Source organism: Solemya velesiana gill symbiont, from assembly GCF_002020805.1.
Lineage (GTDB): Bacteria > Pseudomonadota > Gammaproteobacteria > Chromatiales > Chromatiaceae > Sedimenticola_A.
This window is the reverse complement of record NZ_MPRJ01000001.1, coordinates 1-57,671: the sequence shown is the minus strand read 5'-3', so window position 1 is coordinate 57,671 and position 57,671 is coordinate 1. Positions and strand designations below refer to the sequence as shown.

Sequence of the window (57,671 nt, the reverse complement as noted above, 5' to 3'; positions counted from 1 at the left end):
ACGGGTCGTTGACCGCCGTGAGGCGACCAATCGCATCAAGGCTGCGGTTGCACAGAAGGAAGCGGGCAGCGACGTCATGATCATGGCCCGAACCGACGCACGACACGAACACGGCATGGAGGAGGCGCTCTGGAGATGCCAGGCCTTTGCAGACCTGGGCGCAGACATCATCTTCCTTGAAGCCCCGCAAACCGTTGACGAGATGGCGCGCTTCTGCCGCGAGACCCCAGGGTACAAAATGGCACACATGGTTGAACAGGGCGACACGCCTGTTCTGCCACCTGCCGAACTCGAATCCATCGGCTACAAGATCGCTGCTTATCCGCTGACCCTGATCAGCAGCGCCGCTACCGCAATGCTATCCGCACTGGATGCGCTGAAGAGAGGCAAAACACCTGACAGGATGCTGGAGTTTTCAGAACTGAGAGCACTTGTCGGCTTCAATGCGTACGATGAAGAACTGAAGAGATACGATATTTGATCCAGTTCACATGTTACAGTTCAGCGAATCATCTATTATCGTTAGATTGCTTCAACAAAAGGCATCAGCATGAAACACCTCAACATTACCTCACTGCTCCTTGCCAGCATCACGCTTATCTGCGGCTTACTCCCGGGTACTACCGGCGCTTCCCAGGCAGATGATGTCCTCGGCGCTGTTTTCTCGGAAATGGCGAAACAGGTAATCCGCGATTACTACAAAGAGCGCTACGAAAAGTCCCGAGATGAAGATGACGACAACGGGAAAGGCAAGAAGCACAAGAAATCCAAGGGCAAAAAGCAGAAAGGTCTACCGCCGGGACTGGCCAAGCGTGAAAAGCTGCCCCCGGGCCTGGCCAGGCAACTGAAAGAGAAGGGCCGCCTCCCACCCGGCCTTGAAAAACGCGACCTGCCTGCCAGCCTGGAAAGCATGCTTCCGGAAACAACACACCCGGGCAGAAGCGCGTGGTGGTGGACAACGACGTTCTGCTGATCGAGGAGGCCACAGGATTAATCCTGGATATCCTCAGCGATATATTCTGACACTAGGCATACCGACCCCGGCGACCCTGAGCCTCCGGAGCCGAATAAGCAACTGAATTGACTGGACTTTATTAATTTTAATAATCCATTCCCAAAATCCTCCTATACTTGACTCTTACACAAGGTAATTACTACGCAGGAGGAGCTTATGACGCTAAACGACATTCTGGAGCGCAAATCCACCGGCATTATTACAATCAAGGCCTCGGTCACCGCACTGGAGGCCATCGACACCATGTGCAGACACAGGGTTGGCGCGCTGCTGGTTGAATCCGATGACGGCGAGTTGCTGGACATTGCGACCGAGAGGGGCGTACTCCAACTTTGCAGCAAGCACAACGGGAGACTCGACGGCGTTGGAATCGACGAGGCACTGACCCGCGATCTGATCGTCGGCACTACGGACTGCTCCATCGATGAAGCGATGTCCCTGATGACCGAGCACCGCTTTCGCCACCTGCCGATCCTCGAAGGCGGAAAAACCGTCGGCGTCATCTCCATTGGCGACCTGGTGAAGGCAAAACTGAAAGACGTCACCGTCGAGGTGAAATACCTTCGGGACTACATCAACACCTGACAAACCACCACGCCTCCAGGCAGGCCGCAGGGAAGCGCCTGCCCCTACCAATCTCACGTCCTTGCATTATGATGTTGGCACAATAGCGCAAGTTTGAACCAATGACCGATTACAAACCCATCCCCTGCGCCCTGCACAGTCAATACGAACTGCTGGCCATGCACCGCACGCCGGTAAGGGTAACCCTTGCAGAAACCGGGAACAGCCAGGCTGGCATCATCATCGATATCACAGCCCGTAATGGCGTAGAGCACCTGGTCCTGCAATGCCCTGAAGGCGAAACCGAATTGCGCCTGGACAACATCACGGAGATCTCAGAGATTGACCAGTAAAACACGCAACCGCCTGCTGGCAATACTCATCGCTGTAACAACCACTTCATGCAACGCCGAGAAGGGACAGACCCGGCTCAAGGAATACATGGAAGTCTTCCCCTATTTCTGGGGCGAGGTTTATGCGAGGGGCGGAGAAACACTCTACTGCGGGAGAAAATTCGGCGCGAACAAAGGCAAGGGCATCAACATCGAGCACGTCTTCCCCATGGCCTGGGCAATGAAAGCCGAAGGCTGCAGCAGCCGCAAGCAGTGTCGTCGCTCGAGTTCCCGCTTCAACCGAATCGAAGCCGACCTGCATAATCTCTATCCATCCCGCAGCCACATCAACGAGGCCAGGGGGGCCATGCCCTATGGAATGGTCGACGGTGAGCGCCGTCGCTTCGGGCCTTGCGACTTTGAAGTGAACGAACGAAAACGCCGCGTCGAACCTCGACCCGCAAGCCGCGGGAACATCGCCCGCGCCATGTTCTACATGCATGAAACCTATGGATTGAAGATCTTTAAACGCCAGGGGAAATTACTGAAAAGGTGGAACCTGGAGGATCCGCCGGACCGGGAGGAACAACGCAGAAATGAACGGATTGAAAAAATCCAGGGAACCCGCAACCGGTTTATCGATGCCCCGGATGCAGCAGAAAAGCTGGCATTCTAATCAGCCCGCTATTTGGGAAAGGATCAGCTCCGCATCAAGGTAATTGTGCTGAAGAAGCCTGCGAGTGCCCCCTGACTCGAGCACCAGTGAAGGAAAGCTCATTACCCCCATGGACCTGCACCGGTAGATCTCGTCAGCCAACTCATCACGAGCCGCGGTGAACGCCAGGTCGCGTGAAAAACGATCCGCGTCCATCCCCAATTTCCCCGCCAATGAAACCAGGGTATCACTGTCTGATGGATTTCGTGCCTCTAGATAATAGGCCCGCTGGATAGCAAATATCATCGACTCCTTGTATTCCACCCCCTGCCACCGCGCCGCAATAACCGCCCGGCAGGCAGGAAAGGTCGACCGCCTGGGCCGGCACTTTTCCCAGAAATCGAAATTGAACTCGGTACCCGGCACCTTCTGCCGGATCACACGCCATATACCCTGCAACTTCTGCCGCATCTCCCGGGGCATGGGTTCGTCGCTGTCGGGAGCAAGGCCGCCCAGCAATCGCCTGACTTCCACATCCTCGGGCAGCCCGCGCACCACGGCATCCCATACCGGGCGAAATGCCCAGCACCAGGAGCACATGGGATCGTGGACGAAATAGAGCACCCTGGTCATAGTAATCCTCTGTTAAAAAACAGCTCTCGCATCAAATGCCATCACCAACATTGCGATGAAACCCATGCCAGCATAACAACCTATCATCCGGAATCACCCGAAAACTTTCACTACCGAAAAATACAGGGTAAAAATAGGCAATGAACCAAGCCGTAACGCCTATCCAACCCGGCACGCTCTGGCAACGCATTGCCGAGACCACGATGCGTGCCCTCGCGTGCGGCGCCCTGCAGCCAATACAAACCGAATAGACTGTCATAGCGCAAGACAACATCCGGTTTCATGTTCGATGGGTCTCGAGCCTGCAACGAAAAGCCGAAGCAAAAACTGAAGGCGCCGCCCGCCAGGAGAATCCGCTCCTGCCCCCGGAGCCCGAGCTTACCGTAGGCGAAATCACACCCACCCACCTTGGTGTTCTCAACAAGCTCAATGTCATCGACAACCATCTATTGATCGTCACACGGACGTTCGAACCCCAGGACTCATTACTGAATGAAACCGACTTCGAAGCCCTGTGCTGCTGCTTAACCGAATTTCCCAGTCTCGGTTTCTACAATGGCGGCGAAGTTGCCGGCGCCAGCCAGCGGCATAAACATCTGCAACTGGTACCCCTCCCGCTTTCTGAAGGGGCTGCCGAACTTCCGACTCAACCGCTACTGGATAGCGTCACCACAAGGGAGCAGGTCACGCGAATCCCCGAACTGCCGTTCAGCAATGGCTTTGTTCGTTTTGACGAACCGGTGACCGCCGGCGACGCCCCCCCCGGATCAACGGCTGGTTTCAGAAACTGCTCGAAGCACTTGGCATGCCGGGGATTCCAGGCGGGGAACGACTGCTGCAGTCGAAGCCCTACAACCTGCTACTGACAAGGGAGTGGATGCTGCTGGTCCCTCGCAGCCACGAATTTCACAGGGGAGTATTCATCAACGCCCTGGGCTTTGCCGGTTCACTGTTCGTCAAGGAGAAGGAACAGATTACCAGCATACGAACCGAAGGCCCGATGGCACTGCTCAGGAACGTGGCCATGACCACCGATTATTGAGGTATCATCACCTCTGCCTTGACCACGGTGCCGAGCGGTATATGAACCATGAACTCACCACCATGCAACCTTTGCTGGATGCTCAACTTATTCTTCCTGAGTGAGTCGATAACCCCCTCCTTGGGCCTGGCTTCCTGGCCACTGCTGGTATAAATGCGCGCCTTGCGCCCGAGGTAGCTACCAAGTTCAGACCGCTTCACCTCCACATAACGCCAGCGCAGTACTGGCTTGGGCGGCTCCTCTGCCCCACCGGCATCAGCACTATCCTCTTGCAGGGAAGCCATCAGGTCCGCACTTGTCGGCATGGTGAAACTCAGGTCCGTGATCAGCCGGTTGTTGACACTCAGCTCAATCCCAAGCATTGCAATCATATCCTGCGGTCTGAACGCCGGCATCATGGAAGGATTGAAATTACTGGAAGGCTTGGCGCGTATGTGCACATCTCCAGCCTTGGTAACCAACTCCTTAAACAAGGTCCGTAGCCCCTGGCCCGGAATAATCCCAAGGGTCTGTGCATAGTAGGAGTCGGACTGACTGAAAAGCGTATTGATGAACTCCTGGGATGACTGGCCAGCCTTCTGGGCGCAGTGACTGACCATCTTCTTCATGTAATCAGGCTCGATCCGGTAGGCTATCTCGAAGTTCTGGAAGGTCGGCATTGCCCCCATGACAACCATACCGGGAGAACTTACGCCGCTCATACTCACATCCATGGCAAGGGATTCGATACCTTCGATCTGGTAGTCGAACATAAGCGCGACATCGCCTGCATCCTTGTCATATTCAAAACCGATACCTGAGTCCGCCACCAGGGTGCTGTAGCCGATGTCGAACAGCCCCGCGTGCTGCAGCACACCACCAAGGCTACAGGGCTCTGGCGCAGCCTTGTCCTGGGTTCCCGGGCCGAAGTTGAAAGTTGGACCGATATCCATCAGATCGCCCGTCACGGGAATCTCGGCACCCCAGATATTTGCGGAAAGCTTCTCCGGCGGTTCGCCTTTACCCAACCCCTGGGAGAGGTCCAGCAGAAATCCTATGCCATCGCCCTGAACTTCAACCGCCTCCACCCGCACCTCCAGGCCGGTTGCAAGAGGCGTAATGGCTATCTGTTTAATGGTCAGCTTGCCGCCAAGGTCGGTACTGAGGCCGCCATAGCTGATGTGCGCAAACGGCGCAGCCATGGTAATGGCATTATCAAGCTCCGATGTGACCTTGTAATGGATGTAGGCCTTGAGCCCTCCATTGGCCAACGCCGCACCGATAACAGGCACCAGAATCAGCGTCTTTAACTTCACTGCTTGCCCCTTTTCTTATTCCTTTCGCAAACCCAAACGACAATGGCAATGCCTTGCCATTGGGATTTCACCCGTGGTGACACCACCAGGTGGCCCGATAGAGCTACATCAATACCAAAAGTTTAGTCCAATCAGCAAATTTTAATCGACCAATGCCCAACACTCACTATTTTGGCCTGGCCAGTTCGATGATCTCACCCATACCCATGTATTCACCCGCCCCCAACCTGCCGACCGGGTCGAGCCGATCGGCATGTATTTTCAATCTCCCGCCATCACCCTGGCTGACAATCCCATCATCCAGATACAACTGCCTTACCTGCCCGAAAATCAACGACTGGGGCGAAGCGCCGATCTGCTGGATCTCATGGAGCTCACAAGCCATGGCCAGGCGGCACTGTGCAAGACGAGGCAGTTCAGCACCTGGAAATTCTGCCAGCTCCAAACCCAGCGCCTCCACCTCGGACTCTCCTGCAGGCAGGCTGGCAGCACTTTCGTTCACCGCACCCATCACATCCCGGTGCGGGATATGCACTACGAAATGTTTTCGCGCCTCGATATTTGCAGCAGTGTCCTTTGGCGCCCCGTCAGACCTTCTGCCGATGGAGAGCATGATCAGCGGTGGCTCACTACTGACTGCACTGAAGTAGGAGAAAGGCGCCAGGTTCTTGCTGCCGTCGGCATTCTGCGTCAACACCCAGGCAATAGGGCGGGGAATCAGCGCCTGGGTCATCGTGAACTAGACCTGGTTTGCCGTGAATTCAGAAAGGTTGATATTCATTACAACTCCGCAGCAACAAGGGGTACGTACATCTCTTCGGCGCTTACTCCACCATGAACTCCGAGATGCAGATGAGGATGTTCGCCCAGCACCCTGTCCTTGATCTTGTAATCTCCCTTCATGGCAAGAATATAGTCGCCGATTCGATCCTTGAACCTGGGATGAGGGTCACCCAGCCCGAACCACCCCTCATCCATCATCTCACTGGACGATTTCAGTTCGATGCAGTGCCCAAGCTGCTGGCTGACATAATCGGTAAACAGGGACTCATACCCCGACCGCAGATAACAGTAGGAAAAACGGGACTCCCCACTCAAGGGCAACACCAGGCACTCGGCAAGATCCGGATGATCGGACATCTGGATGGTATGTTCCGGGGCAGTATTGATAAAACCGTGATCCGAGGTCACCAGCATGGCCGTATCCGAACCGCTCAAGCGCCGGCTGAATTGCTCCAGCGCAGCATCGAACTGCTCGAAGTGATTGACTGCCTGCGCGCTTTCCACCCCATACTTATGGGCGATAGCATCGAACTCGGGCCAGTAGGCATAGACATAGTTGCGCTCTATTCCGGCCAACCTCGAACCGATCGCAGTAAAAAAATCGTCCAATCCACGGTAAGGCAGTACTGCCGCATCGTCGTTGAATGCCGTATTGAAATCGGAGCCGGCAATCCAGTCCGGCATGATCGCGGAACAATTGGCCTGCATCCGCTTGAAGATCGGCTCACAGCCGCAGAGATCCGACGGACTCAAACCCATGGTGCCGAGCGAAGCACTGCCGTGCCTTGAACGAAACGGCAGCACCGCCAGCATGTCACCCAACTCCCGAAAGTAGGTGAACCACCCGGAAAAACCATGTTGTTGAGGAGGGACACCCAGCATGAATGCAGGAATGGCGGTGGCCGTGGCTGAAGGTGTGACCGATGTCATCCTCCCCCGGAGCTTGCCGGAGAGGAAACTGCCGTCGCCATGCTCCTTGAGGAACTGGTAACCCAGTCCATCGATCACCAACAGGAGAATATTTTTTGCCCGCGACAACGGGCCTAGAGAAAGCAAAGGTGTGGCGGCGTAACCCTGGGCATCGGCCCCCATCGCATGGGCGATGGAGGCCATCAGGTTGACTATGCTGCCGCCATGATAATCGGGTTTGATCAACCAGCGATACCCACCAATTCGAGTTCGAAATTGAGTGCCTTGCCCGCCAGCGGATGGTTGCCGTCGAGGGTGGCCATATCGTCGGTCAGGGCGGTAACCGTCAGTAGATAGGGGTGACCTTCGGGTCCCTGGGCCTGGAGCTGCACACCGACAGCCAGTTCGATCTCTTCCGGAATATGTTCCCGGCCGACTTCCTGAATCAGTTCAGGATGGGATTCGCCATAGGCCTCTTCGACTGGAATGTGGATGCTCTTGGTTTCACCAACCGCCATGCCGATTAGCGCTTTTTCAAAACCGGGGATTACCTGGCCGGCTCCCAGTGTCACCCCCAGGGGCTCCGCACCACGGGATGAATCGAACTGGGTTCCGTCCTCCAGGGTGCCTGTGTAATGGACCTGAACGGTACCACCTGATTTAGCCTCGGACATTGAAAGTTCCTCGATGTTTTTATGAATTTAAGAGGAACCTCCGGGAGATACCTCCGCAACAGCCGCGCACATTGAATGCTGGTCACGACCAAACGTAGTATATGATGGCACGTTCGCCCCCTGGTATCGAACTTTAGCCAAGCACACCCCTGAAATGCCGTTGAGAAAATCCAAGAAATTCGACCGTAACCAGGCCCTGCGCCGCTACGAGAAAAACCGCCGCCGCAACCTTCTGGCAGAACCTGGCGAGCACAACTTCGCCATTGTCCTGGACCACCTTAAGGCTGGATTCAACGTACCCAAGATTTTCCGCAGCGCCGGGGCATTCGGCGCGGCCGAGGTACACCTGGTCAACATCGGCCCATTCGACCCGGCGCCGGCCAAGGGAGCCTTCAAAACCGTCCCGGCCCGCTTTCACGAAACCTTCGAAACCTGTTACCAGGCACTCATTTCCGATGGTTACACCCTCTACACCCTTGAAGCGGACAAGGGCGAAATGCTGCACCAGGTGGCGTTTCCGGAGGAATGCGCCTTTATCTTCGGCCACGAGGAGCGGGGACTGAGTTTTGATCCCGAGGACTATCCGGAGATCCGCAAACTGACCATCCCCCAGTACGGCCAGATAGAGAGCCTCAATGTCAGTGTCGCTGCCTCCATCGTCATGTACGAATACATTCGCCAGCATGGCGGTGAGCCCCGCAAGAGCGTACCCAAAAACGAACCCCGCCGGGTCATGGACAGGTAGCCAGGGTCGACGGCGCTTCCCCCCTCGGCACCTCAATTTCCCCTAAAGCACCTCAAGGCTTTATAATTGCGGGCTTTTTCCCATATTGCGTCCGGATTTACAGACCATGGCCAGCAGCACAGACCGTACCGATGAACTTAAAGCCCTGCTCGATGAGCGCATCCTGATCCTGGATGGCGCCATGGGCACAATGATCCAGCGCCACGGTCTGAAGGAGGCGGACTACCGCGGCGAGCGCTTTGCCGACTGGCCCAGCAACCTCAAGGGCATGAACGACCTGCTGGTGCTCACCCAGCCTGACATCATCCGCGGTATCCACGAGGAGTACCTGGAAGCAGGGGCCGACATCATCGAGACCAACAGCTTCGGCGCCACGGCCAAGGACCTGGAGCGCTTCGGCCTGCAGGATTATGCCTACGAACTGAACGTGGCGTCGGGCCGCCTCTGCCGTGAGGCGGCGGACAAGTACAGCACGCCCGAAAAGCCCCGGTACGTGGCCGGCGTACTCGGCCCGACCCAGAAGACCGCCTCAATGTCGGTGGACGTCAACGACCCCGGCGCCCGCGCGATCAGCTTCGACGAACTGGTTATCGACTACTCGGAAGCTGCCCGCGGCCTGATCGAAGGCGGCGCGGACATGCTTCTGATCGAGACCATCTTCGACACCCTCAACGCAAAGGCGGCGATCTTCGCCTGCGAGCAGGTGCTCGAGGAGGACGGCATCCGCAAGCCGATCATGATCTCAGGCACCATCACTGACGAATCCGGCCGCACCCTCTCGGGACAGACCACCGAGGCGTTCTACAACAGCCTGCGCCACGCGAAACCCGTTTCCATCGGCCTCAACTGTGCCCTGGGGCCCGACAAGCTGCGCCAGTACGTAGAGGAGATGTCACGCATCGCCGAATGCCGGGTCTCTGCTCACCCCAACGCCGGTCTGCCCAACGAGTTCGGCGAGTACGACCTGGATGCCGAGCACATGGCCGAGTATCTCTCGGAGTGGGCTGACAGCGGGTTTCTGAACATCGTTGGCGGCTGCTGCGGCACATCCCCCCTGCACATCAAGGCCATCGCCGACGCGATGCAGGGCAAGCAGCCCCGCAAACTGCCCGACCTGCCAAAGGAGTGTCGCCTCTCGAGCCAGGAGCCCTTCAACATCGAAAAAGCGCTCAACTTCGTCAACGTCGGTGAACGGGCCAACGTCACCGGCTCGGCCAAGTTCAAGCGGCTGATCCTCAACGAGGAGTACGAGGAGGCGCTGGAGATCTGCCGCGCCCAGGTGGAGAACGGCGCCCAGATCGTGGACGTGAACATGGACGAGGGCATGCTGGACGGCATCCAGGCCATGACCCACTACCTCAACCTCTGCGCCTCGGAGCCCGACATCGCCAAGGCCCCCATCATGATCGACTCCTCCAAGTGGGAGATCATCGAGGCGGGACTCAAGTGCGTCCAGGGCAAGCCGGTGGTCAACTCCATCTCCCTGAAGGAGGGTGAGGAGAGATTCATCCAGCAAGCCAGGCTCTGCCGCCGCTACGGCGCCGCCATCATCGTCATGGCCTTCGACGAGCAGGGACAGGCCGACAACCTTGAACGGCGCAAGGAGATCTGCGGCCGCGCCTACAAGATCCTCACGGAGCAGGTGGGCTTTCCCGCCGAGGACATCATCTTCGACCCCAATATCCTCACCGTGGCCACTGGTATTGAGGAGCACGCCAACTACGGCGTGGACTTCATCGAGGCCGTGCGCTGGATCAAGCAGAATCTGCCCCACGCCCTGGTCAGTGGCGGCGTCTCGAACGTCTCCTTCTCCTTCCGCGGCAACAACCCGGTGCGCGAGGCGATTCACGCGGTATTTCTCTACCACGCCATCCAGGCGGGCCTCGACATGGGTATTGTCAACGCCGGCCAGCTGGCGGTGTACGACGACATCCCCGACGAGCTGCGCAAGGCAGTAGAGGACGTGGTGCTCAACAGTGACGAAGGAGCAACCGAGCTACTTATCGAACTGGCGCCCAAGTACAAGGGCGACGGCACTGTCACTGAAACCAAAGCCGATCTCGAATGGCGCAGCTGGCCCGTGAACAAGCGCCTGGAGCACGCCCTGGTCAAGGGCATTACCGAGTTCATCGAGGAAGATACCGAGGAGGCGCGCCAACAGGCTGAACGCACCCTGCACGTGATAGAGGGACCGTTGGTGGACGGCATGAACGTGGTTGGCGACCTATTCGGTGCCGGCAAGATGTTCCTGCCACAGGTGGTAAAATCCGCCCGCGTGATGAAGCGGGCCGCAGCCTACCTGGAGCCCTACCTGGAGGCCGAAAAGGCGGAGTGCGCCACCAGCTCCCAGGGCAAGATCCTGCTTGCCACGGTGAAGGGCGATGTCCACGACATCGGCAAAAACATCGTCGGCGTGGTGCTCCAGTGCAACAACTACGATGTCGTGGACCTGGGTGTAATGATTCCCGCAGACGACATACTGCACCGCGCCCAGGAAGAGAACGCGGACATTATCGGCCTCTCCGGCCTGATCACCCCCTCCCTGGATGAAATGGTGCACGTGACCAGGGAGATGCAGCGCCTGGGCATGAAACAACCCCTGATGATCGGTGGCGCCACCACATCCAAGGCCCACACTGCCGTGAAGATCGACCCGGAATACGAAGGCCCCGTGGCCTATGTTCCGGACGCTTCCCGTGCCGTGGGCGTGGCCACCAACCTGCTGTCCGATGAGCTGCGGGACAAATTCATTTCCGAACTCGATAACGAACATGCGGAGGTGCGCGAACGCCGCGCCGCCAAGCAGGAGGGCAAGAACCTGGTCTCCATCGGGGAAGCCCGGGACAACCCGACCCCCATCGATTGGAGCGGCTATATTCCTGCACAGCCCGCCCAGCCCGGCATTACCGTTCTCGACGATTTCGAGCTGGAGGATATCGCCGAGTACATCGACTGGACCTTCTTCTTCCACGCCTGGCAGCTCAAGGGGCGTTATCCCCAGATCCTGGAGGATGCAGAAAAAGGTGAACAAGCGCGCAAGCTGCTCGATGACGCCCAGGCCATGCTGCAACAGATCTTCGACGAGACATGGCTCCAGGGGAAAGCCGTGATGGGCTTGTTCCCCGCCAATGCCGTTGGTGACGACGTGGAGGTTTACAAGGACGAGAAACGCGAGGAGCTGCTCACAACATTCCATGGCCTGCGCAAGCAGGGCAGGCAGCCTTCTGGTCGCGCCAACGAGTGCCTGAGCGACTTTATCGCACCCAGGGAGAGCGGCATCGCCGATTACATTGGCGGTTTCGCCTGCACCGCAGGCCTCGGTATCGACGAAAAACTGGCCGAGTTCGAAAAGAGCCACGATGACTACAGCGCCATCATGCTCAAGGCCCTGGCCGACCGCCTGGCTGAAGCCCTGGCCGAGTGGCTGCACCTGATGGTACGCAAGGTGATCTGGGGCTACTCAAGCCACGAAGTACTGAGCAACGAGCAGCTGATCGACGAGGAGTACACGGGCATCCGCCCCGCCCTGGGCTACCCGGCCTGCCCGGATCACACCGAGAAAGATCTGCTGTGGGAACTGATGAGCGTTGAAGAAAACACAGGAATCTGGCTTACGGAAGCCAAGGCGATGGTACCAACGGCTGCAGTCAGCGGCCTCTATTTCTCACACCCCGAAGCCCGCTATTTTGCAGTAGGCAAACTGGCCAAAGACCAGGTCGAGGACTACGCCAAACGAAAGGGGATGGCTGTGGAAGACGCGGAACGCTGGCTTGGCCCCAACCTGGCCTATACACCTGCCTGACATACAAAGCCCGCCCAATGGCGGGCCTGCTAACACAAATACACACCCAAAGCACAGGGAACATTTTCCATCAAAATTCTGTTGACGCGATTCGAATTCAGCAATAAATTTGCTTTCGAATTGATAAGAATCCGCCGCAAGCCCTGTAGGCTGGATCGTTATGCGAGGAGAGTATAGATGCTGAAGCTTGGTGATCCCGCACCGAACTTCGAGCTGCCCAATGCTGACCTGGAGATGACCCAGCTTGCCGACTTTTCCGGCAAGAAAAACCTGGTGCTCTATTTTTATCCCAAGGACGATACCCCCGGCTGTACCATTGAGGCCCTGGAGTTCTCCGATCTGCACGATGAATTTTCTGAACTGGATACCGAAATCCTCGGCATCAGCCACGACAACTGCCTCTCTCACGGTGCATTCAGGGACAAGCACGGACTCACCATCCGCCTGCTTGCGGATATCGATGGCGTGATGTGCGAGGACTACGACGTGTGGCGCGAAAAAGAGGCCCACGGCGAGAAGCGTATGGGCATACTGCGCTCCACCTTCGTCATCGATAAAAACGGCATCGTTCAGCACCCCCTCTATGACACCAAGCCCAAGGGCCATGTCGAACAGGTGCTGGAACTGGTTAAAGCGCTTTGATCAGCCTGCCCGGCGGCGTCTTGAATCACAAACACTGCAATCGCTGTCGAGACCGCAGCTCTCTTTCCAGCAGGCAACCGGTTCTTGCTGCGATAAAGACAAACGCTCAAGGTGCGCCTTGCCGTTAGCCTTGACCAGCGTGACCTCGCCTTCCAGTTGATCTGCAGCCAGAAAAGCGGCAGCTTCCCGAACCGTAGGCATACATACCAGGCGACCGGGAGCATAGCCATCGACCATGCGCTCCACGTGACTGGCGATCTCACCGACAAAAACCACGCGATCGGCAATGTCCAGCGCCCCCTTGCTGCTTTACGGTATTTCTTGCTGGAGCCGCCACCCATATCGGAAAACGGGCCAAACACCACTGTCTTACGTGGTGAAACTGCATTCAACAAGGTCCGACAGGCCAACTCAATTGTCCAGTATGGCGCCTTGGCCGTGTCGTTTATGAACCAGCTCTCCGCAGGCGTTTTGTACAGAGCCATGCTGCCAGGTACAGCTTCGACTGTCGCCATTCGCTTGGCGCAGGTTTCCAGATCAAGCCCCACGGCAATCGCCGCCAATGCCGAACTAAGCCAGATTTCACCGGCCAACCTGGTCTCGACCCTGGCTTTTTCTCCGTTATAGTCCACGTTGAACGAGAGCCTGCCCGGCCAGGTTGCAGAAATTTCCGACGCACGTAAATCCGCATCCGCAGACAGGCCGTAACCAATCACCCGCCCATTGGTCACATCAGCCATTGGCCGCACAAAGGGGTCGTCGAAATTGAGTATTGCAACGCCTTTCCGTGGAAGCACACGCACCAGGGTTTGCTTCTCCTGGGCAGTCGCCTCGCGGCTGCGAAAGTTTGTGTAGTGATCCTGCCCAACGGCGGTCACGATAGATATCGTAGGCTTGAGCAGAGGCATGACCGTGGCGAGAAATCCCGGGCGATGCCCACTCACCTCCTGAACATAGTAACGATCCGAACGCCTTACTTTCAGGATGTTCTTTGAAACAAAGCCTTGGCCGTTGAACAGGTGGACACCATGCCCCTGCAAGCTTCCGGACAAGGCATGGTCAAGAAAACGGGTTGCGCTTGTTTTGCCACAACTGCCCGTAATGCCTATCACCTGGGTTGATGTCAGGCACCGTCTCCACAACTAGGCCAGCACATCTCTTGGCCGATGTATTGTTCTCAGTGTTTTTTTCTTCTTAGCCATTGAAAAACGAATACTGGTAAAAGAAGGGGAACAGGACTGTGCAGATAGGATTTCCTACAGATTATCAGTCAGCTACACGAGAAACCACCAGGCACCTGTAGATTCTGGCCAAAAATTGCCGAGCAGCGCATTTATGCAAAGCTGCCCCACCCCAACACAGAAAAGAGCCTATCAAGTTCAGGATCCTCTCCCGCGAGGATAATCTGCTCTTCGCCCGTATAGGGGTGCACGAAAGTCAACTGCGCTGCCTGCAACAGCAGCCGGCGAGAATTGAAACGATCACGGAACATCTGGTTGTGCCGGCCATCTCCGTGAGAGGTATCCCCAACGATGGGGTGGAAGATATGTTTCATGTGCTTGCGTATCTGGCGCATCCGGCCTGTCACCGGCATCACCTCCAGCAGGGAGTAGCGGGCGGTCTGGTAACGCCCAATCGGTATCGGCAGCTCCACCGTAGCCAACCGCCTGTAGTCGGTTATCGCCGCCTGGCGCTCCGTTGCCTCCTCCTCAAGCAACGGGTAATCGATATGACCCTGAAGATCGGTATAACCGCGCACCACTGCCAAATAGCGCTTGTCGACTTGCCGGGTCTCAAACAACCGTACAAGCGAGCGTGCCGCCTCAGAGCTCAAGGCAAACACCAGCACACCGGATGTAGGGCGGTCGAGCCGATGCACCGGGTAGACCCACTGACCAAGCTGGTCGCGCAGCATCTGCATGGCAAACCGGTCACCGTCGGCGATCCGGGTACGATGCACCAGGAGTCCGGCCGGCTTGTGAATGGCAACATACCATGGGTCGCGGTAAACAATCTGCAAGTCGCTCATTCGCGGTATATTACAGGAGCAACACGCTCAGTTTGAATCCATGCAACGATAGGGTATGGTTGTGAAATAACCTGGCCAATGCAGATTGCACACCTGTGAAGCTTCGCACCCAGATACTGCTGTTCTTCTTCCTGTTCGCCCTCGCACCATTGATCATTGCCGTGCTGATCAACCTGCCACTGGTGCTGGAGAAGATGGAGCTTTTCTACCACAAGGCACACCTGCAGAACCTGCGTGCGGATTTCCGCGATCTCGACCAGCACCTGGCAAGTCGTGACGAGATGGTACGCCTGTTGGCCAAGCTACCAGAGCCTGGCGCAGCCATGGGCAAGGGAGAGTCCACCCCTGAGGCGATAGATCTGGCCCGCACCCAGTACAGCCAGTGGATCAACCAGATTCTGCAGGATCAGCTCGATATCGTGCAGATCGTCTTCTTCGACCAGGAGGGAAGAGAGCGATTCTGGCTCGACCGGGACATTACCACCCAGCAGTGGCAACCGACCACCGAGCGCCCGCCCCAAACGCCCAAAGAGTTTATTGAGGCGGCCTTGAAGGATACCAGCGGTCGCGCACTGGTGAGCCCGATCAGTATCGACCCGGCCGCAGAGGACCCCCGCCGTTTCATGACCTTGCGACTTGTCAGCCCTATTGGCGCAGAGGCAAAAGTGGGTGCCGTGATAATCAGCATCGACGTGGGCGGCATGGCCCGCTACTACCGAAACACACTCTGGGTCCACGACGATGGCAAATTTCTCCAGCATGCCGACCTGGCCGCACCCGCCGGCAACGCCTTTCAGCGCTACCCTGGCCTAGCTGACATGTTCAAACAGGGGAAGCCGGCACTCTGGGAAGGTGACGGACAGCAGATCATGTGGGTACCCCTGTTCAGAACAGAGCGCGCCGGTGCACTCTGGGTTGGCCGTACCGTCGATCCCTCCCCCATCGCCGATTTCCGGAATGCGCTGTCACTGCGTGTGCTGAGCATCGTCTTCGCCCTGGCAATAGCGGTCTGGTTCGCCTCCCAGCTCATCGCCCGCAGAGCAGAACGCCTGAGCCAGGAACTGACAGACGGCATTCAGCGCATCCTGGAGACGGATAAGCCAATCGCGTTCAACTGGCGAAAACCGCAAGAGCTGAAACAACTGGGAGAGGACCTCTCGCGGCTCTCGGCAAAACACAGCAGCAATACCCGCAACCTGCGTGCCCACGCCAAGGAGCTGGAAGAGTCCAACCGGTACAAGTCACAGTTCCTGGCCAACGTGAGCCATGAACTGCGAACTCCTCTAAACTCCATCCTCCTGCTTTCCAAGATGCTTGCAGACGAAAAGAGCGGTCTGAATCCGGAACAGCAACAACAGGCCAAGGTGATCAACAAGGCAGGCAGCGATCTTCAGACCCTGATCGATAATATTCTCGACCTCTCCCGCATTGAAGCCAGGCGCACCCATTTCAACATCGAAACCATTGCCCTGCCGGAGATGCTGCAGGACCTGGTCTCCCTGATTGAGCCCCAATGCCATGCAAAGGGATTGAATCTCGATCTACGGATCAACGATGACGCACCACGCAGGATCGTCTCCGATGTCGACAAAATACGGCAGATACTAAAGAACTTTCTGGCAAATGCCGTCAAATTCACTGACCAGGGCAGTATCACACTCTCTCTTGAGGGCGCGCCAAAGAGCGATGCCTGCGACTGCCCACTGCGCATCAGCGTCCAGGACAGCGGTATCGGTATTCCCGATGAAAAACAGGAGCATATCTTCGACGCCTTCCGCCAGGCCGATGGCGCCACCAATCGGCGTTACGGCGGCACCGGGCTGGGTTTGACCATCAGCCAGCAACTCGCCCATATGCTGGGCGGCCACATCGATTTCCAGAGCCGGGAGCATGAGGGCTCGACTTTTCATCTGCTCCTGCCCCTCCAGTTCGACAGCTCACTGGTGGACGAAGGGCTCATCGACACCGAAGACGAAATGCCGGAAGAGACTGAACCTCAACCCAGCATCGATACACCGACGCCTGAAACCACCCCAACAGGCGAGATCGGTTTTGAAGGTCACAGTATCCTGGTAATCGACAGTGATATGCAGACGCTGCTGTCCCTGGCCCCGTTGCTGGAAACCTGGGGACTGAAGGTTACTGCAGCCGGCGACCAGGACGAGGCCCTGGAGGCGATAGAGGAGGACGACAGTTTTTCTGTCGCCTTGATGGACCTCATGGTGCCCGGTATGGATGGCTGTGATACGATCAAAAAAATAAGAGCAATCAAGAAACATGCGGACCTGCTTATTATCGCCCTGACCGCGGATATCCACGGGGAGTCCAACCAGGTGTGTCTTGAAGCAGGAGCCGATGACTTCATCAGCAAGCCGATCGAGCCCGAGGAATTGAAAGATGCGATCAACCGGCATTTGCCAGCTGATCCCGTCTAAGCAGAAGATCAAATATGAAACGATACAGCGGTTTCAAGCTGCTCATTGTCGACGACCACGAGCACAATCTATTTACCCTGCGTACGCTGGTTCAGCAGCATATGGACGTGGAGATTTTCGAAGCCACCTCCGGACAGCAGGCACTGGACATCGCCCTGGGCGACCAGAAGATCGACCTGATCATCCTGGACATTCAGATGCCGGAAATGGATGGTTTCCAGACCGCCTCCATACTCAAGGTCCGCAAGAAGAGCCGGGACATACCGATCATCTTCCTGACCGCTGCCTTCAAGACCCAGGAGTTCCAGCAGAAGGGCTACGATGTAGGCGCTGTCGACTACCTGCTGAAGCCCATCGACGACAACCAGCTCATCAATAAGATCAGTACCTATTTCCGCCTGATCGAGAAAGAGCGGGAACTCAACACGGTGCTGGAGCGCAAAGTCGCCGCGCGCACCGCAGAGCTGGCCCAGGCCAAGCAACACCTCGAGAATATCATTCGCCACATAGGCGAGGCATTGCTGGTGCTCAATCCCGAAGGCACCATCATCCAGGCAAATCCCACCGCCTACGAAATGCTTGCATACGAGGAAGGCTCACTGATCGGCATGCAGATCGGCGACGTCTTTGAAGAGGAGGCCGATGAGCAGGCCGGCGCCTTCATGGGCACCTGGCTTGAGGCCCTGATTCGCGTCGGCGCCCTCAAGAAGATCGATGCCCGATTCATCGCCAAGGATGATCGCCGGGTGCCGATACTCTTTTCACGCACCGCCATAACCGACGACAATGGAGAAATCTCTGACATCATCTGCATTGCAAAAGACATGACCGGATATGTCCGGGAGGAGCCCCAGCATGAGCCGAAGACGGCCGGCAACCTCCCCTGAGACGCAACAGGAATACACAATGACTGATCCTACAGAACCCACAATTCCAAACGAAGACACAACGCTCACTGCCAATGCGCTCAAGGCCATGGCCCATCCGCTGCGCTGGAAGATTCTATGCTCCCTGGGCGATGACGAGCTATCTGTAGGTGAGATCGTTGAAAGAACCGGCACTTCACAGAGCAACATCTCCCAGCACCTGGAACAACTGCGGAACAAGAATATCGTTACCTCCCGCAAAGAGGCCAACCGTATCTACTACCGTATCCGAAATGGCCAGCTGCTGACCCTGATCGGCACCATGCGTAACGTGCTCTGCCCAGCCAACCTAGATGACCGTTACCCTCGCAACGAAGACTAGGGACTGCCAACACTATGCGCTGGACACCAGCTGCCGGGTGACATGACACCAGAACAATACTACCGGCAGCAACTCGAAGAGACAGACCTGGTTCCCGACACTGCCCAGGAGGCGGCAGTCACCGCCCTGCAGGATCTCTACGATCGCCTGATTCAAAACAATACCCCGAGCAGCGGCTATGGCCTGCTGAAGGGGCTGCTTGCCCCCCGTAAAAAGAACGCCATCACCCCGGAGCGGGGCATCTATCTCTGGGGAGGGGTCGGCCGGGGCAAGACCTGGCTGGTGGATCTCTTCTACAACCTGCTGCCTACCGAAAGAAAGCTGCGGTTGCATTTCCATCAGTTCATGCGCGACGTGCATGAGCAGTTGGCCCGACTGAAAGGCCTGCAGAACCCCCTGGACCATGTAGCCAAAAACCTGTCCCAAAAGGCCCGGATAATCTGCCTGGACGAGTTCATTGTCACCGACATTGGCGATGCCATGATCCTGGCAGGACTGCTCAAGGCACTGTTCAACCACGGCGTAACCCTGGTCACCACTTCGAACACGCCACCGGACAACCTCTACCAGGACGGCATTCAACGGGCCAGTTTCCTGCCTGCTATCGACCTGCTGAACCAGCACACCCAGACCATCAAGCTCGACGGCGGCACCGACTATCGACTGCGCTACCTAGAACAGGCCACCATCTATCACACACCCCTGGTATCGAACACCGGGCAGCGACTGAAAGAGGAGTTCGACGCCCTGGCACCGGAAGTTTCCCATGAGGGGGGCAATATCCACGTTTTCGGACGGAATATCCCGGTGAGGTGCATTGCCGACGATGCGGTCTGGTTCGACTTCATGGCACTCTGCGGACCACCCCGCAGCCAGGCGGATTACCTGGAACTGGCCCGCAGCTTCCATACCGTACTGATCTCGGACATTCCACGACTTGGCCCGGCACTGGATGATGCCACCAGGCGATTCCTCTACCTGGTGGACGAGTTCTACGATCGCAATGTAAAACTGATCATCAGTGCAGCCGAACCACCGGAATCGCTCTACCAGGGGGAGCGCCTTGCCTTCGATTTCCAACGTGCGGTGAGCAGGCTGCAGGAGATGCAGTCCACAGACTACCTGGCCAAGGGCCACCGCACCCACTAGAGACATAAACCCATGAATGAAGAGTTGATCGACCTTCAGACCCGGCTGGCCTTCCAGGACGATGCCATCCAGGAACTGAACAGTACCGTTGCCCGGCAACAGAACCAGATCCTGGAGCTGCAGAAGGCCATTGAGCAGCTACGACAACAGGTTAAGACCCTCACCCCCTCCCAGGTAGCGTCACCCGACGAAGAGGCGCCACCCCCCCATTACTGAGCAGCCAAAAGACCACATGAAAAGCAAGGGTTATCTAGAACCCATAATTGGCAGCGATAGTATTCCCATTCCGAAAGCTGTATAAAAAATACTCAACATGCACTGTTCTATAAAGACTAGAGGCGCCATAGCGCTCATCAGCACATTCGTGCTCACCCTATCTTTTTCCGCAACAGCAGACGAAAACCTGGAAGAGACCAAGGCGAACTGCCACCTTGAAGGCCAGGGAGAGGGTCTGAGCGGACCCGACCTGGAAGAATTCATACATGATTGCGTGAAAGACCTGACCGGCCTCAACCTGGGCAACTCAATCGAGGTCAAAAAGGGCTTCGACGAGCAATAAACGACCCCCGGAAAAGCAATTTGAATCCGGTTGGATCAGGCGCGTACTGCACCTGATCCGGTCTTTTCAGTGGAATAGCTGCGCTGTAATCCAGCTTACGGCGTCATCCTAGCCTTGCGCCTGCAGCGCGGCAATACGCTCATTCAGGGGCGGGTGGCTCATGAACAGGCGCTTCAGGCCGTCCCCCAGTCCGCCGGCAATACCGAAGGCCGCGAACTGATCGGGAAGCGCATGGGGCTCATGCATCGACTGGAGACGCTGCAGGGCAGAGATTATCTTGCCCCGCCCGGCGAGCTGCGCCCCACCGGCATCCGCCCGGTACTCCCTGCGCCTGGAAAACCACATGACAATAGCACTGGCCAGAAATGCCAGTACCAGCTCTGCCACAATCGCCGTGATGTAGTAGGCGGGGCCATAGCCACGCTCTGTTTTGAACACCACCCGGCCCACAACGTGGCCGATCACCCGCGACAGGAACACCACGAAAGTATTCACAACCCCCTGGATCAGAGCCAGGGTCACCATGTCGCCATTGGCCACATGACTCACCTCGTGGGCCAGCACCGCCTCCACTTCATCCTGGTTCATATGCTGCAGCAGGCCGGCACTGACTGCCACCAGGGCATTGTTGCGATTCCAGCCGGTGGCGAAGGCATTGGGCTCAGGGGAGTTGAAGATGCCCACCTCGGGCATGCCGATGCCTGCCTGTTCGGCCTGGCGGCGCACCGTGTTCACCAACCAGTTTTCCGTGGATGTGGCCGGGGATTCGATCACGTGAACCCCCATGCTTCGCTTGGCCATCCACTTGGAGATGAAAAGCGACAGGAGGGAACCACTGAAACCGATCACCGCCGACATCACCAACAGGGCATTGAGATTCAGATCCACCTGGTTGCTCTGCAGGAGGCCTTCGATACCGAGAATGTGGAAGGTCAGGCTTATCACCACCAGGATTGCGGCATTGGTAGCGAGAAACAGTAATATGCGGGTCATGGACATCTCTCCGACAAAAACAACGCTTTGGAGAAAGATAGTGGCGATTAGCTGAAATACAACAGGCTTACAGGTTTCAGATTATTTGATTGGAGCCCCGCACTATCTGTTAGCAGGGCCTCAACGGTTTTTTACCACATCAGGTCATCGGGTATCTTGAAATCTGCATACGGATCATCCGAATCATCCTCGGTTTCCGGCTCGTTGCAGACGATGACGCTCTCCGCCGAACGATCGCCGATCTTCTCAGCCGCACCCGCCGGTACCACTTCGTATCGGCCATCCAGTTTGACAATGGCCAGCCGGCCCCTGCTCAACTGGCGGTGAATTGCTTCGGTCACATGGATACGCTGAACCTTGTTGCCATCACTGAAATTGTACGCCTGTTCACCCTCGTCCAGGGACAGTCGGTTCATCTCGATCAGTTGACGGACCTGGGCTGCAATCGCCTTCGCTTCGGCGGATTGCTGCTTCTGGCGGTTGAGCTCACGATCACGCTGGGCGGCCTCGGCGGCAATCTCCCGGGCACGCCGGGTCGACTCATCAACCTGTTTCTGTTTGCTGTGACGCTGGGCCTTCTCTTTCTGCTGTTTCGCCTTTTTCGCTTTGTTGACTTTCTTCTGGTCCGTCAGACCAGCCTTCAGCAATTGATCCTGCAATGAGCTACCCATAATCTGCTCCGAGTCCTAGTCCCGTTGAGGATTCACCGATTCACAAAGCGCAGAGTAATCCTCGTCCGCCAGCCCCATGTCGCGCCCCTTCTCCAATTGGGCAGAGAGGGCCTCGGGCACCGAGGGATCGATACCGCACTCCCGGGCCACCCGGGTAAAGAGATCCACATCCTTGATCAGGTGCTTCAGTGGAAAGTTGGGATTGGCGTAATCGTGGGTCATCATCTTGCCGAGCTTCTTGTCGAAAGTCGGCGCATAGAGGGCGCTGGTGCGCAGCAGCGCCATGAAACGCTCCACATCCAGCCCTTCGGAACGAACAAGACCCAAACTGAGAGAGAAGCCGGTGGTAAGGGAGGCAATCAGCTGGTTCATGGCCAACTTCAGGGCCGCACCCTGTCCCACAGCCCCAACCCGTTCAGGTGCCTGGCCCAGGGCCTCGAGCAGGGGCAGGCAGGCGTCGTAGTCCGCGGCATCGCCTCCGGCCATGATGATCAGTGTGCCGGCCTTGGCCTCAGGGATACTGCCCAGCACCGGGGCTTCCAGGTAGCGCGCGCCAGCCGCTTCACAACGGGCTGCGATCTCCCGGCTCTCTGCCAGCCCAATGGTGCCCATTTGCAGCACCCGTTTCCCGGCCAGGGACAGCTTGCTGCCTGTGGAAAAAAGCACACCCTCAATGGCCTTCTTGTCGCTCAGGGTCAGGACCAGGAGATCAGCAGCGCCCACGGCTGCCGCAAGATCACGACTGACCGCCAACCCCTGCTCTGCCGCCCGCTCCAGCTGCTCGCCACCCCGGTTCCAGCCGGTGATGTCGAACCCCTGCTGCTGCAGCCTCAAGGCGATGGGGATACCCATCAGGCCAAGACCGAGCTGTGCAATTTTCATAGACCGGCCGTTCAGCCTTCTGCGTGATAAGGCACGCTCAACTCGTGCACCGCATCCACCAGGGCACCGGCATGCTCCGGATTCACATTAGGATGAATACCGTGCCCCAGGTTGAAGACGTGCCCCGTGCCCTTGCCATAACTGGCGAGCACACGCCCCACCTCGTCGCGGATTCGCTCGGGTGATGCATAGAGAATGCAGGGATCGATATTGCCCTGCAGGGCCACCTTGTCCTGAACCCTTGCTCTGGCATCCGCCAGGTCGGTAGTCCAGTCCACACCCAGGCCGTCACAGCCGGTATCGGCCATCATCTGCAGCCACTGGCCGCCCCCCTTGGTGAAGAGGATGACAGGTACCTTGCGTCCTTCACTCTCGCGGGTCAGTCCCTCGACGATGCGTTGCATGTAGTCCAGGGAGAACTGCTTGTAGTCGCTGGGACTCAATACGCCACCCCAGGTATCGAAAATCATCAAAGCCTGGGCACCGGCAGCGACCTGTGCATTGAGATAGGCGATGACGGAGTCTGCAGTCTTCTCCAGCAAGGCATACATAAGATCGGGGCGATCGAACATCATGCCCTTCACCTGGGCGAAGTTCTTGGTGCCACCACCCTCCACCATGTAGGTGGCCAGGGTCCACGGGCTGCCTGAGAAGCCGATCAGGGGCACACGCCCGTCCAGCTCCCGGCGGATGGTGCGTACCGCATTCATCACGTATTTCAGTTCACCCTCCGGATCGGGTACACCCAGTGCCTCCACACCTGCAGCATCGCGAATCGGACGCTCAAACCTGGGACCCTCGCCCTCGGTGAAGTAGAGACCCAGGCCCATGGCGTCGGGGATGGTGAGGATATCGGAAAAGAGAATCGCCGCATCCAGGGAGAAACGATCCAGGGGCTGAATGGTGACTTCGCAGGCAAGTTCCGGGCTCTTGCACAGATCCATGAAGCTGCCCGCCTTGGCGCGGGTGGCCCGGTACTCGGGCAGGTAACGCCCGGCCTGGCGCATCATCCAGACAGGGGTCATATCAACAGGTTCGCGCATCAGGGCGCGAAGGAAACGATCGTTCTTCAGTTCGCTCACAGAAATATCCCCGGTAGTGACTAATTATTCTTATGCAAAAGAAATGGCGACCGAAGCCGCCATTCCCGTTCGATACCAATCAGCGTGGCAGATCGGATACACCCATCAGGTACTCATCCACCGCGCGGGCACATTGGCGACCCTCGCGGATCGCCCAGACCACCAGGGACTGGCCCCGACGCATGTCGCCTGCGGCGAAAACGCCATCGATGGAGGTCTTGTAGGCATCAACACCCTCGGTGTCGCCCTTGACGTTGCCGCGCTCATCCAGGTCCACGGCCAGCTCCTTGAGCATACCCTCGTGAACAGGGTGTGCAAAGCCCATGGCCAGGGTCACCAGATCGGCTTTGAGTTCGAACTCTGAGCCTTCGATCTCGTTCATTTTCCAGCTGCCACCCTCGTTTTCCCACTCGACCTTTACGCAGCGCACTGCTTTCACATTGCCGTTGCCGTCGTCCAGAAACTCCTTGGTGGCCACGCACCACATGCGCTCACATCCCTCTTCCTGGGAGGTGGAGGTGCGCATCTTGTTGGGCCAATAGGGCCAGGTGGTGCCCTTCTCTTCTTTCTCTGGGGGCTGGGGCAAGATCTCGATCTGGGTGACGGTAACCGCACCATGACGGTTAGAGGTACCGATACAGTCGGAGCCGGTATCACCACCACCGATGACCACAACGTGCTTGCCTTCAGCAGAGATGAACTCCTCATCGGGAATCACGTCACCCTGGACCCGGCGGCTGTTGGTGCGCAGGAAGTCCATGGCGAAATGGACGCCGCTGAGTTCACGACCGGGCACCGGCAGATCACGGGGCTGCTCCGAACCACCGGCCAGAACCACTGCATCGAACGCCTCCGACAGCTTCTTGGCAGGCAAATTGACGCCGATATGGGTGTTGGCGTGGAACTCTACACCCTCGGCACGCATCTGTGCCATGCGGCGATCGATCACTTTCTTGTTGAGCTTGAAGTCGGGAATACCGTAGCGCAACAGCCCGCCAATGCGGTTCTGGCGCTCGTAAACCGCAACAGAGTGACCGGCACGGGCCAACTGCTGGGCAGCTGCCAGGCCGGCAGGGCCTGATCCCACCACAGCAACACGCTTGCCGCTCTTGTGACGGGGTATCTGGGGCTGGATCCAGCCCTCTTCCCACGCCTTCTCCACGATGGAAAGCTCAACGTTCTTGATGGTGACCGGATCGTCCTGAAGATTCAGGGTACAGGCCTCCTGGCAGGGCGCAGGGCAGATACGACCGGTGAACTCCGGAAAGTTGTTGGTGGAGTGCAGCGTATCGATAGCCGACTGCCAGTCCTGCTTGTAGACCAGGTCGTTCCAGTCGGGAATGATGTTATTGACCGGACACCCCTGGTGGCAGAAGGGAATGCCGCAATCCATGCAGCGTGCACCCTGTATACCCATCTCGTCATCGGTCAGGGGAATGCTGAACTCGTCATAATGAGTGACCCGGTCGGATACCGGCGCGTAGCTCCGGTCCTGGCGTGGATACTCCATGAAACCTGTGGGCTTACCCATGATCAGTGACTCCCCTTGACTGCTTCACTGCCTGCGGACTGCTGCTGCGCCTGAAGCTCTTTCAGGGCACGGCGATAATCCACCGGCATAACCTTTACAAATTTCGGCAGATACTCGTTCCAGTTGTCGAGGATCTTCCGGGCCACGGCACTGTCGGTGTAGTGCATGTGGTTCTCGATGAGCTGACGCAGGCGGATAGCGTCGAAGCGGGTCATGTCGTGGCTGACGTCCACGCGACCCTTGGTCTCGAGATCGCCCCCCTGGTGGTCCAGGGCCTCCAGCGCGTCGTCCTCTTCCTGGATCGGTTCGAGTTCGACCATGGAGAGGTTGCAGCGCTGCTCGAAGTTACCTTCCTCATCCAGCACGTAGGCGATACCGCCGGACATGCCTGCCGCGAAGTTGCGACCGGTAGAACCAAGACAGACCACCACACCACCGGTCATGTACTCGCAGCCATGGTCGCCGAGTCCCTCGATGACCGCGGTGGCACCGGAGTTGCGCACGCAAAAACGCTCACCCGCAACGCCGCGGAAGTAACACTCACCGCTGATGGCGCCGTAGAGCACGGTGTTGCCGACGATGATGTTATCTTCAGCCTTCTCGATGGCGGATTCTGCTGGCGGATAGATCACCAGGCGGCCACCTGAGAGGCCCTTGCCGACGTAGTCGTTGCCCTCGCCCACCAGCTCTATGGTGATACCCTTCGCCACCCAGGCGCCGAAGGACTGGCCCGCGGTTCCCTTGGCATTGATGTAGATGGTGTCGTCGGGCAGACCGGCGTGGCCGTATTTCTCAGCTACGCGACCGGAGAGCATGGTGCCGAAGGTACGGTTGTAGTTGTGAATATCGATATCGATCTTCACCGCTTCGCCACTCTCCAGGGCTGGCTTGGCCTGCTCTATCAACTGGTGGTCGATGGCCTTGTCGAGACCGTGGTCCTGGCCTTCGTTGTTGTAGACAACCTCGCCCTCTTCGGTCATCGGCTTGGCAAGAATGCGGGAGAAGTCCAGCCCTTTTGCCTTCCAGTGGTCGATGGCCTGGCGCATATCCAGGTGGTCCATCTGGCCGATCATGTCATCGAACTTGCGGAAGCCCAGCTTGGCCATCAGGCGACGGACCTCCTCGGCAACGAAGAAGAAGTAGTTGACCACGTGTTCGGGTTTCCCGGTGAAGCGCTTGCGCAGTTCGGGATCCTGGGTGGCCACACCAACCGGGCAGGTGTTGAGGTGGCACTTGCGCATCATTATGCAACCCTCGACGATCAGCGGCGCAGTGGCGAAACCAAATTCGTCGGCACCCAGCAGGGCGCCTACCACCACGTCGCGGCCGGTACGCATGCCGCCGTCAACCTGTACCGCGATGCGGTTACGCAGCTTGTTCAGCACCAGGGTCTGGTGGGTTTCCGCCAGGCCGATCTCCCAGGAGGAGCCGGCGTGCTTGATGGACGTCAGCGGGCTGGCGCCGGTACCGCCGTCGTAACCGGAGATGGTCACGTGATCCGCATGGGCCTTTGAAACGCCCGCCGCAACCGTACCGACACCCACTTCGGATACGAGCTTCACCGAGATGCGTGACTTGGGCTGCACGTTCTTCAGGTCGTGGATCAGCTGCGCCAGGTCCTCGATGGAGTAGATGTCGTGGTGAGGCGGAGGGGAAATCAGGCCGACACCCGGCGTTGAGTGACGCACTCGGGCGATCTGCCTGTTCACCTTGTGGCCGGGCAGCTGGCCACCCTCGCCGGGCTTGGCACCCTGGGCCATCTTGATCTGGATATCGTCAGAGTTCACCAAGTACTCGGCGGTTACACCAAAACGGCCCGATGCCACCTGCTTGATGGCGGAACGCTCCGGGTTGGTGGAACCGTCTGCCAGCGGGCTGAAACGCTCTGGCTCCTCACCGCCCTCACCGGTGTTGGACTTGCCGCCGATCCGGTTCATGGCCACTGCCAGCGTGGAATGAGCCTCGTAGGAGATGGAGCCGAACGACATGGCACCGGTAGCGAAGCGCTTTACGATCTCCTTTGCAGGCTCCACCTCGTCCAGGGAAAGTTCATTATCCGCAAACCTGAAATCGAACAGGCAGCGGAAGGTGAGCAGTTTCTCTTCCTGCTCGTTCACCGCCCTGGAGAACTCCTCGTAGCTCTTCCAGTCGTTGGAACGGGAGGCGTGCTGTACCTTGGCAATGGTATCCGGGGTCCAAACGTGGTCTTCGCCACGCAGGCGGTAGGCGTAGTCGCCACCCACATCCAGGTGCTTATGGTAGATCGGCTTGTTGCCGAAAGCATCGGCGTGCCAGCGCACTGCCTCTTCAGCCACCTCAGGCAGGCCAACACCTTCCACGGTGGTCGCGGTACCGGTGAAGAACTCGTCGATGAACGGCGTGGAGAGGCCCACGGCATCGAAGATCTGTGCACCGCAGTAGGACTGGTAAGTGGAGATGCCCATCTTGGACATCACCTTCTTCAGGCCCTTGCCGACAGCCTTGATGTAGCGCTTCTGGGCCTCTTCGAAAGAGAGATCCTCGGGCAGGCTGGGCAGCAGGGACTGAATGGTGTCGAACGCCACGTAGGGGTTGACCGCCTCCGCGCCGTAGCCGGCGAGGGTCGCAAAGTGGTGCACTTCGATGGCGGCACCGGACTCGATCACCAGGCCGGACTCGGTTCTCAGCCCCTTGCGAATCAGGTGGTGATGCACGGCAGAGGTGGCCAGCAGCGAGGGAATCGCCACGAAGTCGGCATCCACGTTACGGTCCGAGAGGATAAGAATGTTGTAGCCGTCCAGTACTGCCTTTTCGGCTGCATCGCAGAGTGAGGCCAGGGCGTCGCGCATCCCTTCAGGGCCCTGCTCCGCCGGGTAGCAGATATCCAGGGTGCGCGTACGGAAGGCGCCACCGGTATTGTCCTCGATGTTTCGGATGCGCTCCAGGTCGGTGTTGGTCAGTACCGGCTGGTTCACCTCCAGGCGCATGTTGGACTCGCCGTCCACCATGCCCAACAGGTTGGGGCGGGGACCGATCAGCGACACCAGGGACATCACGATCTCTTCACGGATCGGGTCGATGGGCGGATTGGTCACCTGGGCGAAGTTCTGCTTGAAATAGTTGGACAGGTGCTTGGGTCTGCCGGAGAGTACGGCTGGCGGGTTGTCCGCGCCCATGGAGCCGGTAGCCTCCTGGCCGGTCAGCACCATCGGGGTAAGCAGGAACTTGATGTCCTCCTGGGTGTAACCGAAGGCCTGCTGTGCATCCAGCAGGGTCTCCGCATCAGGCGTCATGGCACCCACTGCCTCGGGCAGCCCGTCCAGCTTGATCTGGGTCGTGTCCAGCCAGTCCCGGTAGGGTTTGGCGGTTGAGAGCTGCTCCTTGAGCTCAACATCGTCAATAATGCGGCCCTGTTCCATGTCGATGAGGAACATCTTGCCAGGCTGCAGGCGCCACTTCTTGACGATCTTCTCTTCGGGTATCTCCAGTACACCCATCTCCGAGGCCATCAATACCAGGCCGTCCTCGGTGATCAGGTAGCGGGCGGGGCGCAGGCCATTACGGTCCAGGGTGGCGCCAATCTGGCGGCCATCGGTAAAGGCAACAGCTGCCGGACCATCCCACGGCTCCATCAGGGCCGCATGGTACTCGTAGAAGGCGCGGCGTTTTTCGTCCATCAGTGGATTGTCGGACCAGGCCTCGGGGATCAGCATCATCATGGCGTGGGCCATGGAGTAACCGCCCTGCACCAACAGCTCAAGCGCGTTGTCGAAACAGGCGGAATCGGACTGCCCTTCAGGAATCAGGGGCCACACCTTCTCCAGGTCATCGCCAAGAATCTCGGAGGCCATGGAGTGCTTGCGCGCCGCCATCCAGTTGACGTTGCCCCGCAAGGTGTTGATCTCACCATTATGGGCGATCATGCGGAACGGGTGAGCCAGGTCCCAGGTAGGAAAGGTATTGGTAGAGAAGCGCTGATGCACCAGGGCCAGCGCAGACTCCATGTGCTCATCCTTCAGATCGGGGAAGTACTCACCAACCTGGTCTGCCAGCAGCATACCCTTATAGGTAATGGTGCGGGAGGACATGGAGGTGAAATAGAACGCCTCCTTGTCTTCAATCTGGGATTCACGAATGACCTTGTCGATCTGCTTGCGGATGACAAAAAGCTTGCGCTCGAAAGTGTCCTGATCGGCGCAGTTGTCTCCCCGGCCGATAAAAACCTGGCGGTTTACCGGTTCGGTGGGAACGACACTGTAACCCAGGCCCGAGCTGTCGACCGGTACGTCACGCCAGCCGATAATGCGCTGACCTTCGCTCTCGGCGAAACGGGTAACGGTTGCCTCCGCTTCGGCACGTGCCGCATCGTCGCGGGGAAGAAACAGGTGACCTACGGCGTAGGCACCGGACTCCGGCAGATCAAAATCAACTACAGCGCGAAAAAAAGCGTCCGGCAACTGGATCAGGATGCCTGCACCGTCGCCCGCGCGGGGATCGGCGCCCACAGCGCCGCGGTGGGTCAGGCGCTCCAGGATCCCCAAGCCCTGCTCGATGATCTTGTGGGTCTTGCGTCCCTTGATATCCGCTACAAAACCGACACCACAGGCATCATGTTCGTTACGGGGGTCATACAACCCCTGCTTCGGTGGCAAAGCCCCTTGGCTCATCGCAAACCTCGTCTTATTTCAGGCAGGGATGAAACCCCTACCTTTTTCTATCTGTTGGACTACACACCCCGGCAATTGAACCGGGGCCACCAATGCCACCCATTCTCGGCTTTCCAAAAGTCAGCCGGAACCGGCGAACGGAACCGGCGAACGGAACCGGCGAACGGAACCGGCGAACGGAACCGGCGAACGGAACCGCGTAGGATACTGGAGAATTGGCAATCAGGCCAGTTTTTTGAACCCGCATCGGGGAAAAATATTCGTATCAAAAAATGTGGAAAAGGATCTTTTCAGCGTTTTTTGATTGTGTCCTGAATCGAAGCGTAGGATCTGGGCCAGACGCCGGTCTTGTTTATGTTTAAACCAGCTGGCAATTGCTCACGACCTTTAACTGCAGCCTCTCTATTGGCAAATACCCCGTAAACCACCGAGTACCAGGGACGCCCGTTCAAGGTTGAGCGAAAGACCCTGCCACTACCTGTAATACCATGTTTTGAAATGAATTTTTTTGCTGCCGCCTCGCTGCCAAGGCCGACAAGCTGAAGCGTATAGTCGGTTGGCTTCTGCCTCAGGAACCAGGCGTAAGGGTCATGGCCGGCTTCTCTCACCAGCGCTGACGCCGGAGCCACATCCTGTTTGACTACAGCTGTTGTCACCTGCCCCTTGATTTCAACCTCTTGCGCAAGGGTGGCCAGTGAACTCGAGCCCGCGTCCTCCTCCGAAGGGGATTCCTTGGCTGCTTCAGCGAGTTGTGGCTGCACACTCACCCCTTCTTCAGAGACAGTCACCTCGGACGCTACATCCACCGCCGGGGACTCTACCAGTCCCTCCTGGTCCTGGCTCAATCCCGCATCTGCAACAACCGGGGTGGCTGCATCATCCACCGACCGCGACGGCTCTGCCTCGCTCACCTCCTGCGGCTTTTCAACACCGGGCGACTTGACGGCCGGAACCGAGGCCTTTGCCTCCTCTTCTGCGGGAAGCTGCAGGGGAACCACCTTTTCTCTAGCTGTGCTGATTTCAGGCAAAACCTGCTCAGCCAACTTTTCATCTTCGAACAGTGTGTTTATGTGATCCTGGAATATCAAGGCAGCCACAACGAGCAAGACTACCAGGCCAATACCAATAAGCGCTGGCCCAGACAAATCCGAAAGGAGCCCCCTCCCTGATGCCTTTGCCTCCGGAAGATCCGGATCCGGTCCTTGACCCAACAGCTCACGAACACGGGCTTCAATTATCGACGGTATTCCACGGCTCTCTTTGATCAGGCGCTCAACAGCCTGCTCCTTTACAGGAAAACTGGTTTGGTCCATGCCATGCCCGGCAAGGATATGCTGAACATAGGCCTTCGCCTGATCCGCATCAAATGGGTGTAGATCCAGAATCTGCAGTGACTGCAGGTTCATCGCCTGGATCTGGGGTGTCTTCAGGTGTCCATCAATCTCCGGGTCCGCAAACAGAACCACCTTAACAAGCGGGAGTTCACCGACTCTCCTCTCGGAAAGCCTCAGTAATGCAATAATCGTGGATACCGGTAGGAGATGGGCATCATCCACTGCAACAACGACCAAAACGCCTTCGTTTTGGAGATCCTCGAACCGGCGCACCAAGGTATCGACACTTACGCCTTCCAGCGCCTGAACACACAGCCCCAGGCGATCAAACAACTGCTCGGGCTGCAGCATCGGATCCGCTAAAATCCTGCACATCTGCCAATTCGGCTGCGCTTTCAGCTCAAGCCGGTCAAGCATCATCGTCTTACCTAGCCCCTGCCCGCCTCTCACCAGGGGAATACGGTCACTGTTTTCAGCCAGGTGAAACAGCAGATCGAGACGCTGATCCAGCTCAGGCAGCGAAAAATAGTCCTCTTCTGATTTCAGGCCGAAATCAGTCATAGCTCCGCCAGTTTGTTGCTCCTGGTTTCTATCTTCCGTATTCATCCAAGGTATTCTGCAGTTCTGCAGTATCAAAATCACCAGTTATAACGGACTGACCCAATCCCTGCATCAAGACCAGCCGCAGCTTGCCAGAGACCACTTTCTTATCCACTGCCATCAATTCCAGAAACTGGCTACGTCCGATATTCTCAGGCGGCACTGTTGGCAGATTTGCCTTGCTGACAAGCTCAACAATGCGGTACAGTTTCTCGGCAGACAACCAACCAAGGCGTCGCGAGAGTTCGCCGGCCATGCACACGCCCGCAGCGACAGCTTCACCATGGAGCCACTCCCCATAACCGACACCGGTTTCAATGGCGTGCCCGAACGTGTGACCCAAATTGAGCAGTGCCCGCTTCCCGGCTTCAAGCTCATCAGCGGCAACAACGTCTGCCTTGTCCTGACAGGATCGCTCTATTGCATAAATCAGGGCTTCCGGCTCCCTGGAAAGGAGTCGTTCAATATTGGACTCCAACCATTCAAAAAATGGCAAATCGCTGATCAAACCGTATTTTATGACTTCAGCCAATCCAGCGGACAGCTGACGATCATCCAGGGTATTCAGCGAATCCGTATCCGCGATGACACACCGGGGCTGATAAAAAGCACCGATCATGTTTTTCCCCAAAGGATGGTTTACCCCGGTTTTCCCTCCCACTGACGAGTCAACCTGGGCAAGCAGGGTAGTCGGCACCTGGATAAAGTGCACGCCTCGCTGGTAGCAGGCAGCCGCAAATCCGGCTATATCGCCAACCACGCCGCCACCCAGCGCCAAAACCGTACACTGCCTGTCAAACCTGCGTTCCAACAGGCCATCGAAAATCCGCTGCCATGTCTCCAGGGTTTTGTACTTTTCGCCGTCTGGAAGCACAACGGTCTCCACCTGGTAGTCACCGAGCGCTGCGAGTACCTGCTTCAGATAAAGCGGACCGACAGTCTCATTCGTAACCACCATCACCCGCTCCCCCGGGATATGGCGGCGATAGATCTCTGCATCACCCAAAAGACCGGAGCCGATATAGATCGGATAACTTCTGACCCCCAGGTCAACATTCAAAATTCGGGTATCTGCACTCATATTTAGCTAACAACCATGAAAAACAATGTAAATCGCATGAAACCGCCAACAGTCGGCAATTTTTCAAACCGGCACTGAACTGTCCAAGTCACTCCTGAATCTTACGCATGATCTCCTTTGCAACAGACGCGGCACTACGCTTTTCACTCTGCACCACGATGTCAGCGACTTGTCTGTAGAGCGGATCACGCTGCTCCATCAGGGCCTTGAGCCTGGAGAGTGGATCTTCAGTCTGAAGTAGTGGGCGACTCCTGTCCCGCAAGGTGCGTTCATACTGCTGCTCGGGACTGCAATACAGGTAGACGACAAACCCACGCCCCGAAAGCCATCCCCGGTTTTCAGGATCAAGAACCGCACCACCACCGGTAGCAAGCACAATCCCTTCGCGCTGGGTCAGCTCATCGATGACCGCTTTTTCGCGCCTCCGGAACCCATCTTCACCCTCAAAATCGAAAATAGTCGGGATATCAACGCCGGTCCTGCGCTGCAACTCCTTGTCGCTGTCATCAAAATCCAGGCCCAACAGTTCAGCCAGCTGGCGGCCTATCGTTGTTTTGCCTGCACCCATGGGGCCGACCAGGAAAATATTCTTAATGCGCGTCATAGAGGAGATATGCCAGATAACTTCGCTGCTGGCAAGAACAACAAAGATAAAAAAAGGGCCTGCCAAACGGCAGGCCCTCTAATTTCGGATAATTCACATCCTGTTATCGAGCGCCCAATGAATCCTTCAGGATCTTGGGTGTCACAAAGATCAGCAGCTCCTTGTTATCATCCCTCCGCAGCTCTGTCTTGAACAGAAAACCGACATAGGGGAGATCGCCAAAGAAAGGAATCCGCTCGATGCTGCTGGAGTCGGTCTTTTCAAATACACCACCCAGCACGACCGTCTCACCATTGTCGACCAGGACCGTGGTATCAATTTCCCTGGTATCCACCGGGGGCACACCACCAACCGATCTGGAGAAATCGGGATTATCCTTAGATATATTCAACTCCATGATCACACGGTCATCCGGAGTAATCTGAGGCGTTACGTCGAGCCTGAGCACAGCTTCTTTGAACGAAACGCTGGTAGCACCGCTGGAAGAGGCCTCCTGGTAAGGAATCTCCACACCCTGCTTGATGCTTGCAGGAGATTTGTCGGAGGTAATCACCCTGGGACTGGAAACGATCTCGCCCCGCCCTTCCTGTTGCAGCGCCTGCAATTCGAGCTGGAGGAGATATGAACCAACCTTGCCGATAAGCAGGTTGAAACCACCGCCTCGCTTTTGCGCGTTTGCTGCCGGCAGATTCACCAGGAGGTTTTCCTTACCTCCGGTATTGATGCCCGCACCCTCATCCATGAATTTACCGGTATCAAGGTCGGCGGTACCATCGAGGCGACCGGGCTGAGCGCCGCCAATCAACACTTCATTGTCCAGAATGGAGTTTGAACGATTGAAGCCAAGCCTTACGCCCATCTCGTTGAGGAAGTCGTCGTTGGCAATGACCACCCGGGATTCAATCAATACCTGCCTGACAGGCACATCCAGCTTGGATATCAGTCGCCTGATATCCTCGAGTTTGGCGGCTGTATCCCGTACCAGCAGGGTGTTGGTCCGCTCATCCACCGCCACATTGCCTCTCTCCGGACTCAGCAACTGGTTGCTTTCACCTTTCAGCAGCTTCGCGATATCTTCCGCCTTGGCATAGCTCAGCTGAATAAACTCGGAATAGAGCGGAGCCAGCTCCTCTATCCGTTTCTGGGATTCCAGCTCCAGTTTCTCTCGCGCAGCAATTTCCTCAGTAGGCGCAATCAGGACCACGTTACCGTTCTTGCGCATGGAAAGACCCCGGGCCTTCAGGATGATATCCAGCGCCTGATCCCAGGGTACATTTTTCAACCGCAAGGTAATGTTTCCTGTAACCGTATCGGAAGTCACCAAGTTGAAGCCAGTGAAATCAGCCAGCAACTGGAGTACAGAACGCACCTCGATGTCCTGGAAATTGAGGGATAGACGCTCACCCTCGAAGGTTTTCTTGGCGCGCTGCATGGCCTCTTCCTCTTCCTTGGTCAGTGGCCTGAACTCCACGGTGAACAGCTCGTCCGCCTGGTAAGCCAGATGCTCATAGTGGCCTTCTGGTTGTATTTCAACATGTACGCCGTCACCTTGCGCAGAAACCTCGAATACCCGAACGGGGGTGGCGAAATCGCCCACATCGAATTTACGCATCAGGCGTTCCGGGAGTGCCGTATCGAGGATATCGAGCACGACGCGACCGCCCTCTTCACGCATATCAACAACAGCAGAGGCATCATTCAACTGAATTTGAATCCGGCCTTCCCCTTCAGGGCCCCGCCGAAAATCGACGTTTTCCACTCTGCGCTCTGCCGCTACTGCGGTAGTCGCCCCCCCCTCGCCTGACATGGCCTTCGTCGGTCGGGCCTGCGCCACTGCTGCGCTACCGCCTTCGACAGTAACGAACACCTTGTTGTCCCGAACCTCGATTGAATGCCCAACGGAACTAACCAGGCTGACCACCACGCGGGTCCGTCCACCTGCTTCAATTGCAGTGACGCTTCGCGCCATGCCCACGCCGATGGTCTGATTTTTCTGCGCCAGGCCATTGGCCATGCCATAAAAATCCATCGCGATACGGGCAGGGTTGTCGGTAGTAAATGTTGTTGGATCAGCAACCGGATTTTCTGCAGTAAGCGTAATCCTTACGCTGTTTCCCGGAAGCGTTGAGAAGCTGACATCTTTCAGCACATTATCCGCTGCAAAAACAGGCATCGCACCGGCCAACAGTAAAACCAGCAAGACGCAGCCCCAAAGCCCGGAATACCGGCGATGATTATGACGATCGCGACCCATCCGTCTCAGCTGTCCACTTACACTCGGTTTCTTAATCATTGTTCATACCCCTGAATTACTCTGTCAGCGCCAGTGAGGCCTGCCGTTCCCGGTAGCCGCCCTGCCCATCCGGTATAATTTCCGTCAAATCAGCCGCCGTTTCCGTGATTCGGGTAATTTGACCATGGTGCTTACCCATGTAGTTACCCACTTGCACGCGGTAAATCGTTTTCTCCCTGGTCTGTATCAATGCCCAGCGACCCTCATCCTGTTCCAGTATGCCCACCATGCGTAAGGCATCCAGTTCGTAATTCTCGAGCTCTTCCTTGCGCCGTATGGTATCAGGCGAGACTCCCCCTGTAGCAATCTCACCCTCCTGGGCCTCTTCCTCAACCAGAAAAAACGGATCCCGGCCTGCACCTACAAATGCATAGGTCTCCACCTGTTTTATCTCTGGCAGTGGTTCGATATGTCCAGCTTTTCGAGACTTGACCTCTTGCACATACTTCTTGAGGTCAGACATGTCGCCCGCACAGCCCAGCAGAGACAGTGGAACGAGGCAAATAATGACAGATCTCAGAAATCGAGTTATCGGGCTCCTCATTGTCCGCCCTCCTCGATATACCGGTAGGTTTTAGCTGTTGCCGTCATGATCAATGGATTCTCGATTGTTGTATCCTTGACCGGCGTGATATCCACATTGTGCATGGTCACAATTCGCGGCAGCGCCGACAAACCGCTGACAAACTCACCCAGTTCATGGTAGTTGCCATGTACCTTGAGCTTGATCGGCAACTCGGAATAGAACTCCCGCCGGACCTCTCCCTGGGGATCAAAGAGTTCAAACTCGAGCCCCGCAGCCAGCCCGGTTTGAGACACGTCCACCAGAAGGTCGGCAACTTCCGTCTTGTTGGGCAACTGCCGCAGCATGGCGCCGAAAGACTGCTTCATCTCTTCCAGCTGTTTCTTGTACTTTTCCAGGTTGACTGCTTTCGCCTGCTTCTCTTCAAACTCCTTACGCAGACTCAGCTCCCGCTGCTCAACTTTCTTCAGCGCCTTCAACTGATCTTCGGTGTTGAAGTAGTACCATCCCACACCGATACCTATACATAGGATCAGCACCAGGACCGTCTTGACCGGCATAGGCCAATCACCGATGTTACTTAAGTCCAGTTCGTTAAGATCTTGGAGATTCACAGCTGCTACCTCCCGGACTTCTTGGCTGGCTTGGGTGTGACTTGTTTAGCCTTGAGATCGAAGCTGCTGATCTCATCTACACCACCTTTGCCTTTGCTTTTGCTGGAAATGATTTCGAGATTCGGGACAGACAACCACTTTGACGCATCGATATTACGCATGTAGGTGGATACCCTCGCATTGGATTGTGCACGGCCTTTCATGGTCAGCGAACGCCCTGATTGCTTTAAGCTGGTCAGGAACACGCCATCCGGAATAGTCGTTATCAATTCGTCAAACAGGTGGACGATTTCCGGCCGACTCCCCTGAAGCTCCTGAATAACATTCATTCGCGCAATCAGGCGAGCCTTTGTCCTCTCGATCTCCTGGATCTCCCGGATCTTCTTCTCAACTAAAGCAATCTCTTGTTTGAGGTAATTGTTGCGCTTGTTCTGATGCTTGATCATCCCATCGATGTAGAGGTACGCACCGCCACAACCAGCGGCAGTTACCAAAACAGCAACGAATGCGGCGATCCCGAAATTCCTCTGGCGCTTCTTGCGCAGATTCTCTCGCCAGGGTAGGAGGTTGATACGTGCCATCTTAGTCAAAACTCCTTAAGGCCAGTCCACACGTGATCATCAATGATGATGCATCGTTACTCAAACTCTGGGGTTTCACGTTTGAGGAGACCGACATATTGGCAAAAGGATTGGCGACGACGGTAGGCGTGCCAATCTTCTCTTCGATTAGCCCATCAACACCAGATATCGATGAACTGCCCCCAGCTAATACGATCTGGTCAACGCTATTGTAAGAACTGGAAGAGAAGAAGAACTGCAGGGATCGGCTCACTTGCTGGGCCATTGCCTCTTTGAATGGCTCCAGCACTTCAGGAACATAGTTGTCCGGCAAACCACCTTGCCGCTTCGCCATCCCCGCCTCTTCACGGGACAGACCGTATCGACGCTGAATCTCCTCGGTCAACTGCCTGCCGCCGAAGTTCTGTTCACGTGTATAGATGATTTTCCCGTTATGGAGAACATTCAGGGTTGTAGTGGTAGCCCCGATATCCGCCACAGCAATGATGTGATCATCACCCCGTTCCGGGAGCTGATCGGCAATTTGGGAAAACGCATTCTCCATTGCGTAGGCTTCAACATCGACAACATCGGCTGACAGTCCTGCGATTTCCAGGGCTGCAACACGATCATCGACATTTTCACTACGCGACGCCGCAAGCAGAACATCCACCATTTCCGGTTTTTTCTCCGCGACACCCAGCACCTCGAAATCCAGGTTCACCTCTTCAAGGGGGTAAGGAATGTATTGATCTGCCTCGAGCTGGATCTGGTTCTCCATCTCCATGTCAGAGAGCGAAGCGGGCATGGCAATGATCTTTGTAATCACCGCAGATCCGGAAACTGCGACCGCTGCCTGCCGGCTTTTGGTCCCGGAACGCTTGACTACATTCTTTATTGCCTGCCCAACCGCATCGACATCAGCAATGTTCTTTTCGACCACTGCATTTGCAGGCAGTGGCTCCACCGCATAGGATTCGACCCTATAGGTCGCCCCGGAGCGCCCCGAGGACTGACTCAACTCGAGCAGCTTCACAGTGGTGGAACTAATATCGATACCCAATAACGACTGTTTTGTGGACCCAAAAAAGGAGAACATCTTGTTTCCCTTAACGCAAAAATGCGACTTTAGAGATGATTTACAGGTTTTTCTTTAATTAGATTTCTTAACTATATAGCAATTAATGATTTTTTTGTGAAGTCTTTTTTAAAAACTGATATTTAATACCTATATTTGCTAGTATAGTCGCTCTTTCCAATACAGTATTCTGAATATCGTTTATTACAAATTCCGTGACCTGACGCATGAAGTGGCTAATCAAACTCCTCAAATTCGGGCTCTGGACAGCTTTGATCGGCTGCACAGCCGGTGCAATAGCCGCAATATCCCTCTATTTACACCTCGAGCCAAACCTACCTTCCACTGAAAGCCTCAAGAACGTCAAGTTCCAGGTACCGCTTCGGGTCTACTCAGCTGACGGCAAACTGATGGCGGAATTCGGTGAAAAACGCCGAACTCCCCTCGCCTACTGCGAAATCCCGGACAATATGACCAATGCCTTTCTGGCCGCAGAAGATGACCGTTTCTTTGAGCATCCTGGAGTCGACTACCAGGGCCTGATGCGGGCAGCGATCCAACTCATACTGACCGGAGAGCGCAGACAGGGCGGCAGCACCATAACAATGCAGGTGGCCAGAAACTTCTTTCTCTCAAGCGAGAAAACCTACACCAGAAAGCTGAATGAAATACTGCTGGCACTGCAGATCGAGCGCGAACTCCCTAAACAGCAGATCCTGGAACTCTATCTAAATAAGATATACCTCGGCCACCGGTCCTATGGTGTCGGCGCAGCTGCACAGGTCTATTACGGCAAGACGGTCGACCAACTCGACCTCTCCCAGGTAGCGATGATTGCCGGACTACCGAAAGCCCCTTCCCGCTTCAACCCCATCACAAATCCTCAACGCGCCCTGCAGCGCAGGGATTACGTCCTTGAAAGAATGAGGGATTTGGGCCAAATCAGCGAATCGGAATATCAAACTGCACTTGCCACGCCGGTTTCGGCCAAACTGCACCGCTCTGAAACCGAAATGGAAGCACCCTACGTTTCGGAGATGGTCCGTTCCGAAATGATAAAGCGCTTCGGCAACGACGCCTATACTGACGGCTATAGCGTCTATACCACCATCGACAGCACACTGCAGGACTCGGCCAATAGAGCGATTCGCCTTGCCCTGCAGGAATACGACCTGCGCCACGGCTATCGAGGCGCATTGCAGCACTTCCAGGTCGACAACACCACAGCCGAAGAACAACTCGACGCATTGCTTGCGGACCACCGCCCTATTGCCGACCTGCGTCCCGCCATTGTCATTGAAGCCGAGAAACAGTCAGCAGATGCCTACTTGGGCCAGGGCGAGACCGTATCAATCCCCTGGCAAGGATTGGAATGGGTCAGGGAGCATAAAACGGAGAACCGGCTCGGCCCGAAACCCAAAGAAGCAACCGACATCCTCAAACCCGGAGACCTTGTTTACCTCCTACCCATGAAAAAAGAGGATGAAACCTGGTGGCGCCTGGCCCAGGTTCCAGCCGCCGCAGGCGCCCTGGTGTCCGTGGACCCGAACAACGGCGCTATCAAAGCGCTGATTGGAGGCTACGATTTCTATCAGAGCAAGTTCAACAGGGTCACCCAGGCCAAACGGCAACCCGGATCTGGCTTCAAGGCTTTCATCTACTCGGCCGCACTGGAAGCCGGATTCACCCCCGCCAGTCTCATTAACGATGCACCCGTGGTGTTCAATGACCCCAGCCTGGAAGGCGCGTGGCGTCCTGAAAACTACAGCGGAAAATTCTTTGGCCCCACACGACTGCGATACGCACTGACCAAGTCGAGAAACCTGGTATCCATACGCCTGCTGAGAAACATGGGTGTCAAATTTGCCCTGGAGCATGCGAAACGCTTTGGCTTTAATACCGATGAACTGCCCCACAACCTCTCCCTGGCACTCGGTAGCGGAGCGGTAACCCCCCTGCAAATGGCAACTGCATACGCCGTACTCGCCAATGGCGGATACAGGGTTGAACCCCATTTCATCACACACATCGAAGACAGCGATCACCAGGAGGTATTCAAAACCTCCCCGCTGACAGTATGCGACACCTGCCAGCAGCCGGAAACAACCGAAACGCCCAGCTCTCCGGATGCTCCGGATGCGGCAGACGAAGAGCAACTACCGGTAGCGCCCCGTGTCATATCACCGGAAAACCACTTCCTGATGAACTCCATGATGCGTGATGTCATCACTCGAGGTACCGCACGCAAGGCCCGCTCACTGGGACGAAAGGATCTCGCCGGCAAGACCGGCACCACCAATGAACAGCGAGACGCATGGTTCAACGGTTTCAACCGCTCACTGGTCGCAGTTGCCTGGGTTGGGTTTGATTCATCCCAGCCCCTGGGACGCGGCGAAGTCGGGGGCAGAGCCGCCCTGCCCGCCTGGATAGCCTTCATGAAAGTGGCCCTTGAGAATGTCGATGAGATACCCCTGGAGATGCCACCCGGCATGGTCACGGTTCGCATAGACCCGAAAACAGGGAAACGCGCAGACATCAACCAGGAAGACGGCATATTCGAAGTGTTCAGGACCGAAAACGCCCCCAAAGAGACCGCCGGCACTCGCTTGAGCGATAATGGATCCGGAGAAACCCCACAGGGCACAGGTACTGACGACGGGGCACCGGAGCTCTTTTAGAACTTGCTGGATCATGAACAGACGACAACAGAGCAGTCTCAGGCTTGAGATTGCGACAGAGGCTGCAAGGATTCTCGCTGATCATCACGGTGACCTCGACTACCAGGCCGCCAGGCAAAAAGCCGCCCGCCGCCTCGGCTGCAGCAATGATCGCCAACTACCTAACAACAGCGAGATTGAGATGGCCCTCCAGCGCCACCTCTCGATCTTCACCAATACCGGACAACCGGCGGCACTGAAGCGTTTGCGCAAACTTGCTGTCGAAGCCATGCAATCACTGGCCAGTTTCAATCCTCGACTGATAGGACCGGTTCTCTCTGGCACCGCCAGCAGCAACAGCCCAATACAACTGCACCTGTTTCCCGAAACACCTGAAGAAGTCATGTTCCACCTCATGGACAAAAACATTCCATGGGTAGAAAAAGAGGCCATGCTGAGGTTTTCAAACGGCAGCAGGGAGAGACGCCCGGTACTGCATTTTCTTGCAGGAGATACCGAAATAGAACTTTACCTTCTCAAGCCGCCCGAAAGGCGCAACCCGCCCCTGAGCAGAATCGACGAGCGCCCCGAAAGAGGGGCGCCCTTGAACAAACTGCTAGAGATGCTCGAACAGGATCAGCGCTGATCCAACGGCATGTAATCCCGTTCAGAAGCACCTGTGTAGATCTGGCGGGGACGCCCGATACGCTGATGGGGATCCGCCATCATCTCCATCCAGTGCGCCACCCAACCCACGGTACGGGCAATGGCGAACATTACGGTAAACATGTTGTTCGGAATGCCCAGTGCCCGGTAGATAATGCCCGAGTAGAAATCAACATTCGGATAGAGTTTGCGCTCGATGAAATATTCATCTTCCAGGGCAACTTCTTCCAGCTTCAGCGCCAACTCGAACAGCGGATTGTTGCTGTCAGCCAGATTGTTCAGCACCTCGTGGCACACCTTGCGAATGATTGTCGCCCGGGGATCGAAGTTTTTATACACCCGGTGGCCGAATCCCATAAGGCGGAACGGGTCATCCTTGTCCTTTACCTTGGCGATGTATTTCTCGATCTGGGATGCATCACCGATCTCCTGCAACATATCCAGAACCGCCTCGTTGGCGCCACCGTGTGCCGGCCCCCACAGTGAGGCAATGCCCGCCGCGATACAGGCAAACGGGTTGGCCTGGGAGCTGCTCGACAACCTGACCGTGGAGGTACTGGCGTTCTGCTCATGATCCGCATGCAGGATGAACAGCAGGTTGATCGCCTTGATTGCGATGGGATCGGGCTCATAATCCTCGCAGGGTGTAGCAAACATCATGTGCAGGAAATTTGCACAATAATCGAGATCGTTGCGCGGATACATGAACGGCTCCCCGATGTTGTGCTTGAAGCTCGCCGCCGCAATGGTCGGCATCTTGGCAATCAGCCGGTGCGCGGAAATCTCCCGGTGCCTCGGGTTATTGATATCCAGTGAATCGTGATAAAAGGCAGACAGGGAGCCAACCACCCCTACCATCACACCCATGGGATGAGCATCGTAATGGAAACCGTCGAAGAAGTTCTTCAAGGTCTCCTTGATCATCGTGTGGTAACGGATGATGCCATGGAACTCAGCTTGCTGGACAGCATTCGGCAGCTCACCGTAAAGCAGAAGATAAGCCACTTCGAGGAAATTGCTGTTCTCCGCCAGCTGCTCAATCGGATAACCGCGATAGCGCAGAATACCTTCGTCGCCATCTATATAAGTAATGGAGCTATGGCAACTTGCCGTTGAAACAAAACCGGGGTCATAGGTAAAAACACCCATGTCCTTATAGAGACTGGAAATATCCAGTGCATCCGGCCCCTCCGTGCCAGAACGGAGAGAGAATTCGGCACTGCGTCCATCATTATTGTTGGTCAGTGTAATTGTATCATTAGCCATAAAACTGACTTCTCCAGGTATAAGCGTGACCGCATAGTGCCCTTATATAGCAAACACCCCTGCACAGAACAAGCTTTTGGTCGCTATTAGGACGGACATACAATCTATTATAGTTTCTTCTCGTTCTCGGCATACTGGCCGAACAAACCCTCTTTAAACAAAACATCATTTCAAAATCAATACAATGACACCAATCATACACAGATTGGCGTTTTTTGTGCGCCGCAACCAAGACGGCAAACACAAACTACCCTGAAGACAGGATAGAAAATTCGAATTTGCCTATTCTCTTACCAATCCAGTAAAAATAAACAACACAATTTAAAAGCAATAAATATAGTCGGTTTTTTTGCACTGTACCCGAGAGGAGCCTTTTTACAATGTCCAGAATGCGTATTCCAGACCATATTGCACATCGTTCCAAAAAAAGACTGCACCTTGATCCAGAAAAGGCTGCACATCATTACAGAACCTTTTGCATCACTATAATGCTTGTAAAAAGTGCGTAATTCTGAATGTACGATGCAGGCGCTGCACCCAATTGCCCGCCATGCTGCAAAAACCTGAGCACTGAAACCGGAAAGACCTGACCACTACACTGCTATTGACCAGGCTATACATGCGAATGCTTAGGAGTTGTTACTCTGACCTAAACTCAGGTGCTCACGATCAAACCAAATTTTAGCCAACTTTCGATCTTGCTGAAATCCAATACCATAGTAATAGCCTCTTCCTACCTCATATACAGACTGCTTTTCTCCCTATAAAGCAATGGACTCAAAGTCAGTGCCGACATCCTCGCAAGCCATATCACTGACCATGTGAAACGCTGACAATATGAAATGAACGAACATTCAAAAGGCCAATCTGTACTCTTTGCAGATTGGCCTTTTACATATGGGCTCTCTATTCTGTACTGTAGTAACTGTTAACAGGCCAAATAACCAGAAAGCATGATTCTCCTGATAGTCTATGTCTCCGTCGCCCTCGGCTTCTCCTTTCTCTGCTCCATTGCAGAGGCAGTGATCCTCAGTGTCACCATGGCTCACGTTGCCGTGGTGGAACAGGAAGAGAAACCCTACGGACCTCTGCTCAGGAAGCTCAAGGGCGACATCAACAAACCCCTTGCCGCCATCCTCACCCTCAACACCATTGCACATACCGTGGGTGCTGCAGGTGCCGGAGCCCAGGCTGCAGTGGTTTTCGGCACCGCCTGGGTGGGTGTCGCCTCCGCAGTCCTGACGCTCATGATCCTGATCTTCTCCGAGATCATTCCAAAGACACTGGGTGCTCACTACTGGCGGCGACTGGCGCCCGCCACGGCCTACGGACTGAAGTTCCTGGTCTGGTTCCTGCACCCCTTTGTCTGGATGTCAGAGAAGCTTACCAATGGCCTCTCCCACGGCAAGACGGTGGAAGGACTCACCCGCGAAGAGTTCGCCGTGATGGCCGAACTGGGCGAAAAAGAGGGGCAGCTCGACGAGCAAGAGTCCACTATCCTCAAAAATCTCTTCCTGCTGCGCGAAACCCGCATTACCGACATCATGACACCCCGCCCCGTGGTCTTCTCGTTACCGGAGTCCCTGGGGGTGGAGGCGTTCTTCGCCAGCTACGCCAATTCCCGTTTCTCCCGCGTACCGGTTTATAGCGGCCACCAGGAGCACGTTACCGGCTTCGTACTGCGTAACGACATCATCCTTGCCTACGCCCGCGGCAACACCGAAAACAACCTGATCACCTATCGCCGGGAGTTGCCTACGCTTCCTGACAAGGCCTCGGTATACGACGCCTTCGAAACCCTGCTGCGCAAGCGGGCCCACCTGATGCTGATCGTAGACGAGTATGGCGGCATGGAGGGCATCGTCTCCCTGGAAGACGTGGTGGAAACCCTGATCGGCCTGGAGATTCTCGATGAGGGCGACAGATCTGCAGACATGCAGCAGCTTGCCCGCCGCCTCTGGCGCAAGCGTGCCACCGAGATGGGTCTTCAGCTTGAGGATGTGGAATGAATGCCAAACAACCTGCCTGCATACTACTGGCCCTGGCACTTACAGGCTGCTCCTCGGAAGTTACCTTTGACGACTTGGCAGGCGGCTGGACCGGCAGAACCCTGAAACAGGATTTCGAGTTCGGATATGACGGACAGACCCTGATGCGTGATCACAAGCACGGTCTCTACAAGGGACAGTGTACCGTCTCGGGCGGCAACCAACTCACATGCAACTTCGAGCGCTTTTCACGGCCGGTGGTTCGGGAGATCAGGCTGCCAGGTGACGAGTTGATAATGACCGACCCAAACGGTCACGACGAAATCTATGTACGTAAATAGATGCTTGGGAGCATAGCCTGAAATAATCACAGCGCTCCAAGGGTCTCTTTGAGCATTGTCTTGCAACACTGCGTTAGAGATAACAATACAGAACCAGGAGCCCCTTATGGAACAGCCCAGGCGTATAGCCACTTTCTCCGAGCTGATCGATCATCAGCCTGTACACGCCGAAGTCAACGGCCTGGACCTAGTCATCACCCGCTTTGACGACAAGCTCTCGGTTCTCTATGGCCGTTGCCTCCATCGTGGTGCCTTGATGTCCGATGGCCATGTCAGCGGCGATGACCTGATCTGCGGACTGCACGGCTGGGACTATCGGCTCGACTCCAGCGTTTCTGCCTACAACAACTCCGAAGTACTGCATAAATTCAGCGCCAAGATCGAAGACGACGGCGTCTGGGTGGATGAGGCAGAGATCAACAGCTACCTGGAGAAACACCCCAACCCTTTGCGAGGGATCAGTACCTGGGGCTCTATGCCGACACCCACCCGGAAGATACCGAGCCCTTTACCCGCCATATCAAGGAGCTCTCCAAAAACGGATTGAAGAGAATCGGCCACCACGGCTTTACCGCCGCTATGGGTGTAGATCGAAACACACTGCCCAAATGGGAGGATATCCAGTTTCTGCCCGCTCAACTCTGGAAAAAACCGTTGCTGGACGAAGCCACCGTAGTGACCGAAACCATCATCGGACCCCGGGCAAAGAGACCCCTCAAGCTCGCTATGCCCCTGTTTGTATCGGATATGAGCTTCGGTGCCCTGTCTCGGGAAGCGAAAATCGCCCTGGCCAAAGGAGCGGAGATGGCCCAGACCGGCATCTGCAGCAGTGAAGGCGGCATGCTGCCAGATGAACAGGCCCGCAACAGCCGTTACTTCTACGAACTGGCCTCGGCCAAGTTCGGCTTCAGTTGGGACAGGGTGGCCAAGGAGCGAAGACCGGCACCGGCGGGCACCTTCCCGGCAACAAGGTACTGGGTGAGATCGCTGAGGTCCGTGGGCTGCAACCGAGTGAAGCGGCCATCAGCCCCGCCACATTTAGCGACCTCAACAGCGCCAAAGACTTTGCCGTCTTCGCGGAAGAGGTGCGGGACAAGAGCGGAGGCATCCCCATTGGTTTCAAAATCGCGGCCAGTCACGTTGAGAAGGATATCGACTTCGCCCTGGAGGCGGGCGCCGATTAGATCATCCTCGACGGTCGTGGCGGCGGTACTGGGGCCGCACCCACTGTACTAAGGGACAACATCAATCTTCCGACCATCCCAGCCCTTGCCAGGGCGCGTAAACATCTCGAGGATTCTGGAGCCCAGGATGTCACCCTGATCATCACCGGCGGCCTTCGAATCGCCGATGATTTTGCCAAGGCGATGATGCTCGGCGCCGATGCAGTAGAGGTTTCAAACTCGGCACTGCAGGCCATCGGCTGCCTTGGTATGAGGGCCTGCCAAACCAACAACTGTCCGGTGGGTATCGCCACTCAGAAAGAGTCGCTGCGCAGACGCCAGGTGATCGGCAAGTCCACTCAACAGCTGTGCAATTTCTTCGACGCCACAAACGAGCTGATGAAGGTGATCGCCCGCGCCTGCGGCCACGATGATTTCCGAAAATTCTCCCAGCAGGACCTGGTCACTTTCAACCGTGAAATACACCATCTCACAGGTATCGCCTATGCCGGCGTGAATCCCTGACCCTTACAGCTCAAGTGCCAACGATGCCGTTCTTCTCCAGCACCCGGTAGATCTTCTTCGCGCTTTTTGCCAGCTGGTTGATGTCGCCGAAACTGGGTACCTCGCCCTGCTCCAGCCGATACTCCCAGTTGTCCAGTTCCGATGCCAGGTACTCCAGCATCTTCATGGAGCATCCCTTGCACTCGTCCATGCAGATGGCGGTCTCCGGCGCATCGAAGGGAATCGATGCCCGACCTGGTCTACCAGGTTGCGCATGGCGGTGGAGGTATCGGGTTTCATTGAGTAGCGAACTAAAGCATATGGAGTAGGGCGTATTATAATGCGCCCCATGGCACATACCTACTCCGTCCCCGCAGCGACCGCAGAAGCATCCATAGAGATCAAGAAAAGCCGCTTCATCGCGCGTGCCGCCCATACCGCAAGCAGGAAAGAGGTAATGGCGTTCGTAGAGCAGGCCCATCAGGATCACCCTGAGGCACGCCACGTCTGCTGGGCCTACCTGTTGGGCAATCCGTCATCCGCCAGCAATGCCGGCATGAACGACGCCGGTGAACCTTCGGGCACGGCGGGCAAACCGATCCTGAACGTTATTCAACACAAGGGGATCGGTGACATCGTGGTCGTGGTGATCCGCTACTTCGGTGGTATCAAGCTTGGCGCTGGCGGGTTGATGCGGGCTTACAGCGGTGCGGCAGAAGCGGCGGTGTCCCAACTGCCTCTCAAAGGGCTCACCCCCAAAACCGTTGTCACTGTCGAGCTGGATTTTTCACAAGAGCAGCCGCTACGTCACTGGGCGTCCACCCACGGCGGAAACGTGGAGGCTGTGAACTACGGCAACCAGGTGACCGCCCGGCTTAACATTGAGGACTCTCTATTGGGAGAGTTTGAAAAATTCTGCCTGGCCAACAGCATCAGGATTCCCGACTGACCTCCTCGTCATCCACTACCGGGGGCATCTCGATATCACGGTAGTCCGCACTTTCGGCCTGCATCTTGATGTCCTGGACCGCTTCTGCCTCATGCTCGTCGATAACATCCATCTGGACGTCCTTGGGTTTGTAGAGCAGGGTGGCCACATCCACCAGCTTACGCGCCACCCGTGCCGCCTCCACGCTGTCGTTCATCAACGAGGTGGCCATCTCGTCAGAGATCTCCCCCTCCAGTACCAGCTTGTCCACGCGACCGGTAACCAGCACATCAAGCTGCTCCGCCTTGAGCCGCTGGTTCTTCAGTTTTTCGAGGTACTCACCAAGCTCTTTTGAAACCCCGATACGGTGGATCATCCGAACCACCTTCAGGATCCTGCGTCGCAGCACGTTGTATTCCCGGCGTATCGCCTTATTATCGCTGGCCATGAACTCGGCGACATTCTCATGCAGTGGCTTCATTTGCTTCACCACCTGCACCAGCATGCGATCGGCGAGCAGGATGTTGCGGATATCCTCGATCGCCTCTTCATCCAGGGTGTGCTTACTCTGCAACTGGGTAGCATATTCCAGGATCTTTCCGTAAATCCGCTTGATCCGGGTTTCATAAAAGCGGTCGATATCGATCTGGATGATCTCCGAATACTCCAGGATCTCTTTGAGTTTCTGATCCGACTCCAAGTCGGCACGGTGCACGCTCAGACCATGTGCCACCGCTTTGTAGGCGGCATTCTGCAGCAAGCGTAGGGATTCGTCTGTCAGCGCCTTGATACCGGCCTGGGGATACTTAAGCGAGGCCACGTCCAGGAACTGGGGCTCGTGGATCTCAGCCTCTTCCTCCACTACTGCCGGTACCAGCCACTCCACCATCTTCACGATAACTGCGATAAAACCCATTAACAGCGTGGTATTGAGGATATTGAAACTGGTATGAAAGAGCGATAACGCTACCGGTACCGCAGCCGCACTCACAAAGGGCGAAGCACCCTCAGCCTGTTCAACGAAGCCCCCCACGGTATGATGAAGGGGTAGAACAGCGCCAGCACCCAAATCACCCCCAGGCTGTTGAATATGAAATGGGCCCGCGCCGCACGCTTCGCCTGGTAGTTGCCCACCAGAGCTGCAAGGTTGGCGGTAATGGTGGTACCGATATTTTCACCCAGCACCATGGCGGCTGCCATGTCGAATGGTATCCACCCCTCGTGACACATGAGCAAGGTCAAGGCCATGGTGGCACTGGAGGATTGGACGATCAGGGTGAGAATCGTACCGATCACCATGAACATCAGCACAGAAAGATAGCCCTTGGTGGTGTATTCGGCGAGAAAGGCCAGAACCTCCGGATTGTTTCGGATATCGGGCACTGATTCCTTCAGGAACTGCAGACCGATAAACAATACCGCAAAACCGATAATGAAGTAGCCTCAGTTGCTGGTCTTCTTCTTTTTGGAGAGTGCCAGCAGAAAACCTACCCCCACCAGCGGCAGCGCAATGGTACTCATGCTGACCTTGAAACCGAGAATGAAGATCAACCAGGCCGTCACCGTGGTGCCGATATTGGCCCCCATGATCACCCCGACCGCCTCAGTCATGGTGAGCAGGCTGGCACTGACGAAGCTCACCACCATCAGGGTGGTGGCAGAGGAAGACTGGATGGCAGCAGTGATCAGAAACCCGGTCATCACCGCGAAGAAGCGGTTGGAGGTGGTCTTTGCAAGCACCGTGCGCATGCGGTCACCTGCCAGTTCCATGAGGGCATCGCTCATCACCTTCATGCCGTAAAGGAAGAGGCCGAGAGAACCCAGAAGGATCAGAATGTCACCAAGTCCATATTCCATTAAACAAGAATCCGGGTGAACCCAAACCAGAAATACTCCCCATTACCTACAAGTCTAGTACGCATACCGGACGGCTGGAAATGCTAAGGTTACAGGGTACCGCTGGAGAAACGCTGCTTCCGCCAACAATACGATTTGATATATGAATGCGATTCCAGGGAGGGTCAAATGCCAGATCTCACACTGATAATTGGAAACAAGAACCACTCCTCCTGGTCTCTCAGGCCCTGGATCTTTATGCGACACCACGAGATTCCATTCCATGAGAAACGGGTAGCACTGTTTACCGAAACAACCGACATAGAGCTTGAACAGTTCAATTCTGACTTCAAGGTCCTCGCACTGAAAGACGGGGACCTCCTGGTCTGGGACTCGCTCGCTATCCTCGAATATGTATCAGAGCAGTACCTGGATAATCGTGGCTGGCCCTCTGACCCCGGGGCAAGGGCCATGGCCAGATCGATATCTGCCGAAATGCACTCCAGCTTCTTGAACGTGAGGAGCGAGTTCCCCATGAACTGCCGCAAAACCTTCGACAATGTCAGGCCCTCTCTCGAAGCCGAGCACGAAATCGAGAGAATAAAGTCTCTCTGGCGGGAGTCGAGGGAGAAGTATGGGGAAGGCGGCGAGTGGCTGTTTGGCAGCTATTCCATTGCAGACGCCATGTATGCCCCTATTGCTCTGCGCTTTATCGGCTACAACATCCTTTTGGAAGGAGTCGAAAAGGCATACGTCGAAAGCGTCTTGAAACAGTCAGGGATTACCGAATGGATCGAAGCCGGAAGAGCCGAGAAAGAGATCATCGAGGAAGACGAAATTTAATTGCGCTCCAAATTAATAACAGTCTGCCATCGTCCCGAGTGGAAGTTCGAGACACATACGGTTTGAGTTTCCATACACACCAAGGCAGACAAAACGAATCTCAGCTCAGACCACTTCAGCTAAAATGACGGTGAAATATCCGGATCAGCACCTGAAAGCACGGCGTCTATCTGGAGCATTGCATCCATTTTCACCATAATCACCTCTATTGGAGAAAGCCCTTCTATTTTTTCAAGCGTCTTGTCCTTGATGACAAAATTGATGGACACACTCAATCTTTCGGTATTTTCATCATAGATGGGTTCCACCTCAGCATGACCACCTGACGCAGTAAACGCATCCATCACCTGTTTGAGGTGCTTTGTTGGTCTCATCTTCTGAAAGTCAGAATAAACATCAGCAAATTCATTGTTTGAGATGTTGTGCTTTGTTTTCAGCTCCGTGTATTGGGCATCGTAAAGACTGGCATTGATCTCGTAATTATTGTTCTTGTATTTCTTACCCAACTCCAACTCCATGTTGTCCAGGTACATATTACCCATTTCCACAACAAGAGTTTCATGTTGATCTAAAAGTGCTTGGTCCATTTTTGGTCATCCAGAAAGAAAGATTTATTACTGATTCAGGGGATGATATTAAAAATATCGTTTTGTTGTTATTGATATTTTCAAAAATATTGATGTATTGCCGGCCTAGCGAACCTGCAATGGGGGCTGACATAGCCCATCAATACATTCCGTTGACGATCGCAGCTGGCATGCGGGATGACCTGGTCCAAACGTTATTTTTTTGCTGCCTTGGTGGGAGTGACTTTTGCCCCATCTTCCACTAAAAGATCATTCAGTGCATCGGGTTTGCCCTTGCAGGCCTGCACTACTTTATCCTTGTTACGCGCCAGAAGCAGCCCGAACTCCTCGGCCTGCTTTTCATCCACGCCCTTGAGGTTTTCTTCCATCAGCATGGTGAACTGTTCCGCCAGCTCCAGTAGCTTGTCGTGTGCATCGGCCTCTTTTTTTGATTCGTGCATGCTGTTGTCCCGGTCGCACATCCACATTGGTATGACAGCCATATGACCCTCGCTTTTGCACATCACCGATGTGCTGATTAGTCACTGAAAAGTGGCAAGCGTCCACTTCATCGCTTACCCGATATAGAGAACTAATATAGGACAAAAAGAATGTCGGGTCCAGACCCGATGCAGCGATCAGAGCTCGGGCAACATGACCTGGTGGTCGACACCCATCAGGATGGCAATCAATGCGACACGCACCCACATACCGTTTCGCTCCTGGCGCCAGTACTTGGCTCGGGGGTCGGCATCGATCTTGGGATCTATTTCATCGCGACGCGGCAGCGGGTGCATGATGACGCAGTCCTCCTTGATCGAATCGAGATGGTCATAGTGGAGGCAGAAGTCGGAATGGTCGACAGATGAGGACTCCGAATGTTCATCCCACTCATCCTGGATACGGGTCATGTAGATAGCATCCGCATCCTGGATGGCACCTTCGAAGTCGGTAGTCTCTGTAAACGGAACCGCTTTATTGGTGAGACAATCCCGCAGGTCCTGCTCTATGCGGAACTGCTCCGGCGAAACAAACGTAATGGAGACATCGTGGTAGTTGGCAAGCAGCCTACTGAGAGAGCGCACGGTACGGCCACGCTTCAGGTCACCCACCATGCAGATCTTCTTGCCATCGATCTGGTTGCCCTTGAAGCTACGGCGCAGGGTATAGATATCGAGTAGTGCCTGGGTGGGGTGCTCATCGGGTCCACTGCCTGCATTGATGATGGGCACCGGCCTGGGTGTCGAATCCAGAAGTGTTGCAATCCGCTCGCACAGTCCCGCCTCGGGTGAACGCATGACGATCAGGTCCACGTAACTGGAAAAGGTACGGAGGGAATCTTCGATAGACTCACCCTTCTTCTCGGAACTGGTGGCGCTGTCGCGAATCTCGGATGTCTTCACGCCCAGTATGCTGCAGGCGGAGTGAAAGGACATGAAAGTGCGCGTGGACGGCTGGGTAAAATAGAGCATGCCCCGGACATGCGGAAGCAGAGACTGGAGATAGAGCAGCCCCTCTTTGCTCTTGTCATAACGCCGAATCAGGTTAACCAGGCTGTAAAGATAATCGAGAAATTCACGATCGAATTGATCGGATCTGAGGATATGGCGTGGCCTGTTGTTCAGCATTGGTCCCCCTTGGAATTGTTGCAGCTATTATAGATGCCATCTGCCTGCCAGGGATAGGGAGGGAACCCCGGCAATTTGCCATTTTATTGATCCGGCACAAATCGATGTAAAGACCGACCCCAGGCCTGGGGTCGGCCGGACAATCAGATTTCCGGATAGTGGGACGGGTAGGGCGCCCGTGCCACCCCTGATTCCACAGCGGCCCTGGCCACAGCCTCAGATATTGCCACCTTGAGGCGAGGATCCAGCGGCTTGGGAATGATGTAGTCCTTTCCAAACGCCAGACTGTCGAGGCCATAGGCATCCAGCACAGACTGGGGGGCTGGCTCATGGGTAAGTGCCTGCAGGGCTTTCACAGTTGCAATCTGCATCTCCTCGTTGATGCGTGAGGCATGAACATCCAGCGCACCACGGAAGATAAAGGGAAAACCGAGAACATTGTTCGCCTGGTTCGGATAGTCGCTCCGCCCGGTGGCCATGATCAGGTCGTCGCGCACCCGATGAGCCACCTCGGGCCGGATTTCCGGTACCGGGTTGGAGAGGGCGAAGACCACGGGATTGGGCGCCATGGAGGCGAGCATCTCGGGACTCACCAGATCAGGTCCGGACACGCCGATGAAGACATCCGCTCCATCCATGGCATCTTCAAGGGTGCGCTTATCCGTATCCGCCGCCACGCCAAACTTGTAGGGATTGAGATCTTTACGGCCGATGTGGATGACGCCCTTGCGGTCCAGCACATAGATATTGTTACGGTGCGCACCCATTGCCATGAGCAGACGAACCGCGGCAATACCGGCAGCCCCGGCGCCCAGAACCACCACCTTCGCATCTTCGAGTTGCTTGTTAGCCAACTCCAGGGCATTGAGCAGGCCGGCTGCAATGATGATGGCGGTACCGTGCTGGTCGTCATGGAAAACAGGAATATCCAACTGGTCGATGAGGGCCGCCTCGATTTCGAAACAGTGTGGTGCAGCGATGTCTTCCAGGTTAATACCGCCGAAGGTGGGAGCAATGCGCATCACCGTCTCAATAAACTCCTGGGGATGTTCGGCATTCACCTCGATATCAAAAACATCGATATCAGCGAACTTCTTGAACAACACGCCCTTGCCCTCCATTACAGGCTTTCCGGCAAGGGCGCCGACGTTGCCCAGTCCCAGTACGGCACTGCCGTCGGTGATCACGCCCACCAGGTTTCCCTTCGAGGTGTAGTCATAGGCCGCCTGTGGATCCTGGTGAATCTGCCGAACCGGCTCGGCCACACCGGGGGTGTAGGCCAGGGCAAGGTCTTCCTGGGTTTCTGTCGGCTTGGTCAGCTCGACGCTGATTTTTCCGGGCCGGGGCTCGGAGTGGTACTTCAGTGCTTGTTGGTTGAGGGCGCTGTCAGCATCATTTGTCACAGTCATCTCGGGCTCGCAGGTATCAGGTGGTAAACCCTACTATGATGCGCCGCAATATACATTGCTGCAACGGCAAATTTTCTCGGGTTTTGTAAATTATTTTGCACCCACGGATCTTGCGCAGGCAATTAGCCGCGCGAGTAACGCTTGCGGAACTTGTCCACGCGTCCAGCAGTATCCACGATCTTCTGTTTACCGGTGAAGAAAGGATGACAGGAGGAGCAAACTTCCACGTGCAGTTCTTCCTCACCCAGGGTGGAACGGGTCTGGAATTCGTTGCCGCAGCTGCAAACTACTTTCACATCGGCGTAGTTGGGGTGAATGTCCGCTTTCATGATTGCCTCTACAAAAAAACCTGCGTCGTCCGCCCCTGACCGGAACGGAAAGACCGTGAATGATATTGGAAAGAGATGCGCAACGCAAGCGCTTTTTGACTGAAAAAAGCCTTGGCGCCGGTCAATGCCCGAAATTGAAAAACCAAACCCTGAGTTAGTGTCAGTTTGTGCATTCCATCAAGTAATAATTGTTTAATTCCCGTAAAATCCGGGTGTGGTTACATGTAACACCTTGAACAAGAAATAAAGTCATGTCTGACAATCCAGATACAGATGCTGTTCGCAGTTATCTACTGGATCTGAGGGAGCGGATCTGTGAAACCATACAGGCAGAGGAGTGGCGAGTAAGATTTCATGAAACACCCTGGCAACCCACCAGGGGAGGACAGGGAGGTGTTCGCCCACGCATGCTGTCCGACGGAGATATCTTCAAAACCGCCGCTGTCAGTTTCTCCTATATACAAGGGAAACCTCTCTCCCCGCCCCAGGTCGCCAACCGCAGCGAACTCACTGGCAGATCCCGTTCTGCCATGGGACTCTCCCTCGCCATACACCCGCTCAACCCCTATGTATCGCCCGCTTACGGGCATATCGCCTATTTCCTGACAGAAAAAGACGATGCCGCCCCAATCTGGTGGTTCAACAGCGATTTCCAGCTCAAGCCCCACATCGGCTCCCCCGAGGATGCCGTGAGATGGCAGAACTCATACACACAAACCGGTAGTGATGGAGAATCCCAGGCCATCGAGCTTCATGAAATGGAATTCGAGGAGGCATTCAGCCTGGCCAGGGAGTTTGGCAACAGATTCTTGCAGGGTTATCTATCGATACTGGAGCGGAGTAAAAACACGCCTTACGGTAATTTTGAGCTCTAATTGCAGCAAAATACCGGAAAAATGCTCCATAATCGTGAAATTTTAACGAAACTGGGCTCTCCGTTCTTTGCCCTGCATGACAATCAGGGTCAAAATCATAGTACGCTCCAGTCCGCCTGAGCTGGGGATATGACTGGGAGACGGCGCGCTAGAACCCATCAGCAAAAGAGCGCAACCAGGTCATTGAGGAAGCGCCAACCCTGATCGGTTGCAACAATCCGTTCCGATCCCGGTTCGAGCAGGCCCATCTCCCGGGCTTTTAGCAGGCCTGGTTCTACTTGCCCCAGCAACAGTCCAGTCCGCGCCTCGAACAGCTCCGGTTCAAAGCCATCACGCAGCCTCAAGGCGTTGAGCATAAACTCGGCGGACAGGTCTTCCGCAATCAACTCCCTGGAGGAAACCGCCCGCTCGGCGCCAGCGGCATCCATGTAGGTAACAGGGTGTTTCTGTCGCCAGCGACGCTGAACCTGTCCGCTCTCCACCCGGGCCAGCTTTCCGTGAGCACCGGCACCAATCCCGATGTAGTCCCCGAAACGCCAATAATTGAGGTTGTGCCGACACTTCATACCCGGCTGGGCATAGGCAGATACCTCGTATTGATGATATCCGGCACTGGCCAGCAGTGACTGCCCTGCCTCCTGAAAGGCGATAATATGGTCCTCATCCGGCAGCTTCGGGGGGCGTGCATAAAATAGCGTGTTCGGCTCAAGGCTCAGTTGGTAGAAGGAGATGTGCTGGGGTTTGAAGGCGATCGCCTCGGCCACATCAGCTTCAGACCCCGCAAGAACCTGCCCGGGCAGGCCGAACATCAGGTCCAGGTTGATACTGTCAAAACCGGCAGCCATCGCCTCGGTAACAGCCGCCCTGGCCTGTGATGCATCATGGATTCGCCCCAGCATTCCCAGGGCCCGATCATCAAAACTCTGGACACCAAGGGAGAGCCTGTTCACCCCGGCCTCCAGGTATCCCTCGAAGCGGCCCGACTCATAGGTTCCAGGGCTGGCCTCCATGGTGATCTCTGCATCTGCCACAACAGCCATGCGACTGCGTACACCAAGGAGCAGTGTCCGAATTGCTTCAGGTGGAAAAAGGCTCGGTGTGCCGCCACCGATGAAGATGGTTGAGATTTCACGCCTCTTGGCCAACGGCAACTCAAGCTGCAGGTCCGCAAGCAATGCCCGGACATAACCCATGGCATCCGGACAACCTTCAGTCTCGTGCGAGTTGAAGTCACAATAAGGACACTTGCGCAGACACCAGGGAATATGGATGTAGAGCCCCAGGGGCGGGGGAGAAATGAATGCCATGACGGTAGCTTACTTTAACCCTTAAAAACAGGTGGTAGGTCTGAGCCTGACCGTACCTGACACCGTATATTAACCCGACACCGGAATACGCAATACTACTGATTGCGCTTTACTACTTTATCTCCTATACATAAAGGCTCATGCTCATAAAACCGATAAGTTGAAGAAAGGAGATCTGGATGAAACGTCGCGATTTTCTCAAGAAGGCGGCTGTAGGTACTGCTGCACTGGGCGCTACCGCAGCTCTTGTGGGATGCGGAAAACAAGCGAGTCTTCGACCTCGTGAAAGATTTTGGGACATCCAAGTCCCCAAAATCGACTCGGCCTTCGACAACCTATTAGTGCTTCGGACGTCCTGGTCA

Annotated in this window: 53 protein-coding genes and 2 pseudogenes (1 of these 55 running past the window's edge); 25 read left to right on the top strand and 30 right to left on the bottom strand. The window is 55.9% G+C overall.

Annotated features, from left to right (window positions below):
• The 5 genes from BOW53_RS00275 to BOW53_RS00255 form a co-directional block, all read left to right on the top strand.
• Window positions 1-481: the 3' portion of an isocitrate lyase/PEP mutase family protein gene (locus BOW53_RS00275; protein ID WP_078485530.1), read on the top strand. 377 nt of this gene lie to the left of the window's left edge; only the last 481 of its 858 coding nucleotides appear in the window; the start codon falls outside the window, past its left edge; the stop codon is at window positions 479-481.
• A 69-nt stretch (window positions 482-550) separates the two neighbouring features.
• A complete protein-coding gene (locus BOW53_RS00270; RefSeq protein ID WP_078485529.1) occupies window positions 551-973 on the top strand; it encodes a hypothetical protein in 423 nt (140 codons plus the stop codon).
• Between the two features lie 198 nt (window positions 974-1,171).
• Window positions 1,172-1,600 carry a CBS domain-containing protein gene (locus BOW53_RS00265; RefSeq protein WP_078485528.1) on the top strand — a complete coding sequence of 143 codons (429 nt, stop codon included), beginning with the start codon at window positions 1,172-1,174 and terminating at the stop codon, window positions 1,598-1,600.
• Window positions 1,601-1,701: 101 nt separating this feature from the next.
• On the top strand, window positions 1,702-1,932 hold the full coding sequence (locus tag BOW53_RS00260) for a Rho-binding antiterminator (RefSeq protein WP_078485527.1): 231 nt from the start codon (window positions 1,702-1,704) through the stop codon (window positions 1,930-1,932).
• Window positions 1,922-2,587 (top strand): endonuclease I family protein, encoded by a 666-nt coding sequence (locus BOW53_RS00255; RefSeq protein WP_078485526.1) that lies wholly within the window; start codon window positions 1,922-1,924, stop codon window positions 2,585-2,587. Before BOW53_RS00260 ends, BOW53_RS00255 begins: the two co-directional genes overlap by 11 nt.
• On the opposite strand, the gene BOW53_RS00250 is transcribed toward BOW53_RS00255, so the two are convergent.
• The gene (locus tag BOW53_RS00250) at window positions 2,588-3,199 is read right to left on the bottom strand and encodes a DsbA family protein (RefSeq protein ID WP_078485525.1); all 612 of its coding nucleotides are present in this window, start codon (window positions 3,197-3,199) and stop codon (window positions 2,588-2,590) included.
• Between the two features lie 257 nt (window positions 3,200-3,456).
• On the opposite strand from BOW53_RS00250, the gene BOW53_RS00245 reads away from it, so the two are divergent.
• Both BOW53_RS00245 and BOW53_RS13615 read left to right on the top strand, forming a co-directional pair.
• The gene (locus BOW53_RS00245; protein ID WP_425442873.1) at window positions 3,457-4,065 is read left to right on the top strand and encodes an ATP adenylyltransferase family protein; all 609 of its coding nucleotides are present in this window, start codon (window positions 3,457-3,459) and stop codon (window positions 4,063-4,065) included.
• Window positions 4,005-4,241, top strand: a complete 237-nt coding sequence (locus BOW53_RS13615) for an ATP adenylyltransferase family protein (protein WP_342748376.1) — start codon at window positions 4,005-4,007, stop codon at window positions 4,239-4,241. The genes BOW53_RS00245 and BOW53_RS13615 overlap by 61 nt, the downstream gene beginning before the upstream one ends.
• Here the strand turns inward: BOW53_RS13615 and BOW53_RS00240 are convergent.
• From BOW53_RS00240 to BOW53_RS00225, 4 genes are all read right to left on the bottom strand, one after another.
• Window positions 4,235-5,536 carry a hypothetical protein gene (locus tag BOW53_RS00240; protein WP_078485524.1) on the bottom strand — a complete coding sequence of 434 codons (1,302 nt, stop codon included), beginning with the start codon at window positions 5,534-5,536 and terminating at the stop codon, window positions 4,235-4,237. The genes BOW53_RS13615 and BOW53_RS00240 overlap by 7 nt on opposite strands.
• A 166-nt stretch (window positions 5,537-5,702) precedes the next feature.
• Complete coding sequence (locus BOW53_RS00235) at window positions 5,703-6,269, bottom strand: flavin reductase family protein (protein ID WP_078485523.1); 567 nt, start codon at window positions 6,267-6,269, stop codon at window positions 5,703-5,705.
• A 47-nt stretch (window positions 6,270-6,316) separates the two neighbouring features.
• The gene (locus BOW53_RS00230; protein WP_078485522.1) at window positions 6,317-7,474 is read right to left on the bottom strand and encodes an alkaline phosphatase family protein; all 1,158 of its coding nucleotides are present in this window, start codon (window positions 7,472-7,474) and stop codon (window positions 6,317-6,319) included.
• A complete protein-coding gene (locus BOW53_RS00225; RefSeq protein WP_078485521.1) occupies window positions 7,471-7,902 on the bottom strand; it encodes an FKBP-type peptidyl-prolyl cis-trans isomerase in 432 nt (143 codons plus the stop codon). The genes BOW53_RS00230 and BOW53_RS00225 overlap by 4 nt, the downstream gene beginning before the upstream one ends.
• A gap of 154 nt (window positions 7,903-8,056) precedes the next feature.
• On the opposite strand from BOW53_RS00225, the gene BOW53_RS00220 reads away from it, so the two are divergent.
• The 3 genes from BOW53_RS00220 to BOW53_RS00210 all read left to right on the top strand — a co-directional run bounded on the left by BOW53_RS00220 (window position 8,057) and on the right by BOW53_RS00210 (window position 13,091).
• On the top strand, window positions 8,057-8,647 hold the full coding sequence (locus BOW53_RS00220) for a TrmH family RNA methyltransferase (RefSeq protein ID WP_078485520.1): 591 nt from the start codon (window positions 8,057-8,059) through the stop codon (window positions 8,645-8,647).
• Between the two features lie 106 nt (window positions 8,648-8,753).
• The gene (gene metH, locus BOW53_RS00215; protein WP_078485519.1) at window positions 8,754-12,449 is read left to right on the top strand and encodes a methionine synthase; all 3,696 of its coding nucleotides are present in this window, start codon (window positions 8,754-8,756) and stop codon (window positions 12,447-12,449) included.
• 177 nt (window positions 12,450-12,626) lie between these two features.
• Window positions 12,627-13,091, top strand: a complete 465-nt coding sequence (locus BOW53_RS00210; protein ID WP_078485518.1) for a peroxiredoxin — start codon at window positions 12,627-12,629, stop codon at window positions 13,089-13,091.
• Here BOW53_RS00210 and BOW53_RS00205 read toward each other — a convergent pair.
• Window positions 13,031-14,203, bottom strand: coding sequence for a Mur ligase family protein (locus BOW53_RS00205; RefSeq protein ID WP_172838709.1), 1,173 nt, complete (start codon window positions 14,201-14,203; stop codon window positions 13,031-13,033). The two genes, BOW53_RS00210 and BOW53_RS00205, sit on opposite strands and share 61 nt — an antisense overlap.
• Before the next feature lie 221 nt (window positions 14,204-14,424).
• On the bottom strand, window positions 14,425-15,120 hold the full coding sequence (locus BOW53_RS00200) for a pseudouridine synthase (protein WP_078485516.1): 696 nt from the start codon (window positions 15,118-15,120) through the stop codon (window positions 14,425-14,427).
• A 95-nt stretch (window positions 15,121-15,215) separates the two neighbouring features.
• Here BOW53_RS00200 and BOW53_RS00195 point away from each other — a divergent pair, with 95 nt between their 5' ends.
• The 6 genes from BOW53_RS00195 (at window position 15,216) to BOW53_RS00170 (ending at window position 20,511) form a co-directional block, all read left to right on the top strand.
• Window positions 15,216-17,555 (top strand): ATP-binding protein, encoded by a 2,340-nt coding sequence (locus BOW53_RS00195; protein WP_078485515.1) that lies wholly within the window; start codon window positions 15,216-15,218, stop codon window positions 17,553-17,555.
• A 14-nt stretch (window positions 17,556-17,569) separates the two neighbouring features.
• Entirely contained in the window at window positions 17,570-18,442 is an 873-nt protein-coding gene (locus tag BOW53_RS00190) for a response regulator (protein WP_078485514.1), read from the top strand.
• A 19-nt stretch (window positions 18,443-18,461) separates the two neighbouring features.
• Window positions 18,462-18,803: an ArsR/SmtB family transcription factor gene (locus BOW53_RS00185; RefSeq protein WP_078485513.1), complete on the top strand. Its 342-nt coding sequence runs from the start codon at window positions 18,462-18,464 to the stop codon at window positions 18,801-18,803.
• A gap of 42 nt (window positions 18,804-18,845) precedes the next feature.
• Window positions 18,846-19,952 (top strand): cell division protein ZapE, encoded by a 1,107-nt coding sequence (gene zapE, locus BOW53_RS00180; protein WP_078485512.1) that lies wholly within the window; start codon window positions 18,846-18,848, stop codon window positions 19,950-19,952.
• 12 nt (window positions 19,953-19,964) lie between these two features.
• Entirely contained in the window at window positions 19,965-20,168 is a 204-nt protein-coding gene (locus BOW53_RS00175; RefSeq protein ID WP_078485511.1) for a SlyX family protein, read from the top strand.
• Between the two features lie 97 nt (window positions 20,169-20,265).
• On the top strand, window positions 20,266-20,511 hold the full coding sequence (locus BOW53_RS00170; protein WP_135606927.1) for a hypothetical protein: 246 nt from the start codon (window positions 20,266-20,268) through the stop codon (window positions 20,509-20,511).
• Between the two features lie 108 nt (window positions 20,512-20,619).
• Here the strand turns inward: BOW53_RS00170 and htpX are convergent, their stop codons facing one another.
• The 14 genes from htpX to BOW53_RS00100 form a co-directional block, all read right to left on the bottom strand.
• Complete coding sequence (gene htpX, locus BOW53_RS00165) at window positions 20,620-21,504, bottom strand: protease HtpX (protein ID WP_078485509.1); 885 nt, start codon at window positions 21,502-21,504, stop codon at window positions 20,620-20,622.
• A 131-nt stretch (window positions 21,505-21,635) separates the two neighbouring features.
• On the bottom strand, window positions 21,636-22,175 hold the full coding sequence (locus BOW53_RS00160; protein WP_078485508.1) for a DUF2058 domain-containing protein: 540 nt from the start codon (window positions 22,173-22,175) through the stop codon (window positions 21,636-21,638).
• A gap of 15 nt (window positions 22,176-22,190) precedes the next feature.
• Window positions 22,191-23,057 (bottom strand): NAD(P)-dependent oxidoreductase, encoded by an 867-nt coding sequence (locus BOW53_RS00155; protein ID WP_078485507.1) that lies wholly within the window; start codon window positions 23,055-23,057, stop codon window positions 22,191-22,193.
• Between the two features lie 11 nt (window positions 23,058-23,068).
• On the bottom strand, window positions 23,069-24,139 hold the full coding sequence (hemE, locus tag BOW53_RS00150; protein WP_078485506.1) for a uroporphyrinogen decarboxylase: 1,071 nt from the start codon (window positions 24,137-24,139) through the stop codon (window positions 23,069-23,071).
• A gap of 79 nt (window positions 24,140-24,218) precedes the next feature.
• The gene (locus tag BOW53_RS00145) at window positions 24,219-25,670 is read right to left on the bottom strand and encodes a glutamate synthase subunit beta (RefSeq protein ID WP_078485505.1); all 1,452 of its coding nucleotides are present in this window, start codon (window positions 25,668-25,670) and stop codon (window positions 24,219-24,221) included.
• Window positions 25,671-25,672: 2 nt separating this feature from the next.
• The gene (gltB, locus tag BOW53_RS00140; RefSeq protein ID WP_078485504.1) at window positions 25,673-30,316 is read right to left on the bottom strand and encodes a glutamate synthase large subunit; all 4,644 of its coding nucleotides are present in this window, start codon (window positions 30,314-30,316) and stop codon (window positions 25,673-25,675) included.
• A gap of 290 nt (window positions 30,317-30,606) precedes the next feature.
• Window positions 30,607-32,256, bottom strand: coding sequence for an SPOR domain-containing protein (locus tag BOW53_RS00135; protein WP_078485503.1), 1,650 nt, complete (start codon window positions 32,254-32,256; stop codon window positions 30,607-30,609).
• On the bottom strand, window positions 32,240-33,331 hold the full coding sequence (gene aroB, locus BOW53_RS00130) for a 3-dehydroquinate synthase (protein WP_078485502.1): 1,092 nt from the start codon (window positions 33,329-33,331) through the stop codon (window positions 32,240-32,242). Before aroB ends, BOW53_RS00135 begins: the two co-directional genes overlap by 17 nt.
• An 88-nt stretch (window positions 33,332-33,419) precedes the next feature.
• Window positions 33,420-33,935, bottom strand: coding sequence for a shikimate kinase AroK (gene aroK, locus BOW53_RS00125; RefSeq protein WP_078485560.1), 516 nt, complete (start codon window positions 33,933-33,935; stop codon window positions 33,420-33,422).
• 103 nt (window positions 33,936-34,038) lie between these two features.
• Window positions 34,039-36,228, bottom strand: coding sequence for a type IV pilus secretin PilQ (locus BOW53_RS00120; RefSeq protein WP_245831899.1), 2,190 nt, complete (start codon window positions 36,226-36,228; stop codon window positions 34,039-34,041).
• A 16-nt stretch (window positions 36,229-36,244) separates the two neighbouring features.
• Window positions 36,245-36,691, bottom strand: a complete 447-nt coding sequence (locus BOW53_RS00115; protein WP_245831898.1) for a pilus assembly protein PilP — start codon at window positions 36,689-36,691, stop codon at window positions 36,245-36,247.
• Window positions 36,692-36,768: 77 nt separating this feature from the next.
• The gene (locus BOW53_RS00110) at window positions 36,769-37,365 is read right to left on the bottom strand and encodes a type IV pilus inner membrane component PilO (RefSeq protein ID WP_078485499.1); all 597 of its coding nucleotides are present in this window, start codon (window positions 37,363-37,365) and stop codon (window positions 36,769-36,771) included.
• 5 nt (window positions 37,366-37,370) lie between these two features.
• Window positions 37,371-37,946, bottom strand: a complete 576-nt coding sequence (locus BOW53_RS00105; RefSeq protein ID WP_078485498.1) for a PilN domain-containing protein — start codon at window positions 37,944-37,946, stop codon at window positions 37,371-37,373.
• A 1-nt stretch (window position 37,947) separates the two neighbouring features.
• The gene (locus tag BOW53_RS00100; RefSeq protein ID WP_078485497.1) at window positions 37,948-39,024 is read right to left on the bottom strand and encodes a pilus assembly protein PilM; all 1,077 of its coding nucleotides are present in this window, start codon (window positions 39,022-39,024) and stop codon (window positions 37,948-37,950) included.
• A 206-nt stretch (window positions 39,025-39,230) separates the two neighbouring features.
• Between BOW53_RS00100 and BOW53_RS00095 the strand changes: the two genes are divergently transcribed.
• Together BOW53_RS00095 and BOW53_RS00090 are read left to right on the top strand one after the other, a co-directional pair.
• Window positions 39,231-41,681 carry a penicillin-binding protein 1A gene (locus tag BOW53_RS00095; RefSeq protein WP_078485496.1) on the top strand — a complete coding sequence of 817 codons (2,451 nt, stop codon included), beginning with the start codon at window positions 39,231-39,233 and terminating at the stop codon, window positions 41,679-41,681.
• A 13-nt stretch (window positions 41,682-41,694) separates the two neighbouring features.
• Window positions 41,695-42,306 (top strand): hypothetical protein, encoded by a 612-nt coding sequence (locus tag BOW53_RS00090; RefSeq protein WP_078485495.1) that lies wholly within the window; start codon window positions 41,695-41,697, stop codon window positions 42,304-42,306.
• On the opposite strand, the gene BOW53_RS00085 is transcribed toward BOW53_RS00090, so the two are convergent.
• Window positions 42,297-43,592 carry a citrate synthase gene (locus BOW53_RS00085; RefSeq protein ID WP_078485494.1) on the bottom strand — a complete coding sequence of 432 codons (1,296 nt, stop codon included), beginning with the start codon at window positions 43,590-43,592 and terminating at the stop codon, window positions 42,297-42,299. The genes BOW53_RS00090 and BOW53_RS00085 overlap by 10 nt on opposite strands.
• A 953-nt stretch (window positions 43,593-44,545) precedes the next feature.
• On the opposite strand from BOW53_RS00085, the gene BOW53_RS00080 reads away from it, so the two are divergent.
• The 3 genes and pseudogenes from BOW53_RS00080 (at window position 44,546) to BOW53_RS00070 (ending at window position 47,609) form a co-directional block, all read left to right on the top strand.
• The gene (locus BOW53_RS00080) at window positions 44,546-45,601 is read left to right on the top strand and encodes a CNNM domain-containing protein (protein ID WP_078485493.1); all 1,056 of its coding nucleotides are present in this window, start codon (window positions 44,546-44,548) and stop codon (window positions 45,599-45,601) included.
• Complete coding sequence (locus BOW53_RS00075) at window positions 45,598-45,921, top strand: hypothetical protein (RefSeq protein ID WP_078485492.1); 324 nt, start codon at window positions 45,598-45,600, stop codon at window positions 45,919-45,921. The genes BOW53_RS00080 and BOW53_RS00075 overlap by 4 nt, the downstream gene beginning before the upstream one ends.
• Window positions 45,922-46,027: 106 nt before the next feature.
• Window positions 46,028-47,609, top strand: a pseudogene (locus BOW53_RS00070) (glutamate synthase-related protein).
• A gap of 10 nt (window positions 47,610-47,619) precedes the next feature.
• On the opposite strand, the gene BOW53_RS00065 reads toward BOW53_RS00070, so the two are convergent.
• A complete protein-coding gene (locus tag BOW53_RS00065) occupies window positions 47,620-47,799 on the bottom strand; it encodes a hypothetical protein (protein ID WP_245831896.1) in 180 nt (59 codons plus the stop codon).
• 138 nt (window positions 47,800-47,937) lie between these two features.
• Between BOW53_RS00065 and BOW53_RS00060 the strand changes: the two genes are divergently transcribed.
• A complete protein-coding gene (locus BOW53_RS00060) occupies window positions 47,938-48,537 on the top strand; it encodes a YigZ family protein (RefSeq protein WP_078485559.1) in 600 nt (199 codons plus the stop codon).
• On the opposite strand, the pseudogene BOW53_RS13760 reads toward BOW53_RS00060, so the two are convergent.
• Window positions 48,521-50,373: pseudogene (locus BOW53_RS13760) on the bottom strand (Na/Pi cotransporter family protein). The gene BOW53_RS00060 and the pseudogene BOW53_RS13760 sit on opposite strands and share 17 nt — an antisense overlap.
• 168 nt (window positions 50,374-50,541) lie before the next feature.
• Between BOW53_RS13760 and BOW53_RS00045 the strand changes: the two are divergent.
• The gene (locus BOW53_RS00045) at window positions 50,542-51,195 is read left to right on the top strand and encodes a glutathione S-transferase (RefSeq protein WP_078485491.1); all 654 of its coding nucleotides are present in this window, start codon (window positions 50,542-50,544) and stop codon (window positions 51,193-51,195) included.
• Window positions 51,196-51,314: 119 nt separating this feature from the next.
• Here the strand turns inward: BOW53_RS00045 and BOW53_RS00040 are convergent, their stop codons facing one another.
• The 5 genes from BOW53_RS00040 to rpmE form a co-directional block, all read right to left on the bottom strand.
• Window positions 51,315-51,782: a hypothetical protein gene (locus tag BOW53_RS00040; RefSeq protein ID WP_135606925.1), complete on the bottom strand. Its 468-nt coding sequence runs from the start codon at window positions 51,780-51,782 to the stop codon at window positions 51,315-51,317.
• 194 nt (window positions 51,783-51,976) lie between these two features.
• Window positions 51,977-52,264 carry a YebG family protein gene (locus tag BOW53_RS00035; RefSeq protein ID WP_078485558.1) on the bottom strand — a complete coding sequence of 96 codons (288 nt, stop codon included), beginning with the start codon at window positions 52,262-52,264 and terminating at the stop codon, window positions 51,977-51,979.
• Between the two features lie 135 nt (window positions 52,265-52,399).
• Window positions 52,400-53,389: an aspartate carbamoyltransferase gene (gene pyrB, locus BOW53_RS00030; RefSeq protein WP_078485489.1), complete on the bottom strand. Its 990-nt coding sequence runs from the start codon at window positions 53,387-53,389 to the stop codon at window positions 52,400-52,402.
• Window positions 53,390-53,532: 143 nt separating this feature from the next.
• On the bottom strand, window positions 53,533-54,798 hold the full coding sequence (locus tag BOW53_RS00025; RefSeq protein WP_078485488.1) for a malic enzyme-like NAD(P)-binding protein: 1,266 nt from the start codon (window positions 54,796-54,798) through the stop codon (window positions 53,533-53,535).
• A gap of 122 nt (window positions 54,799-54,920) precedes the next feature.
• Complete coding sequence (gene rpmE, locus BOW53_RS00020) at window positions 54,921-55,127, bottom strand: 50S ribosomal protein L31 (RefSeq protein ID WP_078485487.1); 207 nt, start codon at window positions 55,125-55,127, stop codon at window positions 54,921-54,923.
• 251 nt (window positions 55,128-55,378) lie between these two features.
• Between rpmE and BOW53_RS00015 the strand changes: the two genes are divergently transcribed.
• Window positions 55,379-56,002: a coproporphyrinogen III oxidase gene (locus tag BOW53_RS00015; protein WP_078485486.1), complete on the top strand. Its 624-nt coding sequence runs from the start codon at window positions 55,379-55,381 to the stop codon at window positions 56,000-56,002.
• A gap of 158 nt (window positions 56,003-56,160) precedes the next feature.
• Here BOW53_RS00015 and hemW read toward each other — a convergent pair whose 3' ends face one another.
• Window positions 56,161-57,309 (bottom strand): radical SAM family heme chaperone HemW, encoded by a 1,149-nt coding sequence (gene hemW / locus BOW53_RS00010; RefSeq protein WP_078485485.1) that lies wholly within the window; start codon window positions 57,307-57,309, stop codon window positions 56,161-56,163.
• Window positions 57,310-57,488: 179 nt separating this feature from the next.
• On the opposite strand from hemW, the gene BOW53_RS00005 reads away from it, so the two are divergent.
• Window positions 57,489-57,671, top strand: a 183-nt coding sequence (locus BOW53_RS00005) for a twin-arginine translocation signal domain-containing protein (RefSeq protein ID WP_135606924.1), incomplete at its 3' end; no start/stop codon positions are given.

What these genes read in the sequence shown, in the direction of transcription:
- BOW53_RS13615 (WP_342748376.1), top strand. Translation starts at nt 4,005, where the DNA reads ATGCCGGGGATTCCAGGCGGGGAACGACTGCTGCAGTCGAAGCCCTAC.
- BOW53_RS00145 (WP_078485505.1), bottom strand. Translation starts at nt 25,670, where the DNA reads ATGGGTAAGCCCACAGGTTTCATGGAGTATCCACGCCAGGACCGGAGC.
- BOW53_RS00200 (WP_078485516.1), bottom strand. Translation starts at nt 15,120, where the DNA reads ATGAGCGACTTGCAGATTGTTTACCGCGACCCATGGTATGTTGCCATT.
- BOW53_RS00175 (WP_078485511.1), top strand. Translation starts at nt 19,965, where the DNA reads ATGAATGAAGAGTTGATCGACCTTCAGACCCGGCTGGCCTTCCAGGAC.
- BOW53_RS00210 (WP_078485518.1), top strand. Translation starts at nt 12,627, where the DNA reads ATGCTGAAGCTTGGTGATCCCGCACCGAACTTCGAGCTGCCCAATGCT.
- BOW53_RS00190 (WP_078485514.1), top strand. Translation starts at nt 17,570, where the DNA reads ATGAAACGATACAGCGGTTTCAAGCTGCTCATTGTCGACGACCACGAG.
- htpX (WP_078485509.1), bottom strand. Translation starts at nt 21,504, where the DNA reads ATGACCCGCATATTACTGTTTCTCGCTACCAATGCCGCAATCCTGGTG.
- rpmE (WP_078485487.1), bottom strand. Translation starts at nt 55,127, where the DNA reads ATGAAAGCGGACATTCACCCCAACTACGCCGATGTGAAAGTAGTTTGC.
- BOW53_RS00260 (WP_078485527.1), top strand. Translation starts at nt 1,702, where the DNA reads ATGACCGATTACAAACCCATCCCCTGCGCCCTGCACAGTCAATACGAA.
- BOW53_RS00105 (WP_078485498.1), bottom strand. Translation starts at nt 37,946, where the DNA reads ATGGCACGTATCAACCTCCTACCCTGGCGAGAGAATCTGCGCAAGAAG.
- BOW53_RS00100 (WP_078485497.1), bottom strand. Translation starts at nt 39,024, where the DNA reads ATGTTCTCCTTTTTTGGGTCCACAAAACAGTCGTTATTGGGTATCGAT.
- BOW53_RS00220 (WP_078485520.1), top strand. Translation starts at nt 8,057, where the DNA reads ATGCCGTTGAGAAAATCCAAGAAATTCGACCGTAACCAGGCCCTGCGC.
- aroB (WP_078485502.1), bottom strand. Translation starts at nt 33,331, where the DNA reads ATGAGTGCAGATACCCGAATTTTGAATGTTGACCTGGGGGTCAGAAGT.
- BOW53_RS00060 (WP_078485559.1), top strand. Translation starts at nt 47,938, where the DNA reads ATGGCACATACCTACTCCGTCCCCGCAGCGACCGCAGAAGCATCCATA.
- BOW53_RS00160 (WP_078485508.1), bottom strand. Translation starts at nt 22,175, where the DNA reads ATGGGTAGCTCATTGCAGGATCAATTGCTGAAGGCTGGTCTGACGGAC.
- aroK (WP_078485560.1), bottom strand. Translation starts at nt 33,935, where the DNA reads ATGACGCGCATTAAGAATATTTTCCTGGTCGGCCCCATGGGTGCAGGC.
- BOW53_RS00025 (WP_078485488.1), bottom strand. Translation starts at nt 54,798, where the DNA reads ATGACTGTGACAAATGATGCTGACAGCGCCCTCAACCAACAAGCACTG.
- pyrB (WP_078485489.1), bottom strand. Translation starts at nt 53,389, where the DNA reads ATGCTGAACAACAGGCCACGCCATATCCTCAGATCCGATCAATTCGAT.
- BOW53_RS00235 (WP_078485523.1), bottom strand. Translation starts at nt 6,269, where the DNA reads ATGACCCAGGCGCTGATTCCCCGCCCTATTGCCTGGGTGTTGACGCAG.
- BOW53_RS00075 (WP_078485492.1), top strand. Translation starts at nt 45,598, where the DNA reads ATGAATGCCAAACAACCTGCCTGCATACTACTGGCCCTGGCACTTACA.
- hemW (WP_078485485.1), bottom strand. Translation starts at nt 57,309, where the DNA reads ATGGCATTCATTTCTCCCCCGCCCCTGGGGCTCTACATCCATATTCCC.
- BOW53_RS00035 (WP_078485558.1), bottom strand. Translation starts at nt 52,264, where the DNA reads ATGGCTGTCATACCAATGTGGATGTGCGACCGGGACAACAGCATGCAC.
- gltB (WP_078485504.1), bottom strand. Translation starts at nt 30,316, where the DNA reads ATGAGCCAAGGGGCTTTGCCACCGAAGCAGGGGTTGTATGACCCCCGT.
- BOW53_RS00090 (WP_078485495.1), top strand. Translation starts at nt 41,695, where the DNA reads ATGAACAGACGACAACAGAGCAGTCTCAGGCTTGAGATTGCGACAGAG.
- BOW53_RS00095 (WP_078485496.1), top strand. Translation starts at nt 39,231, where the DNA reads ATGAAGTGGCTAATCAAACTCCTCAAATTCGGGCTCTGGACAGCTTTG.
- BOW53_RS00155 (WP_078485507.1), bottom strand. Translation starts at nt 23,057, where the DNA reads ATGAAAATTGCACAGCTCGGTCTTGGCCTGATGGGTATCCCCATCGCC.
- BOW53_RS00250 (WP_078485525.1), bottom strand. Translation starts at nt 3,199, where the DNA reads ATGACCAGGGTGCTCTATTTCGTCCACGATCCCATGTGCTCCTGGTGC.
- BOW53_RS00270 (WP_078485529.1), top strand. Translation starts at nt 551, where the DNA reads ATGAAACACCTCAACATTACCTCACTGCTCCTTGCCAGCATCACGCTT.
- BOW53_RS00225 (WP_078485521.1), bottom strand. Translation starts at nt 7,902, where the DNA reads ATGTCCGAGGCTAAATCAGGTGGTACCGTTCAGGTCCATTACACAGGC.
- BOW53_RS00135 (WP_078485503.1), bottom strand. Translation starts at nt 32,256, where the DNA reads ATGAATACGGAAGATAGAAACCAGGAGCAACAAACTGGCGGAGCTATG.
- BOW53_RS00080 (WP_078485493.1), top strand. Translation starts at nt 44,546, where the DNA reads ATGATTCTCCTGATAGTCTATGTCTCCGTCGCCCTCGGCTTCTCCTTT.
- BOW53_RS00045 (WP_078485491.1), top strand. Translation starts at nt 50,542, where the DNA reads ATGCCAGATCTCACACTGATAATTGGAAACAAGAACCACTCCTCCTGG.
- BOW53_RS00065 (WP_245831896.1), bottom strand. Translation starts at nt 47,799, where the DNA reads ATGGACGAGTGCAAGGGATGCTCCATGAAGATGCTGGAGTACCTGGCA.
- BOW53_RS00265 (WP_078485528.1), top strand. Translation starts at nt 1,172, where the DNA reads ATGACGCTAAACGACATTCTGGAGCGCAAATCCACCGGCATTATTACA.
- BOW53_RS00115 (WP_245831898.1), bottom strand. Translation starts at nt 36,691, where the DNA reads ATGTCTGACCTCAAGAAGTATGTGCAAGAGGTCAAGTCTCGAAAAGCT.
- BOW53_RS00085 (WP_078485494.1), bottom strand. Translation starts at nt 43,592, where the DNA reads ATGGCTAATGATACAATTACACTGACCAACAATAATGATGGACGCAGT.
- BOW53_RS00120 (WP_245831899.1), bottom strand. Translation starts at nt 36,228, where the DNA reads ATGATTAAGAAACCGAGTGTAAGTGGACAGCTGAGACGGATGGGTCGC.
- metH (WP_078485519.1), top strand. Translation starts at nt 8,754, where the DNA reads ATGGCCAGCAGCACAGACCGTACCGATGAACTTAAAGCCCTGCTCGAT.
- BOW53_RS00015 (WP_078485486.1), top strand. Translation starts at nt 55,379, where the DNA reads ATGTCTGACAATCCAGATACAGATGCTGTTCGCAGTTATCTACTGGAT.
- BOW53_RS00170 (WP_135606927.1), top strand. Translation starts at nt 20,266, where the DNA reads ATGCACTGTTCTATAAAGACTAGAGGCGCCATAGCGCTCATCAGCACA.
- BOW53_RS00040 (WP_135606925.1), bottom strand. Translation starts at nt 51,782, where the DNA reads ATGGACCAAGCACTTTTAGATCAACATGAAACTCTTGTTGTGGAAATG.
- BOW53_RS00185 (WP_078485513.1), top strand. Translation starts at nt 18,462, where the DNA reads ATGACTGATCCTACAGAACCCACAATTCCAAACGAAGACACAACGCTC.
- zapE (WP_078485512.1), top strand. Translation starts at nt 18,846, where the DNA reads ATGACACCAGAACAATACTACCGGCAGCAACTCGAAGAGACAGACCTG.